The sequence below is a fragment of the Lysobacter oryzae DSM 21044 genome, assembly GCF_059568595.1.
The window spans coordinates 340,699-397,725 of record NZ_JCANTQ010000010.1; the positions used below are offsets into that span (position 1 = coordinate 340,699).

The 57,027-nt window shown below is 67.7% G+C and carries 51 protein-coding genes and 1 tRNA gene (1 of these 52 only partly in view); 19 read left to right on the top strand and 33 right to left on the bottom strand.

Annotated elements, in window-relative coordinates:
* Positions 1–948 carry the 3' portion of an electron transfer flavoprotein-ubiquinone oxidoreductase gene (locus BP05_RS07665; protein WP_496362089.1) on the top strand. It extends 711 nt beyond the left edge of the window, so 948 of the gene's 1,659 nt are visible here — the last part of the coding sequence; its start codon lies beyond the left edge, outside the window; it ends in the stop codon at positions 946–948.
* 13 nt (positions 949–961) lie between these two features.
* The gene (locus BP05_RS07670) at positions 962–3,007 is read left to right on the top strand and encodes a glycoside hydrolase family 99-like domain-containing protein (protein WP_496362091.1); all 2,046 of its coding nucleotides are present in this window, start codon (positions 962–964) and stop codon (positions 3,005–3,007) included.
* Positions 3,008–3,077: 70 nt separating this feature from the next.
* Here BP05_RS07670 and BP05_RS07675 read toward each other — a convergent pair whose 3' ends face one another.
* From BP05_RS07675 to BP05_RS07700, 6 genes are all read right to left on the bottom strand, one after another.
* Positions 3,078–5,489, bottom strand: coding sequence for a reprolysin-like metallopeptidase (locus BP05_RS07675; RefSeq protein WP_496362093.1), 2,412 nt, complete (start codon positions 5,487–5,489; stop codon positions 3,078–3,080).
* A 380-nt stretch (positions 5,490–5,869) separates the two neighbouring features.
* A complete protein-coding gene (locus BP05_RS07680; RefSeq protein ID WP_496362095.1) occupies positions 5,870–8,185 on the bottom strand; it encodes a reprolysin-like metallopeptidase in 2,316 nt (771 codons plus the stop codon).
* 81 nt (positions 8,186–8,266) lie between these two features.
* Entirely contained in the window at positions 8,267–8,902 is a 636-nt protein-coding gene (locus tag BP05_RS07685; protein WP_496362097.1) for a CoA transferase subunit B, read from the bottom strand.
* Between the two features lie 20 nt (positions 8,903–8,922).
* Entirely contained in the window at positions 8,923–9,642 is a 720-nt protein-coding gene (locus BP05_RS07690) for a CoA transferase subunit A (RefSeq protein ID WP_496362099.1), read from the bottom strand.
* A 91-nt stretch (positions 9,643–9,733) separates the two neighbouring features.
* Complete coding sequence (locus tag BP05_RS07695) at positions 9,734–11,146, bottom strand: mannose-1-phosphate guanylyltransferase/mannose-6-phosphate isomerase (protein ID WP_496362101.1); 1,413 nt, start codon at positions 11,144–11,146, stop codon at positions 9,734–9,736.
* A 143-nt stretch (positions 11,147–11,289) separates the two neighbouring features.
* Complete coding sequence (locus BP05_RS07700; RefSeq protein ID WP_496362103.1) at positions 11,290–12,366, bottom strand: hypothetical protein; 1,077 nt, start codon at positions 12,364–12,366, stop codon at positions 11,290–11,292.
* 376 nt (positions 12,367–12,742) lie between these two features.
* On the opposite strand from BP05_RS07700, the gene BP05_RS07705 reads away from it, so the two are divergent.
* Together BP05_RS07705 and BP05_RS07710 are read left to right on the top strand one after the other, a co-directional pair.
* On the top strand, positions 12,743–13,489 hold the full coding sequence (locus BP05_RS07705) for an electron transfer flavoprotein subunit beta/FixA family protein (RefSeq protein ID WP_496362105.1): 747 nt from the start codon (positions 12,743–12,745) through the stop codon (positions 13,487–13,489).
* Positions 13,489–14,427, top strand: coding sequence for an electron transfer flavoprotein subunit alpha/FixB family protein (locus BP05_RS07710; protein WP_496362107.1), 939 nt, complete (start codon positions 13,489–13,491; stop codon positions 14,425–14,427). Before BP05_RS07705 ends, BP05_RS07710 begins: the two co-directional genes overlap by 1 nt.
* A gap of 63 nt (positions 14,428–14,490) precedes the next feature.
* On the opposite strand, the gene BP05_RS07715 is transcribed toward BP05_RS07710, so the two are convergent.
* Positions 14,491–15,447, bottom strand: a complete 957-nt coding sequence (locus tag BP05_RS07715) for a hypothetical protein (protein ID WP_496362109.1) — start codon at positions 15,445–15,447, stop codon at positions 14,491–14,493.
* Positions 15,448–15,643: 196 nt separating this feature from the next.
* A complete protein-coding gene (locus BP05_RS07720) occupies positions 15,644–16,120 on the bottom strand; it encodes a hypothetical protein (RefSeq protein ID WP_496362111.1) in 477 nt (158 codons plus the stop codon).
* Positions 16,121–16,342: 222 nt separating this feature from the next.
* Here BP05_RS07720 and BP05_RS07725 point away from each other — a divergent pair, with 222 nt between their 5' ends.
* The 7 genes from BP05_RS07725 to BP05_RS07755 are packed head-to-tail and all read left to right on the top strand — an operon-like array spanning position 16,343 to position 23,177.
* Positions 16,343–17,782, top strand: coding sequence for a UbiA family prenyltransferase (locus BP05_RS07725; protein ID WP_496362113.1), 1,440 nt, complete (start codon positions 16,343–16,345; stop codon positions 17,780–17,782).
* Positions 17,783–17,795: 13 nt separating this feature from the next.
* Positions 17,796–19,118 carry an FAD-binding oxidoreductase gene (locus BP05_RS07730; protein WP_496362115.1) on the top strand — a complete coding sequence of 441 codons (1,323 nt, stop codon included), beginning with the start codon at positions 17,796–17,798 and terminating at the stop codon, positions 19,116–19,118.
* Positions 19,103–19,840 (top strand): SDR family oxidoreductase, encoded by a 738-nt coding sequence (locus tag BP05_RS07735; protein ID WP_496362117.1) that lies wholly within the window; start codon positions 19,103–19,105, stop codon positions 19,838–19,840. The genes BP05_RS07730 and BP05_RS07735 overlap by 16 nt, the downstream gene beginning before the upstream one ends.
* A gap of 2 nt (positions 19,841–19,842) precedes the next feature.
* Positions 19,843–20,787, top strand: coding sequence for an NAD-dependent epimerase/dehydratase family protein (locus BP05_RS07740; protein ID WP_496362119.1), 945 nt, complete (start codon positions 19,843–19,845; stop codon positions 20,785–20,787).
* Between the two features lie 31 nt (positions 20,788–20,818).
* Positions 20,819–21,490 carry a class I SAM-dependent methyltransferase gene (locus BP05_RS07745; protein WP_496362121.1) on the top strand — a complete coding sequence of 224 codons (672 nt, stop codon included), beginning with the start codon at positions 20,819–20,821 and terminating at the stop codon, positions 21,488–21,490.
* On the top strand, positions 21,487–22,779 hold the full coding sequence (locus BP05_RS07750; protein ID WP_496362123.1) for an NAD(P)/FAD-dependent oxidoreductase: 1,293 nt from the start codon (positions 21,487–21,489) through the stop codon (positions 22,777–22,779). The genes BP05_RS07745 and BP05_RS07750 overlap by 4 nt, the downstream gene beginning before the upstream one ends.
* Positions 22,776–23,177 carry a GtrA family protein gene (locus tag BP05_RS07755; RefSeq protein WP_496362125.1) on the top strand — a complete coding sequence of 134 codons (402 nt, stop codon included), beginning with the start codon at positions 22,776–22,778 and terminating at the stop codon, positions 23,175–23,177. Before BP05_RS07750 ends, BP05_RS07755 begins: the two co-directional genes overlap by 4 nt.
* Before the next feature lie 26 nt (positions 23,178–23,203).
* Here BP05_RS07755 and BP05_RS07760 read toward each other — a convergent pair whose 3' ends face one another.
* The 8 genes from BP05_RS07760 to BP05_RS07795 form a co-directional block, all read right to left on the bottom strand.
* The gene (locus BP05_RS07760; RefSeq protein ID WP_496362127.1) at positions 23,204–25,510 is read right to left on the bottom strand and encodes a hypothetical protein; all 2,307 of its coding nucleotides are present in this window, start codon (positions 25,508–25,510) and stop codon (positions 23,204–23,206) included.
* Positions 25,511–25,626: 116 nt separating this feature from the next.
* Positions 25,627–26,592, bottom strand: coding sequence for a CgeB family protein (locus BP05_RS07765; RefSeq protein WP_496362129.1), 966 nt, complete (start codon positions 26,590–26,592; stop codon positions 25,627–25,629).
* Positions 26,589–28,610 (bottom strand): glycosyltransferase family protein, encoded by a 2,022-nt coding sequence (locus BP05_RS07770; protein WP_496362330.1) that lies wholly within the window; start codon positions 28,608–28,610, stop codon positions 26,589–26,591. Before BP05_RS07770 ends, BP05_RS07765 begins: the two co-directional genes overlap by 4 nt.
* Positions 28,611–29,137: 527 nt before the next feature.
* Entirely contained in the window at positions 29,138–30,352 is a 1,215-nt protein-coding gene (locus BP05_RS07775) for a class I SAM-dependent methyltransferase (RefSeq protein WP_496362131.1), read from the bottom strand.
* Positions 30,349–30,939: a methyltransferase domain-containing protein gene (locus BP05_RS07780; RefSeq protein ID WP_496362133.1), complete on the bottom strand. Its 591-nt coding sequence runs from the start codon at positions 30,937–30,939 to the stop codon at positions 30,349–30,351. The genes BP05_RS07775 and BP05_RS07780 overlap by 4 nt, the downstream gene beginning before the upstream one ends.
* A 10-nt stretch (positions 30,940–30,949) precedes the next feature.
* Positions 30,950–32,344: an ABC transporter ATP-binding protein gene (locus BP05_RS07785; RefSeq protein ID WP_496362135.1), complete on the bottom strand. Its 1,395-nt coding sequence runs from the start codon at positions 32,342–32,344 to the stop codon at positions 30,950–30,952.
* 14 nt (positions 32,345–32,358) lie between these two features.
* Positions 32,359–33,147, bottom strand: coding sequence for an ABC transporter permease (locus tag BP05_RS07790; RefSeq protein WP_496362137.1), 789 nt, complete (start codon positions 33,145–33,147; stop codon positions 32,359–32,361).
* A gap of 44 nt (positions 33,148–33,191) precedes the next feature.
* The gene (locus BP05_RS07795) at positions 33,192–34,370 is read right to left on the bottom strand and encodes a cystathionine gamma-synthase (protein ID WP_496362139.1); all 1,179 of its coding nucleotides are present in this window, start codon (positions 34,368–34,370) and stop codon (positions 33,192–33,194) included.
* Positions 34,371–34,427: 57 nt separating this feature from the next.
* Here BP05_RS07795 and BP05_RS07800 point away from each other — a divergent pair, with 57 nt between their 5' ends.
* Positions 34,428–35,450: a sulfotransferase family protein gene (locus BP05_RS07800; protein ID WP_496362141.1), complete on the top strand. Its 1,023-nt coding sequence runs from the start codon at positions 34,428–34,430 to the stop codon at positions 35,448–35,450.
* A gap of 9 nt (positions 35,451–35,459) precedes the next feature.
* Here the strand turns inward: BP05_RS07800 and BP05_RS07805 are convergent, their stop codons facing one another.
* The 4 genes from BP05_RS07805 to BP05_RS07820 form a co-directional block, all read right to left on the bottom strand.
* Entirely contained in the window at positions 35,460–36,341 is an 882-nt protein-coding gene (locus BP05_RS07805) for a 2OG-Fe(II) oxygenase family protein (protein ID WP_496362143.1), read from the bottom strand.
* Between the two features lie 50 nt (positions 36,342–36,391).
* Positions 36,392–37,768 carry a pyridoxal-phosphate dependent enzyme gene (locus BP05_RS07810; RefSeq protein WP_496362145.1) on the bottom strand — a complete coding sequence of 459 codons (1,377 nt, stop codon included), beginning with the start codon at positions 37,766–37,768 and terminating at the stop codon, positions 36,392–36,394.
* A gap of 209 nt (positions 37,769–37,977) precedes the next feature.
* Positions 37,978–38,196, bottom strand: a complete 219-nt coding sequence (locus tag BP05_RS07815; protein WP_496362147.1) for an HP1242/YdcH family protein — start codon at positions 38,194–38,196, stop codon at positions 37,978–37,980.
* Between the two features lie 354 nt (positions 38,197–38,550).
* The gene (locus BP05_RS07820) at positions 38,551–39,768 is read right to left on the bottom strand and encodes a DUF4398 domain-containing protein (protein WP_496362149.1); all 1,218 of its coding nucleotides are present in this window, start codon (positions 39,766–39,768) and stop codon (positions 38,551–38,553) included.
* 111 nt (positions 39,769–39,879) lie between these two features.
* Here BP05_RS07820 and BP05_RS07825 point away from each other — a divergent pair, with 111 nt between their 5' ends.
* Positions 39,880–40,995 carry a PilT/PilU family type 4a pilus ATPase gene (locus tag BP05_RS07825; protein ID WP_496362151.1) on the top strand — a complete coding sequence of 372 codons (1,116 nt, stop codon included), beginning with the start codon at positions 39,880–39,882 and terminating at the stop codon, positions 40,993–40,995.
* A 43-nt stretch (positions 40,996–41,038) separates the two neighbouring features.
* Here the strand turns inward: BP05_RS07825 and maiA are convergent, their stop codons facing one another.
* From maiA to rplM, 5 genes are all read right to left on the bottom strand, one after another.
* On the bottom strand, positions 41,039–41,698 hold the full coding sequence (gene maiA / locus BP05_RS07830) for a maleylacetoacetate isomerase (protein WP_496362153.1): 660 nt from the start codon (positions 41,696–41,698) through the stop codon (positions 41,039–41,041).
* A 115-nt stretch (positions 41,699–41,813) separates the two neighbouring features.
* Positions 41,814–42,800: a fumarylacetoacetate hydrolase family protein gene (locus tag BP05_RS07835; protein WP_496362155.1), complete on the bottom strand. Its 987-nt coding sequence runs from the start codon at positions 42,798–42,800 to the stop codon at positions 41,814–41,816.
* A gap of 157 nt (positions 42,801–42,957) precedes the next feature.
* Positions 42,958–43,032: transfer RNA gene (locus BP05_RS07840), tRNA-Gln, on the bottom strand.
* Positions 43,033–43,062: 30 nt separating this feature from the next.
* Positions 43,063–43,455, bottom strand: a complete 393-nt coding sequence (gene rpsI, locus BP05_RS07845) for a 30S ribosomal protein S9 (RefSeq protein ID WP_496362157.1) — start codon at positions 43,453–43,455, stop codon at positions 43,063–43,065.
* A 12-nt stretch (positions 43,456–43,467) separates the two neighbouring features.
* On the bottom strand, positions 43,468–43,896 hold the full coding sequence (gene rplM / locus BP05_RS07850) for a 50S ribosomal protein L13 (RefSeq protein ID WP_187712882.1): 429 nt from the start codon (positions 43,894–43,896) through the stop codon (positions 43,468–43,470).
* Positions 43,897–44,152: 256 nt separating this feature from the next.
* On the opposite strand from rplM, the gene BP05_RS07855 reads away from it, so the two are divergent.
* The gene (locus tag BP05_RS07855) at positions 44,153–45,328 is read left to right on the top strand and encodes a (Fe-S)-binding protein (protein WP_496362160.1); all 1,176 of its coding nucleotides are present in this window, start codon (positions 44,153–44,155) and stop codon (positions 45,326–45,328) included.
* Positions 45,329–45,353: 25 nt separating this feature from the next.
* Positions 45,354–45,995 (top strand): 2-polyprenyl-3-methyl-6-methoxy-1,4-benzoquinone monooxygenase, encoded by a 642-nt coding sequence (coq7, locus tag BP05_RS07860; protein ID WP_496362161.1) that lies wholly within the window; start codon positions 45,354–45,356, stop codon positions 45,993–45,995.
* A 68-nt stretch (positions 45,996–46,063) separates the two neighbouring features.
* Here coq7 and speD read toward each other — a convergent pair whose 3' ends face one another.
* Positions 46,064–46,855, bottom strand: coding sequence for an adenosylmethionine decarboxylase (gene speD, locus BP05_RS07865; RefSeq protein ID WP_187712885.1), 792 nt, complete (start codon positions 46,853–46,855; stop codon positions 46,064–46,066).
* A 285-nt stretch (positions 46,856–47,140) separates the two neighbouring features.
* Here speD and crp point away from each other — a divergent pair, with 285 nt between their 5' ends.
* Positions 47,141–47,776, top strand: a complete 636-nt coding sequence (gene crp, locus BP05_RS07870; RefSeq protein WP_187713520.1) for a cAMP-activated global transcriptional regulator CRP — start codon at positions 47,141–47,143, stop codon at positions 47,774–47,776.
* Positions 47,777–48,238 carry a GNAT family N-acetyltransferase gene (locus BP05_RS07875; RefSeq protein ID WP_496362163.1) on the top strand — a complete coding sequence of 154 codons (462 nt, stop codon included), beginning with the start codon at positions 47,777–47,779 and terminating at the stop codon, positions 48,236–48,238.
* A gap of 148 nt (positions 48,239–48,386) precedes the next feature.
* Here BP05_RS07875 and BP05_RS07880 read toward each other — a convergent pair whose 3' ends face one another.
* The 7 genes from BP05_RS07880 to BP05_RS07910 form a co-directional block, all read right to left on the bottom strand.
* Positions 48,387–49,124, bottom strand: coding sequence for a haloacid dehalogenase-like hydrolase (locus BP05_RS07880; RefSeq protein WP_496362165.1), 738 nt, complete (start codon positions 49,122–49,124; stop codon positions 48,387–48,389).
* 24 nt (positions 49,125–49,148) lie between these two features.
* Positions 49,149–49,940, bottom strand: coding sequence for an indole-3-glycerol phosphate synthase TrpC (gene trpC, locus BP05_RS07885; protein ID WP_496362167.1), 792 nt, complete (start codon positions 49,938–49,940; stop codon positions 49,149–49,151).
* A gap of 42 nt (positions 49,941–49,982) precedes the next feature.
* Positions 49,983–50,318, bottom strand: coding sequence for an antibiotic biosynthesis monooxygenase family protein (locus BP05_RS07890; RefSeq protein ID WP_496362169.1), 336 nt, complete (start codon positions 50,316–50,318; stop codon positions 49,983–49,985).
* Entirely contained in the window at positions 50,315–51,355 is a 1,041-nt protein-coding gene (trpD, locus tag BP05_RS07895; protein ID WP_496362171.1) for an anthranilate phosphoribosyltransferase, read from the bottom strand. The genes BP05_RS07890 and trpD overlap by 4 nt, the downstream gene beginning before the upstream one ends.
* A gap of 27 nt (positions 51,356–51,382) precedes the next feature.
* On the bottom strand, positions 51,383–51,961 hold the full coding sequence (locus BP05_RS07900) for an anthranilate synthase component II (RefSeq protein WP_496362172.1): 579 nt from the start codon (positions 51,959–51,961) through the stop codon (positions 51,383–51,385).
* 242 nt (positions 51,962–52,203) lie between these two features.
* A complete protein-coding gene (locus BP05_RS07905) occupies positions 52,204–52,935 on the bottom strand; it encodes a response regulator transcription factor (protein ID WP_496362174.1) in 732 nt (243 codons plus the stop codon).
* Complete coding sequence (locus BP05_RS07910) at positions 52,932–53,717, bottom strand: sensor histidine kinase (RefSeq protein ID WP_496362176.1); 786 nt, start codon at positions 53,715–53,717, stop codon at positions 52,932–52,934. The genes BP05_RS07905 and BP05_RS07910 overlap by 4 nt, the downstream gene beginning before the upstream one ends.
* Before the next feature lie 213 nt (positions 53,718–53,930).
* Here BP05_RS07910 and BP05_RS07915 point away from each other — a divergent pair, with 213 nt between their 5' ends.
* A complete protein-coding gene (locus tag BP05_RS07915; RefSeq protein ID WP_496362178.1) occupies positions 53,931–55,406 on the top strand; it encodes an ATPase domain-containing protein in 1,476 nt (491 codons plus the stop codon).
* A 2-nt stretch (positions 55,407–55,408) separates the two neighbouring features.
* Positions 55,409–56,986 (top strand): hybrid sensor histidine kinase/response regulator, encoded by a 1,578-nt coding sequence (locus BP05_RS07920; protein ID WP_496362180.1) that lies wholly within the window; start codon positions 55,409–55,411, stop codon positions 56,984–56,986.
* Positions 56,987–57,027 lie beyond the last annotated feature (41 nt).

Consider the following 57,027-nt stretch of genomic DNA (forward strand, 5'->3'; position numbering starts at 1 on the left):
AAGATCGTGCACAGCTTCGGCTGGCCGGCCGACAGCAGGACCTACGCCGGCAGCTTCCTCTATCACCTCGACAAGGGCCGCATCGCCCTGGGCTACGTCAGCGGCCTCGACTACCACGACCCGGAATACAAGCCGTGGGAGGCCTTCCAGCAATGGAAGAACCATCCGATGGTGAAGCCGCTGCTCGAAGGCGGCAGCATCGTCTCCGCCGGCGCGCGCGCGATCGTCACCGGCGGCTGGCAGTCGCTGCCCAAGGTCGAGATGCCGGGCGCGCTGCTGATCGGCGATACCGCCGGCCTGCTCAACGTGCCCAAGATCAAGGGCACGCACCAGGCGATCCGCTCGGGCATGCTCGCCGCCGAACACCTGGTCGCAACGCAACTCGCACCGGAAGGCTTCGACGCGAAGCTGCGTGCGTCCGAAGCGATGGCGGAATTGAAGAAGGTCCGCAACATCAAGCCCGGCTTCAAGCGCGGGCTGTGGTTCGGCATGTTGAACGCCGCGTGGGAAACCCTCACCGGCGGCCGCTCGCCGTGGACGCTGAAGAACAAGCCCGACTGGTCCTCGCTCGAAAAGCTCGGCGCGCACGAGCAGCCGCGACGCGACTATGTGGACCGCACCCTCGCGCCGCGCGACCGCCTGGCCGGCGTGTACTTCGCCGCCACCGAGCACGACGAAGACCAGCCCGTGCACCTGCACGTCGCCGATACCAGCATCTGCGTCACCCGCTGCACCGAGGAATACGGCAACCCGTGCACGCGCTTCTGCCCCGCGGGCGTCTACGAAATCGTCGACGAAGCGCGCGCCGACGGCAGCGCGGGCAAGCGCCTGCAGATCAACGCCGCCAACTGCGTGCACTGCAAGACCTGCGACATCAAGGATCCCTACGAGATCATCACCTGGGTCACGCCGGAAGGCGGATCGGGGCCGAACTACCAGAACCTGTGACGCGGCTACCGCGATGAACTCCGCCGCACCTCCGCGACTGCGCAGCGCGCTCTTCCATGCGCTGCGCGCGCTGTTCCGGGTGCTGCCGATCGGCGATGCCCAGCGCGACCAGTGGCGGCAGCGGTTCCTCGACCGCTTTCCGCGCATCCGCCCGGCCCCGGCGCGCGGCCACGCGGTAGCGGGCAACGCGCGTCGCCCGCGCGTGCACGCCGGCGGACGCGCGGTCGGGTACGTCGACCATCGCATCCAGCCGCTGCCGCAGCCCCTGCCCGCGACGCTGGTCGCGTTCTACCTGCCGCAGTTCCACACCATTCCGGAAAACGACGCCTGGTGGGGCAAGGGCTTCACCGAGTGGCGCAACGTCGCGCGCGCGCTGCCGCAGTTCGAAGGCCACGCGCAGCCGCGCCTGCCCGGCGACCTGGGCTTCTACGACCTGCGCAATCCGCAGGTGATGCGCGACCAGGCGCAGCTTGCACGCGAATACGGCATCGGCGCGTTCTGCTTCTATTTCTACTGGTTCGGCGGCAAGACGCTGCTGGAGGCGCCGCTGCAGCAGTGGCTGGACGATCCCTCGATCGACCTGCCGTTCTGCCTGTGCTGGGCCAATGAAAACTGGTCGCGCCGCTGGGACGGCCGCGCGGACGACGTGCTGATCGCGCAGTCGCACAGCGCCGAGGACGACCTCGCTTTCATCGCGCACGTGGCGCGCTACCTGCGCGACCCACGCTACCTGCGGCACGATGGCAAGCCGCTGCTGCTGGTGTATCGCCCGGGGCTGTTGCCGGACGCCGCCGCCACCGCCGCACGCTGGCGCGCGTGGTGCCGCGACAACGGCATCGGCGAAATCCACATCGCCTGCGTGCAATCGTTCGACAGCATCGATCCGCGCCGGATCGGTTTCGACGCGGCGGTGGAATTCCCGCCCAACCTGGCGACACCGGCCTCGCTGTCCGCGCGCCAGCGCCTGCTCAATCCCGATTTCCAGGGCGACGTCGTCGACTGGCGCGAACTCGCGCGCGATTACGAAGCCCGGCCCTTGCCGGAATACCCGCTCTTTCCCGGCGTCAATTGCGGCTGGGACAACGAACCGCGGCGCGCGGGCCGGGGCCGCATCTACGCGCACGCCTCGCCCCATCGTTACGGCCAGTGGCTGCAGCGGACCATCGCCGGGCGCATGGGCCCCGTTGCGCCGGACCGGCGCCTGGTGTTCATCAACGCCTGGAACGAATGGGCCGAAGGCGCGGTGCTCGAACCCGACGCCCGCCTGGGCCATGCGTGGCTGCAAGCCACGCGCGATGCGCTCGCGCATGCGGCGCGCGCGAGCGCCACGCCGCCGCGGCGGCCGTGCGTGGTCGTGCACGCGTGGTACCCGGAGACCTTCGCCGAGATCCTCGACACCCTGTCGCACGCGCGCATCGAGCACCGCCTGATCGTCACCACCGTTCCGGAAAAGGCCGACGCGATCCGGATGATCCTCGCCAGCGCCGGCGTCACCGCGGAAATCGAGGTCGCCGAGAACCATGGCCGCGACGTGCTGCCGTTCCTGCGCGTCGCCAGCCGCTTGCGCGCGGAAGGCGAGGATCTCGTGCTCAAGCTGCACACCAAGCAATCACCGCACATCCGCGAAGGCGGGCGCTGGCGCCAGGAACTGGTGCAGGGCCTGCTGGCCGATGCGCCCTCGGTGCTGGCCGCATTCGCCTCGGACCCGCGGCTGGGCCTGGGCGTCGTGGAAGCGCACCATCCGCCGCTGGTCGAGGCCTTGGGCGCTAACGAAGAGACCCTGCGTGCCCTCGCCGTGCGCCTTGGCATCCGCGAGCCCGATGCGACGTGCGACCGCTTTCCGTCCGGCACGATGTTCTGGGCGCGGCTGGCGGCACTGTCGCCGCTACTCGACGCGCACCTGGCGGAGTCGGAATTCGAGGCCGAAGCCGGCCAGATCGACGGGACGCTGGCGCACGCCATCGAGCGCATGGTCGGCATCGCGGTGGATGCCGCCGGATTCCGCGTAACGACTTGCCCGGCCAGCGACGAAGCTGGCCGGGCGCTACGCGACTACTGAAAACCTTCCCGGCGCAGGTCCCCGGACCGCAACCTTGTGCTGGTCCGGGCCTGCCTGCGCCGGGCTCCCATCATTGCGGCCAGAGCTCGAACTTCCACGCCGTATCGGTTCCGGTGGCAGGCACGCCGGTCGCGATGTGCGCGCTGAACTGGCTGAAGTTGGAGCGGCCGTCGAGGATGTGCAACTCGGTCTTCCCGGACGCGCCGATGCGATAGATCGTGTAGAGGTCGGTGACGCCGTCGCGATCGTAGTCGGCGAGCTTGAAGTCCCATTCGTTGCCGGTACCGACCGGCGCGAGCGCCGTGCCGATCTGCAGCAACGGGGTCTGGAAACCACCCGCACCGTCGAGCACATGCACTTCCGTGTTCTGCAGTCCGGCGCGATTGATGCAGTACAGGTCGAGCACGCCGTCGCCATTGCGGTCGGCCAGTTCGAACTGCCAGGCATTGGTGGTTCCGGTCTGGCCCAGGCCAGTGGCGATATGCGCGAGATAAGTCTGGAAGTTGGTCGCACCATCGACCACATGGAGTTCGGTCTTGCCCGAAGCGCCGATGCGATAGAGCGTATAGAGATCGGCGACGCCGTCGCGGTTGTAGTCGCCGAGCCTGAAGACCCATTCCAGGCCGGTGCCGGTCGGCGGCAGGACCGTGGCGATCTGCAGCAATGCCGAGCGGTAGTTGTTGGCACCGTCGAGCACGTACAGCTCGGTGTGGCCCGAGGCGCCCATGCGGTAGATGCAGTACAGGTCCGGCACGCCGTCGCGGTTGAGGTCGTTCAGCGCGAACGCCCACAGGTTGCTGGTGCCAGCCTGGCCCAGGCTGGTGGGCGTGTGCAGCGAGAAGGTCTGGTAACCGGACTCGCCCGTCAGCACGTGCATGTCGGTGAAACCGCTCGCTCCCATGGTGTGGATGGAATACAGGCCGGCGAACGGCCTGGCGGCGGGCGGCACGACCGTGGCGCGGAACAGCGCCACCGCCGGGATCGTCTGCGCCATGCTGCGCGCGTTGTCCGCCGTGGCGGCGTCTCCGCACGGCTGGGTGCCGCAGGTGATGAGCGGGTTGGCGTAGACCCGGAAGCGGGTCTGGGTCGGCCGGCGATTGGACATGATCGTGGAGATGTCGGCCGCGGTACCGTCGGTGCTGTAGCCGAACGAATACGGATGACGCCCGAACTCCTCGGGATCGAGCAGGCTGCCGTTGCCGTCGGAGTCGTCGGTGCCGCTGGCCGTGACCACGTCATGCTGCTGGCCGAAGTTGTGGCCGATCTCGTGCGCCAGTTGCAGTTCGTGGCAGGTGTTGCCGTTGTCGGGGAACAGTTCGCCGCTGGAGTCGCTGATCACCGTCATGGCGTACGGCGCGCTGCTGGCGTCGAGCGTGTTCTGGCCGCCGCCCAGCATCCAGGCCGAACCGCAGCTGACCTGTTCCGGATCCTCGAACTTGCGCACGAGCACCAGTACGTCGGCGCCGAAGGTGTTGCGCGCCTGGGTCAGCGGTACCAGCCCGGCGGGCTGGGTGATCGGGGTGCAGTTGACGCGCCGGTCGCTCAGGTACTGGCTGCCGTTGGTCGCCGTCGTGCAATCCACGCCGGTCAGGTCGAACAAGGCCGTGCGGCTCGGGGTGGCGTCGGGGTAATCGACCTGAAGCGCATGCACCAGACGGATCTGGGCATTGATGCCGCTGGCCGTGAGCGCCTGGTTGGTGAGGTCGATCAGGAAGTTCAGGCGCGTGCGCGCCTGCGAGTCGCCACCCAGGCGGCTCGCGAACCCGGTGGTGAAGCCCATCGCGATGTCGACGACCGCCGGCGCGGCGGCGGCGGCGGTCACGGCCTGGGTGCCGGGCTCCTGCCCGACCAGGGCGTTGGCGGCCGGCATCGGTTCGGCCGCGCTCGCCTTTGCCTTCGCGATGGCCCCGGCGATCAGGAAGTCGTCGTCGTTCGCGGCGACCTTGCTGCCAGCGCTGCGGCTCGCGTCGGTTTCCACCAGCCAGGTCGACCCCGCCTCGGTGGTCACCTTGAGGTCGGAGTTGCCCTGGCGGATGGTGCCGAACACGGCCTTCTCACCGAAGGTCAGCACGCTCTCCGTGCCTGGCGCGCTGCCCTCCTCGCGCCCGATCCAGCTCCAGTTGCCGTCGGGATGCTCGACATGGCGCTCGTAGTTCAGGCGGAGCGTCTCGCCGTTGGGCGCCTGCACCGTCATGGCGCCGTCGGCGATCGCACGCAGCGCGTGCGCTTCGCTGATCTGCACCGGGTGCCAGGTGGACGCGCCGACGCGGACCACTTGCCGCGTGTCGTCGCCGACGACAAGTTCGCCGCGATCCGGATAGTCCGCGATGGCCGAAATGGCCGCGGGCGTGGCGACCGGGGTCGCGGTTGCTGCCTGGGTTGCGGGATGCGGTGCGACACGTTTACCCGCATCCGGACCGTTGATCGTGAAAAGCAGTCCCACAGCCAGGATCACTGCGAAGACGAACAGGAAAGCGCGCATGTACCTATACCCCTGTGATGGTCCTTGTTGGGCCGGTACTTGTAATACGCACTGCCACGGTCGAAAGCGGCCATTGTTTGCGCGCGCGGATGCAAAGCGATGCCGGTCTTTCACGCGTCGCATACAACGAGCGCAACCACGCCCGCGAAATTTCACTCCGAACTAATGTTCGGATGATGCGCAGGTGAAAGACATGTCTTCGTGATGTCGAGGCAGTTGCACCGGGACGACTGCCAGAGCCGCCCTGCGCATCGCGGTTGCGCGAACGCCGTTGGCCGCCACGTCCGTCCGGAGCGAGGCGGCCGGAGTGCCGCCGCAACCGTGCGCCGCGCGCGCCGGCGCGTCGCCCGCCCGCATCGGCTAACCGATGGGGGCGGCGCTCACCACAGTTCGAACTCCCACGAGTTCGCATTGCCCGTCGCGGGCAGGGCCGTGGCGATGTTGGCCGCGGAACTGTTGAAGGAAGACGCACCGTCGAGCACGTACAACTCGGTCCGCCCCGACGCGCCGGTCCGGTAGATCGCGTACAGGTCGGCGACCCCGTCGAGGTTGTAGTCGCCCAGCTTGAAATCCCATTCGTTGCCGGTGCCGGTGGGCGGCAGGATCGTGCCGATCTGCAGCAGCGGTACCTGGAAATTGCGCGCGCCATCCAGCACGTGGACTTCGGTCCGCTCCAGGCCGGCGCGATTGATGCAGTACAGGTCCAGCACGCCGTCGCCGTTGCGGTCGGCCAGTTCGAACTGCCACGCGTTGGTGGTGCCGGTCTGGCCCAGCGCGGTGGCGATGTGCGCGAGGTAGGTCTGGAAGTTGCTCGCGCCATCCAGCACGTGCACCTCGGTCTTGCCCGACAGGCCGATGCGGTAGATCAGGTACAGGTCCGGGGTGCCATCGCGGTTGTAGTCACCCACCAGGAAGTCCCACTCCAGGCCGTTGCCGGTAGCCTGCAATGCGGTGGCGACCTGCATCAGCGACGCGCGGTAGTTCTGCGCACCGTCGAGCACGTAGAGTTCGGTGCGGCCGGATGCCCCCTGCCGGTAGATGCTGTACAGATCCGGCATGCCATCGCGGTTGAGATCGCCGAGGCTGAACTGCCATACGTTGCTGGTACCGGTCTGCCCCAGGCTCGTCGGCGTCTGCAACGAGAAGGACGAGTAGTTGCTCAAGCCGTTGAGCACATGCATTTCGGTGAAGCCCGATCCGCCCAGCTTTGACACCGAATACAGGCTCGGTGCCTGCCGGGTCGGTGGCGGTGGGACGACGGTTGCGCGGAACTGCGCGATCAGCGGGATCGTCTGCGCCATGCTGCGCGCGTTGTCGGATGTGTTGGCGACGCCGGTCGGCCGCCCGCTGAGCGCTTCGGCCACGTTCGGGTTGGCGAAGTAACGGACGGATCGCTGGCTGCTGTTGTCCAGGCGATAGGCCATCACGGTGTAGAAGCCCGTCGTGGCCGCTTCGCGGTACCCGTAGGAATAGGCGTGCGCCCCGGGATCGCCGCCACTGTCCTCGACGTTGTGCTGCTGGCCCATGTTGTGACCGAGTTCGTGGGCGAGGCTTTCCTTGCGGCAGGCGTAGCTCTTGCGATCGACTTCGTCGAAGTCGCCGCCACCGTCCACGTGGTCACCGACGACGGAATATCCCCAAGGGGCGTCGCTGCCGTCGATCCGCTGCAGGTTGCCGCCGATCAGCCAGGCCACGCCGCAGCCCTTGTTCTCGGGCGAGCGGAAGCGACGCACTACCGACACCAGGTCGGCGCCGTACTGCTCGCGCGCGGCGCGCAGCGCACTGAAGGCCGGATCCACCGGCACCGTCGAGGAGCCGTTGCGGCCGGACAGCTTGTACAGCACGTCGTTGTTGTCGGTGTTGTCCGGATAGTTGACCAGCATCGCCCGCACCAGGCGGACCTGCGCGTTGATCTGGCTATTGGCGTAGGCCTGGTTGTTGATGTCGACCAGATGCTGGACGCGGGTGACCGCCTGCGAGTCGCCGCCGAATTCTGCGGCGAGACCGGGCGTGTAACCGATCGCGACGTCGACGGTCGGCACGGCCGTCGCGCTGGCGGCAGCCGCGATGGCCGGCTCGGACGCCGGTTGCGCCTCGGCGCTCATCGCCGAGGCGAGCTTGGGCGGAACGATGAAGTCTGGCTCGCTGGTGTCGGGATGCAGTTGCCGCGACGGATCCGTCTTCACTATCCAGGTTCGACCGCCGATGGTGGTGAGCGCAAGCTCCTGGCCGTCTTCGTCGGGCAACGCACCGAACACGGCCTTTTCGCCGAAGGTCAACACTGCATCCTGGCCATTGGCGTCGCGACCGATCCAGGTCCAGTTGCCGTTGGGGTGTTCGATATGGCGCTGGTAGCGCAAGCGAACCGGCTGCCCATCGGGCGTGGTCAGGTTCATCTCGCCGGTGATGATGGCGCGCATCGCGTGCGCCTCGCTCACGTCGGCGCGGTACCAGGTCGATGCGGACTCCCTGCGCACCTCGGGCTGCGACGGATAGGCAACCAGATTGCCGCGGTCGGCGAGCGCGGCGATTCCACTGTGACGCGCGGCAGCCGCCAGCGTGGGCGGAGTCGCGGTCTGCGCGCCCCCGGCCATGACGCTCGCACCGGAAGCCGCTTGCGTTACCGATTTGGAACAGCCGCCGGACAAGCCGGCGGCCAGCAGGATCGGGGCGCTGAGGAGCAGGAGACGACGCATGGCAAGCCACCTGTGGGGGTTGCCGGCATCGTGCGGGGTCCCGGCACCGCGATCAATGGCGCCGCTTCGGGCTTTAGGGGTTCAGTCAGGACCGTGAAGCGGGACCCCGGTTTTCGCCCGCAATTCGTCCAGGGTGACGCCCGGAGCCAGTTCACGAACCTGAAGACCGGCCGCATCGACATCCATCACGGCCAGGTCCGTGATGATGCGGTTCACCACGCCCACGCCGGTCAGCGGCAGCGTGCACTCGGGCAGGATCTTGTGCTCGCCGTTCTTGGCCGTGTGCTCCATCAGCACCACCACGCGCTTGACCCCGGCGACGAGATCCATCGCCCCGCCCATGCCCTTGACCATCTTGCCGGGCACCATCCAGTTGGCGAGGTCGCCCTGGTCGGTCACCTGCATCGCGCCGAGGATCGCCAGGTCGATGTGGCCGCCGCGGATCATCGCGAACGAGTCGTGGCTGCCGAAATAGCTTGCGCCAGGTCTCGCGGTCACGGTCTGCTTGCCGGCATTGATCAGGTCGGCATCGACTTCGTCCTCGCTCGGGAACGGGCCGATGCCGAGCAGGCCGTTCTCGCTCTGCAGCCACACGTCCATCCCCTCGGGAATGAAGTTGGCCACGAGCGTCGGCAAGCCGATGCCGAGGTTGACGTAGGCGCCGTCGGTGAGTTCCTGCGCGGCGCGCTGCGCCATCTGGTCGCGGGTCCAGGCCATTTGGGTTTCCTTGTCTCTCGTCAGGCGGCGCGCACGGTGCGCTGTTCGATGCGCTTTTCCGGCGTCGGGTTGTGGACGATGCGGTCCACGTAGATGCCAGGCAGGTGCACGTGGTCGGGATCGATGGCGCCGACCTCGACGATCTCCTCGACCTCGGCGATGCACACCTTGCCCGCCATCGCGCAGGCCGGGTTGAAGTTGCGCGCGGTCTTGCGGAACACGAGGTTGCCGGCCTTGTCGGCCTTCCACGCCTTCACCAGGGACACGTCGGCGCGTAGCGCGGTTTCCATCACGTACCAGTGGCCGTCGTCGAACTGGCGTGTTTCCTTGCCCTCCGCGACGATCGTGCCGTAGCCGGTGCGCGTGTAGAACGCGGGAATGCCCGCGCCGCCCGCGCGCAGGCGCTCGGCGAGCGTGCCCTGCGGGTTGAACTCGAGCTCGAGCTCGCCGGACAGGAACTGGCGCTCGAATTCCTTGTTCTCGCCGACGTACGACGAAATCATCTTCTTGATCTGCCGCGTGGCCAGCAGCTGGCCGAGGCCGAAGCCGTCGACGCCGGCGTTGTTGGAAATCGCGGTCAGGTCCTTGGCCCCGGTGTCGCGCAGCGCGGCGATCAGCGCCTCGGGAATGCCGCACAGGCCGAAACCGCCCACGGCGAGCGTCTGCCCGTCCGCGATCAATCCCTGCAACGCCGCGGCGGCATTCGGGTAAACCTTGCTCCTGGCGGTGGCCTCGGCCATCGTGCGACTCCAAGTGGGGAGGCGCGAAGTTTAGCGCGGGCGCCGGCCGCGCCATACCGTACTTTCGGGCATGGCCCGCGTCGCGGACCGATCAGGAGCGCCCGTAGACGTCCTCGAGCCGGACGATGTCGTCCTCGCCGAGATAGGTACCCGACTGCACCTCGATCAGCTCGACCGGTTCGCTGCCGCGGTTGCGCAGGCGGTGCACGCTGCCGAGCGGGATGTAGGTGCTCTGGTTCTCGTGCAGGTCGAATACCCGGTCGTCGCAGGTGACCTCGGCCACGCCCGAGACCACGATCCAGTGCTCGGCGCGCTGCGCGTGCTTCTGCAGGCTCAGCGCCGCGCCCGGCTTGACCACGATGCGCTTGACCTGGAACCGCTCGCCCACGCCGATCGAGTCGTAACTGCCCCACGGCCGGTACACCTTGCGATGGAACAGATGCTCGGTCCGTCCGGCCGCCTTGAGCGCATCGACGATCGTCTTGACGTCCTGCACGCGGTCCTTGCGCGCCACCAGCGTCGCGTCGGCCGTGTCGATGACGACGAGATCCTCGACGCCCAGCGTTGCGATCATGCGCCGTTCCGAGGCACGGACCAGGCTGCCCTTGGTGTCCACCGAAATCACGTCGCCTTCGTGGCGGTTACCGTCCGCGTCGCGCTCGGCCACCGACCACAGCGACGACCACGAACCGATGTCGCTCCAGCCGCAACTCACCGGCACCACCGCCGCGCGATCGGTCTTCTCCATCACCGCATAGTCGATCGAATCGCTGGGACTGGCGGCGAAAGCGTCGCCATCCACGCGCATGAAATCGAGGTCCGAGCGCGCGCGTGCGTACGCCGCCCGCGCCGCAGCGGCAATGCCGGGCGCATGCCGTTCCAGCTCCTCCAGGTAGCGGCTGGCGCGGAACAGGAACATGCCGGAGTTCCACGCGTAGGTGCCTTCGGCGACGTAACGCTCGGCGGTCGCCAGGTCCGGCTTCTCGACGAAGCGTTCGACCTGGAAGCCGCCATCGCCGAGCTTTTCGCCGCGCAGGATGTAGCCGTAGCCGGTTTCGGCGTAGTCCGGACGGATGCCGAAGGTGACGAGCCAGCCCGCATCGGCGAGCTCGCGTGCGGTCGCAACCGCGTCGCGGAACGCCGCCTCGTTCTCGATCAGGTGGTCGGCCGGCATCACCAGCATCAGCGCGTCCGGATCCGCCGCAGCGACGTGCTGCGCCGCCAGCGCGATCGCCGGCGCGGTGTTGCGCGCCATCGGTTCGAGCAGGATGCCGCCGCTGGAGACGCCGATTTCCTGCAGCTGCTCGCCGACCATGAAGCGGTGATCGTCGCTGCATACGGTCACCGGCGCCTGTACGCCGGGCAGCCGGCTGGCGCGCAGCACGGTCTCCTGGAACAGCGAGTGGTCGCCCACCAGCGCCAGGAACTGCTTGGGCTGGTTCTGTCGCGAAAGCGGCCACAACCGCGTTCCGCTTCCGCCACTGAGGATTACGGGGCGAAGCATGCTGACTCCACTGGTGGGGCGCGCCGAAGGGTACAGGAATTATTCCCCCTCGCCCGCCGCGCTGCGAAGCCAGTTTCATCGTCCCGAAAAGAGGATGGGCGCGAGATCCGCGCCCATCCTGCCCTGCGATGCAGCCTGCCGGATCAGCGCCCGGGCACGCGACAGCAGGTGGCGTAGGCCGTGCCCGTACGCGCAACGCCACCGCTGTTGGCGGTGCGGCAGAAATAGCCGTTGTTGTACGGGAAGGCGTTGATCATGCCGTCGGCCGCGGTGAACCCGGCGCTGTTGCAGCCGCCTCCGGTGACCGTGAAGCCGGTCGGGCACGTGGCCGTGGCCGACCCCGTGGACCCCGCCGCCATGGCGATGTCGACCGTCACCGTCTGGCATTCGACCGGCGTTGCGTGCGGCGCGTCGTAGAAGCCGACGATGTCGACGACGTAGTGCGCGGTGCGCTCGCTGAAGATGCGGAAGTCGAGCAGGCCGGACGCACCGAGCTTCACCGTGACGGCGTTGCTGAGGACGTCGCCGGCGCCGTACACGAGGCTGGCCGCGAGCGGCTGGCTGAGGGCGCTGGCCGGGTACATCGTGGCGTAGCCCTGTTGCGGCGGGGCGACGGCGGTGAGGTTGACCACGATCACTTCCGGACTCTGTCCATTCAGTCCGCAATCGGTGGCCGAGCCGCCCTGGGCGGTGAAGTTGGCGAAGCCCCAGGCGTAGAAACCGCGGTTGGTTCCGGCCGGGATTGCGCCGGCGCCGGTCGTGCGCGTGTCCACGATGCGGCATGGCTCGACGGCGGTGTAGACCAGGTCCTGCGTGGTCTCGCCCAGCGCCGCCGGGGTGACGGTGCCGGTGCTGGACTGCGCCAAGGCGGTGATCACCTTGTCGTCGCTCAGCTTGTGGCCGCCGCCATCGAGCGTGGCCAGCGCACCTTCATAGGTGGAGCGCTTCATCGCGTTCTGGAAATTCACCGCATCGGCGTGCACGAACGTCGACACCATCCGCTGCGACCAGGCACGCACATCGACGCCGTAAACCTGGCTCACATAGTTGCCCCACTTGCGCACGAACTGCCCGGCCAGCTGTCCGCGCTCGCTGGGCGCGAGCGTCATCTTCTGCGACTTGGCAGCACGTACGGTATCCGCTTCCTGCGCATTGCTGGCGCCCGCGCACAGCAGCATTGCAGCCGCGATGGCGCAGCTCAGTTTCAAATTGGCTTTCATCCTTTTCCCCAGAAACTTATGGATTGGACGTGCCTGAGCACGTAGGCGGAATCTCGTTCCGCCCAAGTCAGTAACGCCGTTCCAGTTCGAATGAGGACAGCGTGAAGATTGCCGCCCACGCGGCCCCAAGCGAGCCCGCCCGGTTCGCCCTCGCCGCGCGGCCGCCCGCGCCGTGCCGAGGGCCGGGGCGTCGCGCACTGCGCGTGCCATCGATGCGCTCTCCCGCGGCACGGGAGGCGATGCAGGGCGGCGAGTGCCATGAGTGGCCGCCTGCCGTCGGCGCGGCCCTCGCCCTGCACCGGACAGCCCGCTCCGCTAGAATTGCAGCCCCTCGGCCGCAGCGCGGCCCAGCAATCTTTCACAGGACCCCCATCCGATGAAGATCCTCGTCGGCTACAAGCGCGTGGTGGACTACAACGTCCGCATCCAGGTCAAGCCGGACGGTTCCGGCGTGGTCACCGACGGCGTCAAGCTGTCGGCCAATCCGTTCGACGAAATCGCGCTCGAGGAAGCGCTGCGCCTGCGCGACAAGGGCATCGCCACCGAAGTCGTGGTCGCCACGATCGCCCCGGCGGACGCCCAGGCGCACCTGCGCAACGGCCTGGCGATGGGCGCCAATCGCGCGATCCACGTGGTCAGCGACCAGCCGATCCAGCCGCTCACCGCGGCGCGCACCCTGCTCAAGCTGATTGAGAAGGAGCAGCCGGACCTGGTCATCCTCGGCAAGCAGGCCATCGATGACGACGCCAACCAGACCGGCCAGATGCTGGCCACGCTGTGGGGCCGCCCGCAGGCCACATTCGCTTCGAAGCTGGACGTTGCCGGCGGCAAGGCCACGGTGACGCGCGAAGTCGACGCCGGGCTCGAAACCCTGGAAGTGGACCTGCCGGCGGTCATCACCACCGACCTGCGCCTCAACGAGCCGCGCTTCATCAAGCTGCCGGACATCATGAAGGCCAAGAGCAAGCCGCTGGAATCGATCGCCTTCGCCGACCTCGGCGTCGACACCGGCGACACGCTCAAGACCACGCATTACGCCGCGCCGAGCAAGCGCAGCAAGGGCGTGATGGTGAAGGACGCGGCCGAACTGGTCGCCGCACTCAAGGCCAAGGGGTTGCTGTAATGAGCAAGGTACTCATCGTCGCCGAACACCTGGACGGCAAGCTCAACGCCGCAACGGCCAAGTGCGTGTCCGCCGCGCAGGCGCTCAAGCCCGAGACCATCGACATCCTCGTGCTCGCCGCCGACCCCGCCGACATTGCCGCGGAAGCCGCGCAGATCGCCGGCGTGTCGAAGGTGCTGACCATCGCCAACGCGGCGAACGCAAACGCCATCGCGCAGGTGCTCGCGCCGCAGGTCGCCAAGGCCGCCGCTGGCTACTCGCACGTGTTCGGCCCGTCGACCACGTTCGGCAAGGACCTGATGCCGTGCGTTGCCGCGTTGCTGGGCGTCGCCCAGGTCTCCGACGTGATGGCGGTGGAAGGCAGCCACACGTTCAAGCGCCCGATCTACGCCGGCAACGCGATCGTCACGGTCGAGGCGCCGAAGGACCACGCCGTGGTCGCCACCGTGCGCACGGCGTCGTGGCCGGAAGCGGCGCGCGGCGGCTCCGCGGCGGTCGAATCGATCAGCGTCGATGCGGCGCTGCCGACGCATACGCGCTACGTCGGGCTTGCCGCCGGCAAGTCGGACCGTCCGGACCTGCAGAGCGCGCGGCGAGTGGTTTCGGGCGGACGCGGCGTCGGCTCGGCGGAGAACTTCAGGATCATCTACGAACTCGCCGACAAGCTCGGCGCCGCCGTGGGCGCCTCGCGCGCCGCGGTCGACGCGGGCTACGTGCCGAACGAACTGCAGGTCGGCCAGACCGGCAAGATCATCGCGCCGGAGCTCTACGTTGCGGTGGGCATTTCCGGCGCGATCCAGCACCTGACCGGCATCAAGGATGCGGGCACCATCGTTGCGATCAACAAGGACGGCGACGCGCCGATCTTCGAGATCGCGGACATCGGCCTGGTCGGCGATCTGTTCACGCTGCTGCCGGAACTGCAGAAGGCGCTGTAACCCCCGCCTCGCGCCAAAGAAAAAGCCGGCTTGCGCCGGCTTTTCTTTTGCTTCGCGATCCGCTCAGCGACCCGGGATGCGGCAGCACTGCGCCGTACCCTTGACCGTGATCTGCGAGGCCGTCAGGTTCGTGCCAGCGCAGCCCGCTTCGACCTGGCCGCCCGCGTTGGTGAAAAGGCCGTTGACCGCCCAGGACGCGTCGTTGAAACCAGTGGTGCTGCAGCCCGCGCCGGTCAGGGTGAAGCCTGCTTCGCATGCCAGGGTGTTGTTGAACGTGGCCGAGCCGTTGACCACCCACGAGGCGGCCTGGTTCGAGCAGTCCAGCTCCATCGCGTAGGGGAAGTCGTAGTAGCCGACGATGTCGACGACGTACTGCGCGTTCTTCTCGCTGAAGATGCGGAAGTCGTCGTTGTCGATGGTGCCGAGCGTGACCGTGGCGCTGTTGCTGATGATCGCGCCCGCGCTGGGGTAGATCAGCGTGGCCGCAGTCGGCACCTGCGCGGCGTTGGCCGGATACAACGTCGCGTAGCCCAGCGCCGCCGGGGACACCACGGTGACGTTCACGACGATGGCCTGCGGAGCCTGCTGGGAGAGACCGCCGCAATCGGTGGCGGATCCGCCCTGGAAGCTGAAGTCCGGGAAACCCCATGCGTAGAAGCCGCGGCTGGTGCCGCCGGCGATGGCGCCCGCGCCGGTATTGCGGGTGTCGACGATGCGGCACGGATCGACTGGGGTGAAGACGAGGTCTTCGACGCCGTCCAGCGCCGAAGCCGGGGTGATCTGCGCGTTGGCCGGCTGTGCGGCCAGGGTGTTGATGACCTGGGTGTCGCTCAGGTTCCTGCCATGGCCATCCAGTTCCGCCATGGCGCCTTCCAGCGTCGAACGCTTCAGCGCGCGCTTGAAGTTGGTCGGGTCGGCATGGACGAAGGTCGTGACCATGCGCTTGGACCAGGAATTGACGTCGAGGCCGTACGCGCGCTGCACGTAGGTGCCCCAGCGCATGACGAACGCATGCGCCATTTCACCGCGCTGCTTCGGCGACAGGGTCCCCGCCTGCGCGGGTCGCGTCGTGCGGGCGCCCTCTGCACTGGCGGTCCCGGAGGAAATTGCAACAGCGGCAGCGAGGGCTGCCCACAACACGGCACGTTTCATCATTGTTCCCCTTGGCGGTTCGTTCTGATCAAAGACAGCAAAGTAGTCCCGTACGGCCAGGCCGTTACTGGGCGATTTCAAGCACCATGCGCGTGCGGCAGATCGTCTGCCACCGGCCATTCGATTGCGAAACCAGTACATCGTAGGACCCGGCCGCAGGCAGGTTGGCTTCCCCCTCGAAACCCACCAGTTCCCGGCGTTCGTCGCCGTTGGCCAGTTCAGGACGCGGCATCCGGCCCATCGGCAGATACACGTCGCTGGCGCTGGTGCCTGCGGCGGAGCGCGGCCTCAACACTACGTGCACCAGTCGTGGCGCGGGCTCGTCCTGGTTGGCGACGCTGGCCCAGCCCACGAACACGCCCGCCTGGCCAGCCTTCAGCACCGGCCGCGAGCGGATGGCCTTGTGGTTCACCTTTTCGACGAAGCACATGGACCCCAGCGGCGATTCCACCGTGCCCTTCAGCTCCGCCGGCCTGGCGTCCGCAGGGACCGATCCCTGCCGCGATTCCCCATTGCAGGCGGCCACCAGCAGGCTGGCCACCACACACGACATCCAACGATTCACGAGATCCCCTGGCTCCGTAATCCACCGTCCATCGCGTGCCTGTTGGGCCCGCGGTGTCGGGATGGCGATGTTAGCCTGCCCGGCAGCGGAATGGTGCTACAGGCCCGGCCAAACGCCGCGGCAGGCCATGGGGAAATGGGGTCGCTCGCTATAATCGCCGGCCGGTTCGCTGGAACCGGCGCCCATCAGTGAGGAAGCATGGAACAACCAGCGAACCCGTTGCCGGGCCGCGAGATGCCGCTCTGCGTCGACCTCGACGGGACCCTGCTCAAGAGCGACCTCCTGCTGGAGTCGGTGCTGGTCCTGCTTTCGCACAACCCGCTGTACGTTTTCGCCCTGCCCTGGTGGCTGCTGCGTGGCAAGGCCGCCCTGAAGCGCGAGATCTCGGCGCGGGTGGAACTCGATCCCCGTCACTTGCCCTACGACGAACGCGTGGTCGCGCAGTTGCGCGAGGCCAGCGACCGCGTGCGCGTGCTGTGCACCGCCAGCGACATGCGCCTGGCGCAGGCGGTGTCCGACCACCTCGGCGTCTTCGACATGGTCCTGGCCAGCGATGGGCAGACCAATCTGTCCGGATCGCGCAAGGCCGATGCATTGGCCGGCCGTTTCGGCGAGCGTGGTTTCGATTACGCGGGCAACGGCCGGGTCGATCTTGCGGTATGGCGCCGCGCGCGCCGCGCCTGGGTCGTCAACGCCCCCAACCGGCTGGCCACCCTTGCCGCCGCGGAATGCGAAGTGGCCGGGCATCTGCCGCCGCAAGCCGGTTCCGCCCGCCGCTGGATCAAGGCCGTGCGCATCCACCAGTGGCTGAAGAACCTGCTGGTGTTCCTGCCGCTGCTCGCGTCGCACCGCTTGCTGGACATCCCGGCCGCGACCCACTCCGCGCTGGCGTTCCTCGCGTTCGGGCTGTGCGCATCCGGCGTGTACCTGCTCAACGACCTGCTCGACCTCGCCGCCGACCGGCAGCATCCGCGCAAGCGCCTGCGCCCGTTCGCCTCGGGCGCGCTGCCCCTGCTGCACGGCATGATCGCCGCGCCCCTGCTCACGCTCGCGGGCCTGGCGGTCGCCTATGCCGTGAACCCGATGTTCATGGTGCTGCTGCTGGGCTACTACTGCATGACGCTGGCGTATTCGCTGCGCCTGAAGCGCGTCGTGATGGTCGACGTGGTCCTGCTGGCAGCGCTGTACACCGTGCGCATCATCGGTGGCGCGGTGGCCCTGGGTTCGGTGCTCTCGTTCTGGATCCTGGCGTTCTCGATGTTCCTGTTCCTGAGCCTGGCGCTGCTCAAGCGCTACGCGGAACTGAGCGTGATGCTTGCCGATGGCCGGACCGTCGCCAGCGGCCGCGGCTACAGCGTCGAGGACCTGCCGCTGCTGCAATCGCTCGGCGGCTCCGCCGGCTACCTCGCCGTGCTGGTGCTCGCGCTGTACATCAACAGCCCGGAGAGCCTCGCGCTCTATCGTCATCCGCAGATCCTGTGGCTGCTGTGCCCGATCCTGCTGTACTGGGTGAGCCGCGTGTGGGTGATCGCCCATCGCGGCGGCATGGACGACGACCCGGTCGTCTTCGCGGTAACCGATCGCGCCAGCCAGGCGTTGCTGCTGGTGTCGGGCGTGGTCGTGGCCAGCGCGATCTGATGGCATCGCACTGATGGCAGCGATCGGCCAGTCCTGGGGGCGCTATCCGCGCGCCGACCACGTCGTCCACGCGATGACGGACCGGCATGCGTCGCTGCCCGCCTTCGACGGCACCGCCTTGCCGCACGGCAACGGCCGCAGCTACGGCGACAGCTGCCTCAACCCGAACGGCGCGCTGCTGCGGACCCGCGGGATGGATCGCTTCATCGCCTTCGATGCCGCGACCGGCGTGCTGCGCTGCGAGGCCGGCGTGCTGCTGGGGGAGATCCTCGACCAGGTCGTGCCGCAGGGCTGGTTCCTGCCGGTGTCGCCCGGCACGCGCCACGTCACCGTCGGCGGTGCGATCGCGAACGACGTGCACGGCAAGAACCACCACTCCGCCGGCACGTTCGGCCACCACGTCGAGCAGTTCGAACTCCTGCGCAGCGACGGCGCCCGCGTCCTGTGCATGCCGGGCGACGCGCATGGCCTGTTCGCAGCCACCGTCGGCGGCCTCGGCCTGACCGGCGTGATCACCTGGGCACAGCTCCGGCTCAGGCGCATCCACGGGCCGTGGATGGAAACCGAAACGCTGCGCTTCGGCTCGCTCGACGAGTTCTTCGCGCTGTCGCGCGCGTCCGCGGCCGACCACGAGTACACGGTCGCGTGGATCGACTGCCTGGCGCGCGGCGCTTCGCTGGGGCGCGGTCTGTTCATGCGCGCCAACCACGCGCCGGCCCGCCCCGAACGCCGGCCCGAGGCGCCGCGCGAGCGCTGGGCCATGCCATTCACGCCGCCGTTCTCGCTGGTGAACCGGCTCACCCTGCGCCCGTTCAACGCGCTCTACTACCGGCGCCAGCGCGCGGCGGCGCGGCGAGACACCGTGCACTACGCACCTTATTTCTATCCGCTCGACGGCATCCGCAACTGGAACCGCATGTACGGCCCGCGCGGCTTCCTGCAGTACCAGTGCGTGCTGCCGCCGGCAGCGGCGCGCGACGGCATCGCGGCGCTCATGCGCGAGATCGCGGCCAGTGGCAGCGGCTCGTTCCTGGCGGTGCTGAAGGAATTCGGCACGCGCGAATCGCTCGGGATGCTGTCGTTCCCGCGCCCCGGCACCACGCTGGCGCTGGACTTTCCCAATGACGGCGCAGCCGTGTTCGCGCTGCTCGACCGGCTCGACCGGATCGTCGATGCCGCCGACGGCGCGGTCTATCCGGCCAAGGATGCGCGCCTTGGCGGCGCGAGTTTCCGCCGCGCATTCCCGAACTGGGAACGTTTCGCCGACTTCGTCGATCCCCGCTTTTCTTCCGGCTTCTGGCGCCGGGTGATGGAGAACCCATGCAACGAATCCTGATCGTCGGCGCGACCTCGGCAATTGCCGAAGCGACCGCGCGCCTGTACGCCGCGCGTGGCGCCGCCTTGTTCCTCGCCGCGCGCGACGCCGTGCGGCTGGAGTCCATCGCGGCCGACCTCGGCGTCCGCGGCGCGACGTCGACCGGCACGTTCGCGCTCGACGTCAACGACCTCGCCCGGCACGAAGCGCTGCTGGACGCCGCCGTGCACGCGATGGGCGGCGTCGATGTCGCCCTGCTCGCCCACGGCACCCTGCCCAACCAGGCCGAGTGCGAGGCCTCCGATGCGCTGGCGATGCGCGAGTTCGCCACCAATGGCACGGCCACCATCGCGCTGTGCGGGGCGATCGCGCGGCGCCTGCGCGCGCAGGGCGCCGGCACGCTGGCGGTGATTTCCTCGGTGGCGGGCGATCGCGGCCGCGCCAGCAACTACCTGTACGGCAGCGCCAAGGCCGCGGTGAGCGCGTATCTCAGCGGCCTGCGCCAGCGCCTCAACGCCAGCGGCGTGAACGTGCTGACGATCAAGCCGGGCTTCGTCGACACCCCGATGACGAAGGCATTCAAGAAGGGCGCGCTGTGGGCCACGCCGGCGCAGATCGCGCGCGGCATCGTGCGCGCGGTCGATCGCCGCCGCTCGGTCGCCTACCTGCCCTGGTTCTGGTCGCCGATCATGCTAGTCATCCGCTCGATTCCCGAATTCGTATTCCGCCGCATCTCGCTGTGACCATGCCCGACAAGAACCGCAAGATCGTCCTCACCGGCGCCGCCGGGCTGGTGGGCCAGAACCTGATCGTCGAGCTCAAGGCCCAGGGCTACACCCGTCTCGTCGCGATCGACAAGCACGCCCACAACCTGGCCATCCTCGGGCGCCTGCATCCCGACGTCGAGCGCATCGAAGCCGACCTCGCCGAACCCGGCGACTGGGAACAGGCCTTCGCCGGCGCGTCCTGCGTGGTGCAGCTGCACGCGCAGATCACCGGCAAGTACACCGAGCTGTTCACCCGCAACAACATCGACGCCTCGCGCCGGGTACTCGATGCCTGCCGCCGCCACGGCGTCCCCTACCTGGTGCACATCAGCTCGTCGGTGGTGAATTCGGTCGCCAGCGACGACTACACCAACACCAAGAAGGCGCAGGAGGCCCTGGTCGTGGAGAGCGGCCTGCGCCATTGCGTGCTGCGCCCGACGCTGATGTTCGGCTGGTTCGACCCCAAGCACCTGGGCTGGCTGTCGCGCTTCATGGCCCGCACGCCGGTGTTTCCCATTCCCGGCGACGGCCGGTTCATGCGCCAGCCGCTGTACGAGCGCGACTTCTGCCGCTGCATCGTGCGCTGCATCGAGCGCGAGCCCGACGGCGTGGTCTACGACGTGGTCGGCGACACGCGCATCGACTACGTCGACATCATCCGCACGATCAAGCGGGTCAAGGGACTGCGCACGTGGATCGTGCACATCCCGATCGGTTTCTTCGCGTTCCTGCTGCGGACCTACGCCTTGTTCAGCGCGAAGCCGCCGTTCACCGCCGACCAGCTCAAGGCGCTATCGGCGGGCGACGACTTCAAGGGCGTGGACACCTGGGAAGTCTTCGGCGTCCGCCAGACGCCGTTCGAGCAGGCCGTGCGGGAAAGCTACACTGACGCCAGATATTCCAACGTAGTGCTCAAGCGCTGAGGCGCCCGGACTTGTCCGGACAGGAACGAACATGCAGACCAATGAATCGACCCTTCTGAAGAATTTGTACGAATCGCGCTTCGATGCCAGCGCGCAGGCCGAAAAGGATCGGATCTGGCAGGTCCTGTGCCGCGATTTCTTCTCGCGCTACGTGAAGGCCACCGATACCGTGGTCGACATCGGCGCCGGCTACTGCGAATTCATCAACCACATCGACTGCGCCGAAAAGATCGCCGTCGACCTCAACCCGGATGTCGCCAAGCGCGCGGCGCCCGGCGTGCGGGTGATCAACGAATCGTGCACGCAGATCGCGTCGCTGCCGGACGCCAGCACCGACTGCGTGTTCATGAGCAATTTCCTCGAACACCTGCCGAGCAAGGACCTGGTCCTGAGCACGCTGCAGGAATGCCACCGCATCCTGCGCAGCGGCGGCCGGGTCATCGTGCTGCAGCCGAACATCCGCTTCCTCCCGGGCGAGTACTGGGACTTCTTCGACCACCACACGCCGCTCACCGACCGCAGCCTCGCCGAGGCCGTCAACCTGGCCGGCTTCGCGGTGACCACCTGCATTCCGCGCTTCCTTCCCTACACCACCAAGAGCCGCCTGCCGAAGTCGCCGGCGCTGGTGTCGCTGTACCTCAAGGTTCCGTTCGCGTGGAATTTCCTCGGCAAGCAGGCGCTGGTCGTGGGTACGAAGGCATGAAGTACGTCGTTCTCGGCGCCGGCCCGATGGGGCTGATGTCCGCGATGGAACTGCTGCGCAACGGACACAGCGTCGACATCTACGAACGCGACGACCGCATCGGCGGCATGTCGGCCAGCTTCGACTTCGACGGCCTGGCGATCGAGCGCTATTACCATTTCATCTGCAAGACCGACTACCCGCTGTTCGAACTGCTCGAACAGCTCGGCCTGACGGACAAGCTGAAGTGGACCGCCACCAAGATGGGCTACTACTACGACGGCCGGCTCTACAAGTGGGGCACGCCGCTGGCGCTGCTCAGCTTTCCCAAGCTCGGCATCGTCAGCAAGATCCGTTACGCCCTGCACGTGCTCGCGACCAAGCGCGTCAGCGACTGGAGCCGCCTCGACCGCGTCAATGCGACGGCCTGGCTGCGTCGCTGGCTGGGCGAACGCTGCTACGACGTGCTCTGGCGCCGCGCGTTCGCGCTCAAGTTCTTCGAATACACCGACAACCTGTCGGCGGCGTGGATCGGCACCCGGATCAAGCGCATCGCGCTGTCGCGCAAGAGCCTGATGGAAGAGGCGCTCGGCTACCTGCAGGGCGGCTCGGAAACCCTGCTGGCCGAAATGGAGAAGTTCATCCTGCAGCACGGCGGCCGCATCCACCTGCGCAAGGGCATCGACGAGGTGCTTTCCGAGAACGGCAAGGTCACCGGCGTGATCGCCGGCGGCGAACGGTTCGACGCCGACGCGGTGCTGTCTACGGCGCCGATCCAGTACGTGCCGCGGTTCGCGCCGCAGCTGCCTGCCGACTTCCGCGCCAGGATCGATGCGATCAAGAACATTCCGGTCGCCTGCGTGATCCTCAAGCTCGACCGGCAGCTCACGGAGAACTTCTGGCTCAACATCAGCGACGACGGCATCGCGATCCCGGGCCTCATCGAGTATTCCAACCTCAACCCGGAATCGCGCGAAACCATCGTGTATGCGCCGTTCTACATGCCCAAGACGCATCCGAAGTGGGCGCAGTCCAACGAGGAGCTGATCGCGGAAGTGATCGGCTACCTGCCGCGCATCAACCCGGCGTTCAAGCCGGAGTGGGTGCTGGCGCAGCATTGCCACCGCTACGATTTCGCCCAGACCATCTGCCCGCCCGGCTTCTACGACTTGCTGCCGCCCATGCGCACGCCGCTGCACGGGTTGTACATGGCCGACACGTCGTACTACTACCCCGAAGACCGGTCGATCTCCGAAAGCCTGGCCGTTGGCCGCACCCTCGCCAGGACGGCGATGCAGCCGGCCGCATGAGCAGGCGATTCCTGCTGTTCCTGCTGGTGAGCGGCTTCGCGGCCGCCGCCAACGTCGGCGCGCGCATCCTGTTCGGGCAGTGGATGCCCTATCTGCCATCGATCGTGCTGGCGTTCTTCGTCGGCCTGGGCACCGCGTTCACGCTCAACCGCCTGGTCGTCTTCCGCGACCGTCGCGGACAGGTGCATGCGCAGGCGGCGTGGTTCGTGCTGGTGAACCTGTTCGCGTTGCTGCAGACGGCGGCGATCAGCCTGGTGCTGGCGCGCTGGGTGCTGCCGCCGCTGGGCGTCCCTGCCGCCGAGACGTGGGCGCACGTGGTGGGCGTGGCCGCCCCGGCCCTGACCAGCTACATCGCGCACAACCGCCTCACCTTCCGCCGCAGCAGCGAATCGCGCTGATCCCGCGCGCCTGCGGGCCGGTGGCCTTATCCCTGCGGCTTGGGGGTGACGGCCGGGTCCCGCCACAGCGTCCAGACGCCCGGCTGCTGCGCGATCGGCTCCATCTGGATATCGACGGCACGTCCGGAGAATGGTGACAGCGGGACCTCGATCCGCTGCCACTCGCCTGCCTGTTCGCGAGCCCCGTCGACCTTCACTTCGGCGACGCGCTGCTCGCCGTTGGCCACGACCGACACGCGAAACACGATCGGCGGCAGCGGCGCCCCGGCGTTCCAGGCCGGGTGCACGCGCGCGAGCACGCTGAAGTTCGCGACATCGCTCGTCGGCACGTTGCGGAACGTCAGCCCCTGGCCGGAGTTGATCCAGGTCTCCGCATGTTCGACGCCATTTTCGTTGACGCGCATGTTGGTATGCAGCAGCGCCTGGCCATCGCGTCGCGCCTGCAGGTCTGGCCAGCGCGAGAGGTCGATGTTCCAGCCATGGCGTGCGAAGCCGCCATCGCCGATGGCGCTACGCACCAGCAACGGACTGCACAGCCCCCCCAGCACCACGACCGCGAGCGCTGCGCCGGCCACACGGGCCGGGGTCATGCGGACCCCGCGGATGCCGGCCGCGGCGAAGGGCCGCGCGGGGGCGGCCGGCGCGGCCTGAGGCTGTCGCGCCAGTAGCCGGACCACGACCACGAACGCGCACGCGAGCAGCGCCACGCACAGCCACAGGTAGTACTCGTAGAAGTCCGACTGGTAGCGCACTTCCGGATACCGCGACCAGTAGAGGAGCAGGTACTCGGCCATCATCAGCGTGGCCACGATCGTCAGCGTCCGCCTCGACAGTTCCGCCAATCCATTGAAGAAGGCAAGCAGCAGCGGGATGACTGCGAACAGCATGGTCGGGGTAATGAAGTGGTCGTCCCGCCGATACAGCCCCAAGCCCGGCAACAGCGGCAGCAGGAAGAACGCGGCGACGGCCAGGGCCAGCTTCCAGTCGCGCGTCAGCCCCCTGCGCAGGCCGAGCATCGCGACCACGCCTGCCGTCAGGCACAACGCGAACAGCGGCCGGTTGAACTGGGTGTAGAACAGCGCGCTCGCCAACCTGCGCAGGTCCGTGCCGGGTCCGGCCATGGAGAACGCCAGCAACCAGTTCAGCATCTCCGCGGGGACCAGCGCCTTCAACAGGTTCATGAAGGGCAGCAGCGCCAGGTTGCCGGGACTCGTCGACGCGTAGAACTGGCGCGCGATCTCGGCGGCGTCGTGCGTCAAGCCATAGTTGACCGGTACCGCGTAGAGGTAATAGGTGCGCAGCGGGGTCGCGCTGCCGTAATGGTGCTCGGCGAGGAACCACAGCGCGGGGAATGCGAACGCGATCGCCGCAAGCAATCCGCCCTCCAGCCAGCGCGCGCGCCGCTGCGTGAACAACGCGACGTAGATGACCAGCAGGCCCGCCAGCGACAGGTGCGACCACAGGAACGAACCGTGCGTCAGGAACGCCACGCCGCTGGCGACGACCGCCCAGCGCCAGCGCCCGCCGAGCGCGAGCAGGGCCGCTATCGAGGTGAAGTAGGCGGCCAGCAGCTTGGGCCACGCGCCGATTGCGTTGAACACCAGGAACGGCGCGCACAGCACCAGGAGCAGTGCCGGAAGACGCAGGTTGGGCGGAAGGACGCGGCGCGCGATCGCGGCGACCGCGAGCGCGAAGGTCGCGTTCAACCAGGTCCACAGTGCGATGTAGAGGTAGGCCTGGTGCGGCGGGAAGTCGTTGAAGGCCTTGCCCGGCAACTCCCCCACCGACCCCAGCGCCGCCAGCGAAACCAGTCCGCCGAGGAATGGGCGGTCGAACAGCGAGAAGTCGCGCAGCCCGGCCAGGGACTGGCCGTGCAGCAGGTATTGGGCCTGCAGCAAGCCCTGCGGCGAATCGCCCGGGGTGACGGCGGTCAGGTTGTAGATCGACCAGAACAGGTTGTCGCCGCGACCGGCACCGACGTGATAGCTGACCAGCACCGCATAGCAGATGGCGCCGTAACCGAGCGCCAGCCCAAGGGCCTTCCAGTTGTCGGCGAGATAGCGGCGCGTGCCGCGCAGGTCGATGCAGACGACGGCGAGCATCAGCCATAGCAGCCACGGCAGGGCCGCGGGGGCCAGTGCCAACGCAACCGCTGCCAGTAGCGCATGCGCCACGATGCCGAACATCGGCGCCGCCACGCCACGCAGCTCCCGGAGCTCTTCGTCCGGGTGACGCCAGGCGAGCCGGGCCAGCTTGTCGCCGAACGCCGCCGCGACTAGCAGGTAGCCACCGCCGAACAGGCTGGAAACCACCGTCATCGAGATCGCATTCATCTGCATGCCGTGCCTGGTAATGGGTTGGGTAATCAGGTTGACGGGCCGCAGCCCGTTGGACCCGGGCTTACCGTGCGGGCGCGCCTGTCCGCCGCGGCCCCGTCATCCGCGGACGGTCATGCGCGGAAACTGGCAACGGTTGCGAGGATGCTGGCGGCCCGATTGCGATAGGTATGGTCGCGCAGCGTGCGCTCCTGCGCCGCGGCGGCCACGCCAATGCATACATGCACGTCATCCATCAGCGCGCGCAGCTTCCGCTCGAACTCCGCCACCGAGTTGTACAGGACGATTTCCTTGTCCGGCACGTAGTAGTCCTCGATTTCCAGGCTTTCGACGAAGTACATCTGGGTCGTCCCCGCCATCGCCGCCTCGAACGTGCGCGGCCCTGGCGTGGAGGGATCGAGCTTGTAGCGGTCGTTGGCGTAGTGGTAGTCGCGCCCCATGTTGAGGGTGACCAGAGCACGCGAGTACTGCCGCGACAGGTCGTCGTTCGACAGGCGCCGGTTGCGGGCGAACGGCAGCTCGCCCTCTGGCCACTGGTCGCCGAGGATGCGGGTGTCGAACTTCTGCAGCACCGGCTTGAGGTCCTTGACCAGCCGGATCCGGTTGGCGAAGGCGACTCCGCAGAAGAAGACGCCGATGTCCTTGGACGGGTTGAGCGGACGCCAGTGCGCCTCGCGGCTGGCTGCCAGCGGCAGGTGGTAGGCGTGCGGATGGTTGTAGTGCTGCGCGGCCCAACGGTCGTTGCTGAAGACGAGGTCGGCGATCCCGCGGATGCGGTAGCTGAAGTCGAATTCGTACGGATCGTCGTGCAGCCAGAACGCGAGGACCGCGCCCGATTTGTCGCAGTACTGGCGCAATTCGAGGTAATCAGCGTCGTCCGGCATGCACGAGCCGAAGCACACGACCAGGTCGGGGCGCTGCCGTTGCACCGTCGCCAGCGCGACCTCGAGCGGAACGTGCGTGACAGCGGCGTCGCCGAGCTCCTGGCGGAATCCCTCGGCGACATAGCTGCGCAGGATGGTGTTGCGGTTCTCGTTGTCGGGCGAGGCGCCCGTGACCAGCACGCGCATCTGGCTCATGCCCTGCCCCCCGCGCGCCTGGCGCCGGGCAGTTCCTGGAGGATGCGCCGCGCCGTCGCCAGCACGCCATGCTGGCGCACGTAGGCCATGGTCTTGCCCAGCAGCGAGGTGCTCACCACGGTCAGCGCACCGGTGCCGCCAGTCGCCAGCATCGGTCCGCTGTTGCCGCGCGACCAGGTGCGGTGGTTCACGATCACGCCGAAATCCGCGAGCGACTCGCCCGGCACGGGCTGCGGTCGTACCGCGGCTCTCCGCGGCAGCGGCTTGGCCGCGAGCAACTCCTCGTAGACGCCGGACAACCACTGCATGTGCGCGCCCGCTTCGACGTACAGGTCGGGCGTGATCCGCGCCCGCGCTTCCTCGATCTGCGCACGGTCGTAGGCGAGCGTCCGCAGCAGCTCGACCAGCGCGCCGGCCTCGGCGTTAGGCACCTTGAAACCGTTAACTCCATGGCTGACGCGTTCGCCCAGTGCGCCGATGTCCGATACCACCGGAACCAGTCCTGCCTGCCAGGCTTCCGACAGCGTGATGCAGTAGGTTTCCGGCCACAGCGAGAAGTGCAGCGACAGCGAGAACCCGTCGAGCTTCTCGGCGAGCGTGCCGGCGGCGTAGGCGCCGTGGATCTTCACGTTGGGCAGCGCGAGCGCTTCGAGGATCGATCCGTACGGCGGCTCCAGGGCGCCGAAGATCGTGAACTCCACCGGCTCGTGGCGCATCTGGTTGAAGGCATGGATCAGCTCGTCCGCGCCCTTGTTGCGGGTGAAGTTGCCGAGGATCGCGACCTTCAGCTTGCCACCGGCGTCCACTTGCCGCGTAGGCAGCTCGCGCCTGGTCCCACCGGGCATCGGCACGCCGAACACGCGCATGCGCGCGCTGCCGGTCAGGTGCGGGTAGATCGCGCCGAACAGCGCAGCCACGCCCGCGGTGTTCGCGTGCAGCACGTCGATCTGCTCGAGCGCACGGCCGATGAACGCGCGGCGCCGCGCCTGGCTGCCCGCGGCGATGCCGTCGGCCGCGTTGAGGCAGATGTCGCACGTCGACTTGGGCAGCGCGGCGATATTGCAGTAGCGCCCCTTGTAGCCGATCAGGTTGAAGTGGGTGCAGATGCCGTAGTAGTCGTGGAGGCTCAGCACGCTGGGGATGCCCAGCGCGCGCGGCAGGTACGCCAGGGACGGCGTGTGCCCGATCAGATGCTGGAAGTGCACGGCATCGATCCCGTGCCGCTGCAGGATCGACGACAACGCCCGCTCGCGATCGGCGCACACCAGGTCGGCGTCGGTGACGTTGTTGCTGAACTCGTGGTCTTCCAGGTAGCGCAGGTTCTCGTCGTACAGCACGCAACGGCTGCCCAGGTGCGAGGTCGAGCGGTCCGGGACGTAAAACAGGAATTCGTAGCGATCCTTCAGCGACTGGCGGATCAGGTCCTGGTACACCTCGACGCCGCCATAGGGCTCGATGCCGGCGATGTTGTGGGTGACGAACAGCACCTTGGGGCGCCGGCGCGTGTCCGCGGCCTCGGCCCCACGTGCAGCGCGCGCGGGCAACGCCGCCGTTTCCGCCAGCAACGCCTCGATCCGGTGGATGTACAGGTGTTCGCTCTGCGCGCGCCGTTGCGCCGCCTGCGCCACCGCGATGCGCGCCGCTGGATTGGCCAGGAAGAAGCGCAGCTTCTCGATGCACTCCTGCGCCGAACGGAAGCCGATGAACTCCACGTCCTCGGTGAGGTAGCGCGTGACCTCGATCTCCGGAATCGACATGTCGATGAACTGCACGCCACCGGCAAGGGCAACTTCGAACAGGCGCGGACCCGGCGTGCGCGCAACCGGATCGTTGCCGGAGGACGAGAACGCGCGGTGCAGCGTCAGTACCGCGCGGCTGCGGTTGGCGAAGCGGGCGAATTCGGAATTCGGCGTGCGCCACTGGTACGCGCTGGGCGCGAGGTCCAGGTCCGGCTCGGGGATGTGCGGGTTATGCGGCAGCGCGAGCTTGAGGTTGATCCCGCTCAGGGCGCCCTGCAGTTCCTTGAGGAACGCGACGCGGTTCGGCCATGCGGTACCGGCGAAGAACAGGTCGTACAGGTAATGCGAATCGCCGCCCTCGGGCGAAGGCACCTCGCGATAGTGCAGTTGCGGGTCGGCGGCGAAGGGCAGGTGGCGGCCTTTGGCGCCGTACGCGGCGACGCTGCCGCTGTCATTGGTGAAGACCAGGTCGAACAGGTCGAGGTTGCCAACGTTGGTGCGCTGCTCGTAGGGATCCTCGGTCACCCACGCCACGCTTGTTCCGCACAACGCGGCGAGGCGCGCAACGATGTTCCGGTCCAGTTCCTCGCCGTCGAAGGCGAGCAGCAGGTTGCACTGGCCCTTGCGTGCCTCCTCGATCGCCGAGAGGTAGTCCGCCTTGACCACGTGGGCCACCTGCGGGTGCTGCCGCAGGGCGCGCTCGATCGCGAGGCAGATGTAGTGGTTCGGGTTGCTCCGCTTGGTGTCGAGGAGCAGGACGCGCCAGTGGCTCATCTAGAAGTCTTCCCGGGATTCATCCAGTCGGCCTAGCGCTTCGAAGCGAACAGCGACGCCAGCGCCCGCAGCGGCGCGGTGATGCGCCAGCTGGTGGACGCGAGGATTTCGGACAGGCGCGCCTCGCTGGTCGCGAGGTCGGCCTGGAGCCGCGCCACGTCGCCCTCCAGCCGGGTCGCGTCGGCCTGCTGGCGCATGAGGCTCGCACTCGAGTGGGCCAGCTGCTGGTCCATTTCCGCCAGGCGATCGCGGAACGCCGCTTCCAGCGCGGCGATGCGTTCGTCCCGCGCCTGCACCTCGTCCTGCAGCCGCGCCGCCTGCTGCTGATGGTGGCTGCCCGCCTCGGCTACCTGCGCCACGTGCGCACGCAGGTTCTCCAGGTCCGCCCGCGCGGCCGCGACGGCAGCATCGCGCGCTTGCAGCAGCGACTGCAGTTCGGCCATTTCGGCCTCCCGGGCCGCCAACGCCGCGTCGCGCTCGGCCACGATGCCGCGCAGGTGGCCGTTGTCGCCGTCGAGGTGGAACTGACGGCGCTCGAGCGCGGCGAGCTGGTCACGGGTCGCGATCAGCGCCCCCAGGCGTTCGAACAGGGTGTTGACCTCCGCCGCACCATCGCCTGCCGCCTGTTGCACGAAGGAAAGCAACGCCGGCGGCGGCTCGCTGCCGACCAGCAGCACGCCCAGGCCATGCGTGTGCGAGAACTCGAACGACGGGTACTTGCCACGCAGTTCGGCCCATAGCTTCCACACGCCGAAATCGCGCTCGCGCACGTTGCTGTCGTGGAACAGGACGACGCCCTGCGCCGACATCTTCGGCAGCCAGGTCTCGAAATCGTGGCGCACCGCTTCGTAGGTGTGCAGGCCGTCGATGTGCAGCAGGTCGATGGTGCCGTCGTCGAAGTAGCCCGCTGCTTCGTCGAACGTCATCCGCATCAGCTTGGAGAAACCTTCGTAGTGCTCGCGGTGGTGGCCCGCCACCGCGTTGAACACGTCCTCGCCGTAGCGTCCGGCGTGCTCGTCGCCCTGCCAGGTGTCCACGGCGTAGCAGCGCGTATCCAGGCCGTTCTCCTGGACCGCCTGGCAGAAGGCGAAGTACGAGGCGCCCAGATGGGTACCCAGCTCGACCAGCAGCCGGGGGCGCGCGACCTCCACCAGCCAGCCCGCCATCGGGATGTGTCCGGTCCACGCGCTGACGGGCAGCTCGCGCGGATCCAGGAACATGCTGCGATTGAGGTCGAAGGTCGTCACGCCGATCGCGCCTGGAATTCGAGGGCCCGCTTCATGATGCCTTGGGCGATGCGGTGGCCCAAGCCCAGCGACTGCTTGCGGAACACGCCGACGGTGTCGCCCCACTGGGCGCTGTCGGGATCGGGGTGCGGGCCCCAGTCGGTGCTGATTTCCACCAGCTCGCACCGCCCGAACCTGGCCAGGGCGCGATATCCGTCCGGGTAGAAGCGCCAGCAATCCTGCGGATAGCGGTGCTCCGGTCCACGCGAAGGCGCGATCAGGAACATCATGCCGCCCGGCTTGAGGACGCGCAGCATCTCCAGGAACGAGAGCCAGAAATATTCGACGTGCTCGAAGGCCTGGCCCGAGACGACCAGGTCGACCGAGCCGGAAGCGAGCGGGTAGCGATAGGGGCTGTCCAGGACGACGTCCACGCCCGGGCCGGCTTCGAGGTCGATCCCGGTATAGCGCCACTCGGGTGAGGTGAAGAGCGTGCGGTACGAACCGTTGACGTCGTAGGAGCCGATATCGACGACCGCGAGCGGCCGTGCCGGGTCCAGGTGCCTGCGCACCAGGTCGGCCATGTGTTCGTAGGAACTGGCGTGCACAGGGGTCCTTCTACTGTTGCTGCGTCGCCGGCGTCGTCGATGCGGGCTGCATCACGTCCAGCGTGATCGATTCAAAGGGAATGCCGACGAGTCCGTAGCGATGGCGCGTGGAGCGCACGGCGAGCACGACGGCGTCGTGGATCCAGTGGTGCTGCACGTGGTCGAGGAGATCGCCATCCGCGAGCGCGACGGTGATCGAATACTCGCCGTTGGGCAGCAGCGGCAGGCGGAAAGCGAACTGCGCGCGCATCGCCTCGCCGGCCTTTACCGGCCGGGGCGACTGGTGTTCCTGGTAGGTGTTGTGGCCGAACAGCGCCTGCCCGAGCCGGTCCTTGACCAGGAAGCCGATGATCGGGCGCGCGAGGTCGCCGCGCGCCACGGCGTCCACCACGAGCACGACCCGCTCACCGCCTTCGAAGCCCGCGCCGTTGCGGCCATCCGCACGCGCGAGCGATACGGAGGAAATTTCCGCCTGTCCGGTCGTCCATCCATCCGAGTGGATGATGTTGTCGAAGAAGTCGATCTCGGTCTCGCCTTCCTGCATGTAGGACGCGGCGGCGGAGTCGCCGCTGCCTTCCCGGATCGACAGGAGCTGCGCTTCGCCGGCCGCCTGCTGGGCGCAATACTGCGTGTAGGCCTCGGCGACTTCCTTCGCGGGGCCGCACATGCGCATCCTGCCCTGGTCCAGCCACACCGCCTGCGAGCAGAGCGCGGCGATCGACCCCACGTCGTGGCTGACGAACAGGATCGTCCCGGTTTCCTTGAAGCGGCGCAGGTAGCGCATGCACTTCTGCGTGAACACCGCATCGCCGACCGCCAGCGCTTCGTCGATGATCAGCACGTCGGCATCCACGTGGGCGATCACCGCAAAGGCCAGGCGCACCGCCATGCCGCTGGAATAGGTCTTGATCGGCTGCTCGATGAAGTCGCCGATGTCCGCGAAGGCCGCGATGCTGTCGAAACGCGCCTGGACCTGTTCGTGGGTCAGGCCCAGCACCATCGCGTTGAGGAAGATGTTCTCGCGACCGGTGAACTCGGGATTGAAACCCGACCCCAGCTCCAGCAGCGCGGCCACGCGCCCCTTGACGCGCGCCTCGCCCGTGGTCGGCGTGAGCGTGCCGCAGACGATCTGCAACAGCGTCGACTTGCCCGAGCCGTTGCGTCCGATGATGCCGACGGTCTCGCCCTTGGGCACGTCGAAGTCGATGCCCTGCAGCGCCCAGAACTCACGGAAGTAACGCCGCCCGGACAGCCCCGCCAGGCGCTGCAGGCGCGGCATCAGCGACTGCTTCAGCCGGTCCTGCGGCTTGTCGTAGATCTGGTAGCACTTGGCGACGCCGTCGACGCTGATCGCGATCTCGCGCGCGGCCTGTGCTTCGGCCGCGTCCTCCTGGGCATCGGACATGCTGGCCGCTCCGCTCACAGCACGTCCGCGAAACCGCGCCTCATCTTCTGGAACATCCAGAAACCGGCGGCCGCGACGACCACGGCAATGAGCGAATACTTCGCCACCCCGTGCCAATCGGGCGTGCCGCCGAGCAGCAGCACGTTGCGCGATTGCTCGATGATGAACGTGAGCGGATTCGAGTTGATCCAGGGGCGGTACTGCTCCGGCATCGAACTGATCGGGTAGAAGACCGGCGACAGGAACATCAGCACCGTGGTCAGCACCGCGGTGATCTGGCCGATATCGCGCACGAACACGCCGACGGCCGCAAGCATCCAGGCGATGCCCATGGTCATGACCACGAGCGGCAGCATGATGACCGGGAAGTACAGCGCGGACAGCGACAGGTGGTGGCTGAGCACTACTTGGGCCAGCAGCAGGACCACCAGGCTTACGGCGGCATGGAACAGCGCGGACCCCATCGCGACCCAGGGCAGGATCTCGAGCGGGAATACCACGCGCTTGACGTAGTTGACGTTGGAAAGGATCAGCGTGGGCGCGCGGTTGATGCATTCGGCGAACACGCTGTGCACGATGATCCCCGAGAAAAGGAACGCCGCGAACTCCGCCTTGCCCGCGCCCTCACCGCCCCAGCGCGCGCGGAACACCACCGAGAAGAAGAACGTGTAAACCGCCAGCATCAGCAGCGGGTTGAAGAACGACCACGCCAGTCCGATCAGCGACCCGCGGTAGCGGCTGATGACCTCACGGCGCGTGAGCTGCGCGATGAGATGCCGGTTCTGCCACAGGCTTCCGACCATTGCGGTAGGCGATGCTGAAGTGCCGATTGCAAGACTCACAATGCCTACCCTGCAAGCGCCCGGTCCAGGTCGGCGCGCAGGTCGGACACCTGCTCGACGCCCACGCTGAGGCGCACCAGGTTGTCGGTGACGCCCAGTTGCGCGCGACGTTCGGCGGGAATCGAGGCATGGGTCATGATCGCGGGATGGTTGACCAGGCTCTCCACGCCGCCGAGCGACTCGGCGATGGTGAAGTAGTGGCAGCGTTCCATCATGCGCCGGGCGCCTTCGAGGCCGCCCTTGACGAAGATGCTGATCATGCCGCCCGGGCCGTCCATCTGCCGCTTCGCCAACTCGCGCTGGGGATGCGACGCCAATCCGGGATAGATGACCTTCTCGATCGCCGGATGCGACTGCAACCACTCCGCCAGCGCTTGCGCGTTCTCGCAGTGCGCCTTCATGCGCAGGTGCAAGGTCTTCAGGCCGCGCAGCGCGAGGAAGCTGTCGAACGGGCCCTGCACCCCGCCGACGGCGTTCTGCAGGAACGTCATCTTCTCGGCGATCTCCGCGTCGTCGCCGACGACCACCATGCCACCGACCATGTCGGAGTGGCCGTTGAGGTACTTGGTGGCCGAGTGCATGACCAGGTGCGCGCCCAACTCGAGCGGGCGCTGCAGGATCGGCGAACTGAACGTGTTGTCGACCGCCACGATCAGGCCGCGCTTGCGGGCGATTGCCGCGATCTGCGCGATGTCCACCAGCTTGAGCAGCGGATTGGTCGGTGTTTCGATCCAGACCAGGCGGGTGTTCGGCCGGATGGCCGCTTCGAACGCGGCCGCGTCGCTGAGGTCGACCCAGCTGAAATCCAGGCCGGCGGAGCGGCGCCGAACCCGCTCGAACAGGCGGTAGGTGCCGCCGTACACATCGTCCATGGCGATGACGTGGCTGCCGCTGTCCAGCATCTCCAGCACCGTGGAGGTAGCGGCCAGACCCGACGCGAACGCATAGCCCTGCGTACCGCCCTCAAGCGTGGCGACGCAACGTTCGTAGGCGAAGCGGGTGGGGTTGTGGCTGCGTGAGTACTCGAAGCCCTGGTGCTCGCCGGGACTGCGCTGGGCGTACGTCGACGTCGCGTAGATCGGCGGCATCACTGCGCCGGTGCTTGGATCGGGCGACTGTCCGCCGTGGATCGCCAGGGTGCCTAGGCCGGGCTTCCGGCCTGCGTCCGATTGTGTGTCACTCATGAATCGCAGCCTTCCTGTTGCGGCTAGCATGAACGGTCATCGATTCTACCATTCACCATGAACGCATCCCGACGCCGCCTGCCGCTCGATTTCAGCCAAAGTGCAGCCTATCCGCTGTACGCGATCGATCCCTCGGCGGATCAGGCCTGGGTCCTCCACTTCGACCGCGACGACTATTTCCGGGCGAGTTTTCTGGACCAGCGGGCCCTGCAGCACCGCGAGGTTTCCGGCTGGAAGGTCAGCGGCGCCGAACTGGACGAAGCCGTTTCCGCGGCCCACCTGCCCGAGCCTGCTCGCCTGCAGTGGCTGTTCCATATCGGCCACTGCGGCTCGACCCTCGTCAGCCGGCTGCTCGACCTTGTCCCGGGCGCGCTGGGATTGCGCGAGCCCCTTCCCCTCCTCACCCTGGCGCACGAGCGCGACCCCTCCCGCATCCAGCGGTGGCTGCCCAGGGTCTGCCAGCTGCTCGCACGGGGTTTCGCCGATACCCGCGCAGTCGTGGTGAAGCCCACCAGCGTGGTGACCGCCCTGGCCGACCGCCTCCTGCCGGAGAGCGGGCACGCGTGCATGTTGTGGGTCGACCTGGAGACGTGGCTCGCCACCATGCTTCGCGCCGAAGGCCTGGTGGACGCAAGCCTGGCGACGGAGCAGGTTCGCGGCAGTGCCCGGCCTTCGCACGCGCCGGCCGAGACGGCGGCGGAACGCCTGGCCCGGCTCTGGCTGGGCGAGCAAATGCGGTGGCGGGAACTGGCCCTGGGTTTGGACAGCGGACCGCGCCTCATCGACCTGGACTTTGCCGACGTGCTGGCGGACCCCGCCGCGGCCACCGCGCGACTCGCCGGCCATTTCGGCCTGCCCGTACCCGCCGACCTGGAAGGCCGCATCGGCGAGTCGGGGGTGCTGCGACGCTATGCAAAGGGCATCGCGCAACCATTCGATGCCTCCACGCGCCAGGCCGAACTAAGGCAGGCCCTGGAACGCCACTCCAGTGCGATTGCCGCGGGACTTCGCTGGGCCCACGACGAAATGCGATTCCATGATCTCCCGACCCTGGAGTCCCGCCTGCGTCCTTTCCGATAGGCTCGAACGTCAGTACAGGAACGTGGTCATCGCGTAGCGCGTTCCCTGCTCGACCGGCAGCACTTCGTGCAGCAGCGAACAGGAGAACACCAGCGCGCATCCGGTTTCCGGCGCGTACACGTTCGACCCGAACTCGGGATAGCGGAAGGCTCCGCCGGTGTACTCGCCGCTGTTCAAGTTGATCGAAAGCGCGAAACGCCGGTGCGCCACATCGGGCGTGTCGTTATCGCGGTGCGCATTGAAGTAACCGCCCCCGGCGGAATACGCCAGCAGTTTCAACGCATCGCGGCGCGCAACCGCAAAGTTGAACGCGCGTGCGATCTCCGGCAGCGCCCGGCGCATGAGCCGCTCGTGCATGCGGGCCTCCAGCGCCGGATCGCGCGGGAGGCTCTCGCGTCGCTGCTTGATGGACGGATCCAGTTGCAGCGTCTGCGTGTCGTTCTCCCTGACCAGCACGCGCGACGGCTCGCCTCCCTGGCAGTCGACCTCCAGGTGCCTGACCACCTCAGCGCACAGGTCCGGCTCGAACACACGGGGGATCAGCAGCACCGGGGCAATGCCCTGCAATGTTGCGGCGGGCGGAGCTGGGACAGCGGCAGGCATCGGATCGCCGACGGGACGCGCGTCCTGGACGCGCAGGTTGGCGTCCGTCCGCCAGACCAGGTCGCTGCCAAGCAGTTCGAGCCAGCGAGGGTCGGCGCGGAACGCGCGCCAGCCATGCGGAACCGGGGCATGCACGCTCGCATCGACGCACAGCGCCATCACTCCATCGGGCACCGCCGGCAACCGCGCGGCCACCGCGGCATCGGACGGCTTCGCCAGCCACAGCGGCGCGCCGGCAAAGCGACCGTGCAACGTGTGGCTGTGGCCGGACCCGGCATGAAGCCTCACGTCCGGAAGCCGATCTCCCGGCAAGAGTCCTCCGGCCGGCGCAACAGGCGTCACTGCACGCGCCGGCGCAGGTAGTTGAGCAGGTCGATGCGGGTGATGAGGCCGACGAACTTGTCCCCGTCCACCACGATCGCCACGTGGCCGCGGTCGAAGACCGGCAGGAGCGCTTCGATCGGCGAACGCACGTCCAGCTTGTCCAGCTTGCTGACCATGGCCGTCGCCACCGGGTCGCGGAAGCGCGATTCGTCGCCGTAGACGTGCAGCAGCACGTCGCTCTCGTCGACGATGCCGACGATGTTGTCGCCATCCATCACCGGAAGCTGGCTGACGTCGTACAGCTTCATGCGCTGCCAAGCGGTGACCAGCAGGTCGGTGGGGGCGACCACGATGGTGTCGCGCTTGGAGAACGGCCGGGTGATCAGGTCGCGCAGGTCGCCGGTCGACTCGCGATCGAGGAAGCCGTTGTCCAGCATCCAGTAGTCGTTGTACATCTTGGAGATGTACTTGTTGCCGGTATCACACACGAACACCAGCACCCGCTTGGGGCTGGTCTGCTCGCGGCAATACTTCAGCGCGGCCGCGAGCAGCGTGCCGGTGGACGACCCGCCCAGGATGCCTTCCTTTTCCAGCAGCTCACGCGCGGTGAGGAAGCTCTCCTTGTCGCTGATCGCGTAGGCCTTCTTCACGCGGGTGAAATCGGAAATCGGCGGCAGGAAATCCTCGCCGATGCCCTCCACCATCCAGCTCGCGGACTTGTCGCTGAGGGTGCCGCGGTTGATGTATTCCTCGAGGATAGAACCCACCGGATCGGCGAGGATCAGCTCGGTGTGCGGCGACTGCTCCGCGAAACAGCGCGACAGTCCGGTCATCGTGCCGGAACTGCCGCAACCGAACACGACTGCGTCGACCCCGCCTACCTCGCCCATCTGCGCGAGGATCTCCGGGCCCGTACCGAACTCGTGCGCGGCCGGGTTGTCGGGATTGCCGAACTGGTTGATGAAGTACGCACCCGGCGTTTCGCGGGCGATGCGCTCGGCCATGTCCTGGTAGTAGTCGGGATGGCCCTTGGCCACGTCCGATCGCGTCAGCACGACCTGGGCGCCCATCGCCTTGAGGTTGAAGATCTTCTCGCGGCTCATCTTGTCCGGCACGACGAGGATCAGCTTGTAGCCCTTCTGCTGCGCGACCAGGGCCAGGCCGATGCCGGTGTTGCCGGCGGTGCCCTCGACCAGGGTATCGCCGGGCTTGATCCTTCCGGCCTTCTCCGCTCCCTCGATCATCGACATGCCGATGCGGTCCTTGATCGACCCCCCGGGATTCTGCGATTCGAGCTTGAAGTAGAGCTCGCACGGACCCGTGTCCAGGCGACGGGCCTTTACGACCGGGGTGCGGCCGATCAGTTCGAGAACGGAAGCATGGACGGGCATGGGAATCCTGCGACCGCGATCCGCGCGGCGTCGTCGGATTCTAGCGGGCGCCCATGGCCTGGCGCAGTCTTGACTTGGTCCGCGATGCGCGGTGCCCAGCGCGGGCGGCGGCGATCCCGACGAGGAAGGCGCCGCCGCCCGCGTGGAGTAGCCGGTGCGGGTAGTGACGGCCGGCGCGCCGGCATCAACATCTCAGTCCAGCAGTACCGTCAGTGGTGCCCTGCGTCGTAGATGCGAACCAGACGGTCCTTCGCAGCAAGCTTTTCGCGCTTCATCTGGTGAAGGGTCGTGTCGTCGATCGGCAGTACGCCAAGCTCGGCATCCATCACCTTCTTGTCCAGATCGCGATGACGCTGATACAGCTGCCGGAATTCCGGGTTGTTGCGCATCAGCGCGTCGATTTCCTGCTGCGGTTGTTCTTCGAACATGGGTGCCTCCTTCAACGATTGCCAGTTGCCAGCGGCTGGACGCCGAGGACCCCGAACGCAACAACGCCCCGGCCGTGAGGCCGAGGCGTTGCGTCGGGTGAGGGTGGGAGCCGGTCGGGACGATGCTTCAGCGGACCTGCTTCACACAGGCCCGCCGCGACTTCTTTTGTGGCGGCGGGGTCCTGCGAAAGGGGCGTCTGCGTCATGGGGCCAGGCTCTCGACCAAGCGGCGATGGGGCCGCTCGGATAATCGAAGCTACTCCTCCCCGGGAGCGGCAGCAAGCAGCCACGGACGAAAGGTGCGCAGAATGCGAACTTCGTCCGCTCCTCACGACAAAGAATTGATTTTTAACGTTATTTTGTCGAAACCACGATCTCGATGCGGGGCTTGGACTTGCCGCTCGCGCCGACTGCTGCGCGGACCTGCTGGCGCGAGGCGCCGGCCTTGACCAAGGCGTCGCGCACGGCCTCCGCGCGCTGCTGTGCCAGCGCCGCCTTGGTATCGACGCCCTCGATCCGGGCGGCACTGCCACTGGTGGCCTGGAGGTACGCCGCGAGGGTACGCACGTTGCTGGCCCCCTTCTCGCTGAGGGTGGCCTTGCCGGCGGCGAACGCATCGGCGCCGAGGGTGAAGACCTCGCCCCGCTCGTCCCAGCGCGAGGCCGGCAGCTTGCCGCCCGCCACCAGTTCGGCCTCTTCCCTGGCGAGCTTGGCTTCGCGTTCGCGCGCCGCCTTGAGCTTGGCCGCCTGCACATCGCTGACGCCGGCAATGGCGGCTTCGACGTCCTGCATGGCCGCATCGCTCTGTGCGGCCTGCTGGCGCAGGCGCTCGGCCTCCTCGGCCTGGATCTGCGCCTGGACGCGCAGGCGCTCGGCTTCGGCACGGGCCGCCTCGGCATCGCGGCGGCTCGCCTCGATCAGGAGTTCGGAGCGCTCGCGATCGAGTTGGTCGATATCGCGGCGCGCCGCTTCATTGCGTGCGGCCAGTTCCGCGATTTCCACCCGGCGCAGGGTGAGGTATTCGGCGGCCCCGCGCTTGCGACCGCGCGTCTTGGCCAGCGCGTCCACCGCCTGCTGTGCGCGCAGGCGCTCGAACGCGGCGTGCGGCGCCAGCTGCGGATCCGCCGCGAGGGCTTGTAGGCGCATCGCGTAGTCGCCCGCCGCGGGCGCGGAATCATCCAGCGCACTGCGGCGCGGAGCGCCTTCCTCGACCTGCATGCGCCGGCGCAGCTCGACGATCTCGCCGCGGCGCTGGGCCAGTTCATTGCGCGCCTGGGCGGCACGGCTGCGCTCGTAGGCCAAGTCGCCGTCGGCGGCGGCAGCCACGGCCAAGGCCAGTGCATCCTTGTGCTTGCGTGCTGCCAGCGCGGCTTGCGCCTGTGTGAGCTCGCTGCGGGCGGTGGCGAGTTCCTGGGGCGCGTACTGGTCGCCATCCGCGCTGTCCGCGCGGCTAACCGCCTGCTGTGCGGCGGCGACCTCGGCCGTGGGCGGCGCAGCAGCCAGCGCCGGCAAAGCCGAAGCGAGAACCAGTGCCAGCGACAGTTTCAGGATATGTGCGAAGCTTGGGCTCATTGGGGGATGCCGTGGCGACCGGGAATGGGTGTAACTTCGGCGCGGCCATTGTCGGAAGCTCGCGGTACGCTTGCAATGCGTGCCGCAACTGAGAACTGAGGGGACGGATACATGGACATCGGCTACTTCCTGAAGCTGATGACGGAGAAGAACGCGTCGGACATGTTCCTGACCACGGGCGCTCCGGTCTACATCAAGGTCGAGGGCAAGCTGCACCCCCTCGGCAATACCGGCCTGCCCGCCGGGATGGTGAAGAAGATTGCCTACTCGCTGATGGATGAGGGCCAAGTACCCATCTTCGAGCGTGACCTCGAGCTGAACATGGCCCTGGCCCTGGCCGAAGCGGGTCGTTTCCGCGTCAACGTGTTCAAGCAGCGTGGCGAGGTCGGCATGGTGATCCGCGCGATCCGCAGCGTGATCCCGTCGATCGAGGAACTGCAACTGCCGCAGGTGCTCAAGGACATCATCATGGCCCCGCGCGGCCTGGTGCTGATCGTCGGCTCCACAGGCTCGGGCAAGTCGACCACGCTGGCCGCGATGATCGACCACCGCAACACCAGTACTTCGGGGCACATCCTCACGATCGAGGACCCGATCGAGTACCTGCACCGGCACAAGAAGTCGATCGTCAACCAGCGCGAAGTCGGCCTGGACACCCACGCCTTCCATAACGCGCTGAAGAACGCGATGCGCGAGGCCCCGGACGTCATCCTGATCGGCGAAATCCTCGACGCCACCACCATGGAAGCGGCGATCGCCTTCGCCGAGACCGGCCACCTGTGCCTGGCGACCCTGCACTCCAACAACGCCGACCAGACCCTGGAGCGCATCCTCAACTTCTTCCACGAATCGGCACACAAGAACGTGCTGATGAACCTCGCCCTGAACCTGCGCGCGGTGATTTCGCAGCGACTGGTCATCGGCAAGGACGGACGCCGCCTGCCGGCGACGGAAGTGCTGATCAACACGCCGATGATCCGCGACCTGATGCGCCGCGGCCAAGTGCACGAGATCAAGGCCGCGATGGAAGGCTCGCTTCAGGAAGGCATGGAAAGCTTCGACCAGTGCCTGTTCCGCCTGTACAAGCAGGGCAAGATCGAGCGCGAGGAAGCACTCAAGGCCGCCGACTCGCGCGATGGCCTCGACCTCAAGTTCCGCCTCTCCGAGGGCGGCACGGGCGAGCACGATCCGTACGCGGACGTGTTCGCGTCCGATTCGGCCGGCTGAAGGTCCCGGCGGGGCCGCCGCGTGCGCGGCCCGCAAGCGCAGGTCAAGCCGGCTTGTCCGGCTGCATTTCCGGTCGCGCGAGGTCGAACGCGGGCAATCGCAGGCAGGCCTGTTCGATGCGCGCGATCGTCGGGAACGGCGCCATGTCGACACCGAAACGCCTGGCGTTATAGACCTGCGGGATAAGGCAGCAGTCGGCGATGGTCGGGGTCTCGCCTTCGCAATACTGCCCGGTGGACAGGTGCTCGTTGAGCATGGCTTCGATCGCGCCGAAGCCCTCGCTCACCCAATGGCGTACCCACACGTCGCGTTCGGGTTGGGGCACGTTCCACTCGTGCTCGAAGTACTGCAGCACGCGCAGGTTGTTGAGCGGGTGGATGTCGCACGCGATCGCCATGGCCAGCGCACGGGCGCGCTGTCGTCCCCGCGCGGTGGCGGGCAGCAGCGGCCGCGCGGGCCAGGTTTCGTCCAGGTATTCAAGGATGGCCAGCGACTGCATCAGCTGCCGGTTGCCATGCTGCAGGACCGGCACCAGCCCTTGCGGATTGATCCGGCGATATTCCGCGGTGCGCTGTTCGCCGCCCTCGCGCAGCAGGTGGATCGGCACGATCTCATAGGGAAGGCCCTTGAGATTCAGGCCGATCCGAACGCGGTAGGCCGCGCTGGAACGCCAATACGAATACAGCCGCAACAGATCGCTCATGCGCGCGTCTTCCACTTGCCGCCCCTCTCACCAGCGCAAAGCCAGCGCCCCGTCCGCAACATAACCGTGTCCACGGCCCGCAGTGATCCTTCCGCCGGCCGGCCGGCGCCGCCGGTCAGGCGGGCTGGCGCTCGATGCGCTGCTCGATCGCGCCGAAGATGTCGCTGCCGTCGCGCGCCTTCATCTCGATGCGCACGGTGTCGCCGAACTTCATGAACGGCGTGATCGGCTTGCCGGTCTCAAGCGTTTCGACCGTGCGGCGCTCGGCGAAGCAGGATGCACCGAGGCTGGTGTCTTCGTTGGCAACGGTTCCTGAGCCGACGATGGTGCCGGCCGACAGCGGCCGCGTCTTCGCCGCGTGCGCCACAAGTTGGGCGAAATTGAACTGCATGTCGACGCCGGCTTCCGGCGCACCGAACCAGGCACCATTGATGTGCGTGACCAGCGGCAGGTGCACCTTGCTGTCCTGCCAGGCATCGCCAAGTTCATCGGGCGTGACGAATACCGGCGACAGCGCCGAACGGGGCTTGGATTGCAGGAAGCCGAACCCCTTGCCGAGCTCCGCCGGAATCAGGTTGCGCAGGCTGACGTCGTTGACCAGGCCGACCAGCTGGATGTGCGCGGCGGCGGCGTCAGGCGTCACCGCCATGGGCACGTCGTCGGTGACGACCGCCACCTCGGCTTCCAGGTCGATGCCGTAGTCCTCGCTGACCACTCGCACCGCGTCGCGCGGACCGTAGAAGCCGGCGCTCACGGCCTGGTACATCAGCGGGTCGACGTAGAAGCTTTCCGGCACCTCGGCACCGCGCGCGCGGCGCACCCGCTCCACGTGCGGAAGGTAGGCGCTGCCATCGACGAACTCGTATGCGCGCGGCAACGGCGCGGCAAGTGCGGCCATGTCGAGATCGAAGGCCGCCTCCGTCTTGCCTTCGTTCAACGCATCGGACAGGGCGTTGAGTCGCGGCGCCGTGTTCGACCAGTCCTCGAGCGCGCGCTGCAGGGTATCGGCAATGCCGGTCGCCTTGACCGCGCGCTTCAGGTCGCGCGAGACGACGACGAGGGTGCCGTCGCGGCCGCCCTCCTTGAGGGAACCGAGCTTCATGTGGACTCCGGGAAATTCTGCGCTGCCGCGCGATAGTTGCAATTGTAACTTGACCCTCGCGAGCGTCGAGGGCCAGCTTATTCCATAGCACTTACCGGGGAAGCGGCTTGGACGCTGCCAACAAAAAACCCGCCTTTCGGCGGGTTCTTCGTAGATTTGGCAGCCCCGGATGGATTCGAACCACCGAATGCCTGAGTCAGAGTCAGGTGCCTTACCGCTTGGCGACGGGGCTGTAGAAGCTGTGAATCTGGTGCAGCGAATATTAGCGCTTCGAGAACTGCGTGGCACGACGTGCCTTGTGCAGACCGACCTTCTTACGCTCGACTTCGCGGGCGTCGCGGGTCATGAAGCCAGCCTTGCGCAGGTCGGACTTCAGCGAGTCATCGTACTCGACCAGCGCGCGGGCGATGCCCAGGCGGATGGCGCCGGCCTGGCCGGTGATGCCCCCGCCGGCGACGGTGACGACGACGTCGAACTTGTCGGTCGACTTGGTCAGCTCGAGCGGCTGGCGCACGATCATGCGCGCGGTTTCGCGGCCGAAGAACTCATCGATCGGACGCTGGTTGATGGTGATCTTGCCATCGCCCTTGCGCAGGAACACGCGGGCGGTGGAGGACTTGCGACGGCCGGTGCCGTAGTTCTGCTGGAGTGCCATGTGCTGGATGCCTTAGAAGTCGAGCGGCTGCGGCTGCTGCGCGGCGTGCGGATGTTCGGTGCCCTTGTAGACCTTGAGCTTGCGGTACATCGCGCGGCCCAGCGGGTTCTTGGGGAGCATGCCCTTCACGGCGATCTCGATCACGCGCTCCGGGTGGCGCTCGAGCGCCTGGCCGAGGGTCTCGGACTTCAGGTTGCCGATGTAGCCGGTGAAGCGGTGGTACATCTTGTCCTGCAGCTTGTTGCCGGTCACCGCGATCTTCTCGGCATTGATCACCACGAGGTAATCGCCGGTATCGACGTGCGGGGTGTAGACGGGCTTGTGCTTGCCGCGCAGGCGGCGGGCGAGCTCGGATGCGAGGCGACCGAGGGTCTTGCCTTCGGCATCGACGACGTACCAGTCGCGCTGGACGGTCTCGTTCTTGGCGGTGAAAGTCTTCATGACTGCTCTGCTTGGGGTTACCTGGTCGAGCTGATTGCGCACGGGGCAAACCTGTCAGGACAGGCTGCGATCGACCGGCGGAACTTCGCTTCGCGTTGTGGATGGAGCGAAAAGAGGCGGAATGATAGCGGCCGCGGCTCGGCTCCGCAACCCCGGCGAAACCCGCGCGCGACCAGCCTAAGCGGTACGCGCCATGGGCATTGTGGCGAACTGTAGGGGTATCCGGGGGCCAGCCTGGGAAATATCATCGCCCGCCATGCCTCCGGCCAACCGCCCTGCACCCGCCGACGCCACCCGGGACCGGTTGCTGGCGCTGGCCGATCGCTGCGTCCAGTGCGGCCTGTGCCTCCCGACGTGCCCGACCTACGGACTCGACCGGACCGAAGCCGAGTCGCCCCGCGGCCGGATCGCCCTGGTGCGCGCCTGGGAGCTCGGCACGATCGCCCCCACCGACACCGCGGACAACCATCTCGACCACTGCCTGGGCTGCCGCAGTTGCGAAGCGGTCTGTCCGGCCGGCGTCGACTACGGCCAGCTGCTGGCGGTCGCCCGCTCGCGCCAGCGGGACCGGCGTGGCAGCTCCCTGCGCCAGGCCGCCGTCGAGTGGCTGGCGGCGCGGCCGCGCGCACTGACGGCCGCATTGGGCCTGTATCGGCGGCTCTTCCCCGCCTTGCCTGCGGCGCTACGACTGCTGCCGCGCCCGCCTGCACGGGATGGGCAGCTTTCGCCGGCCGACCCAACGGTGCATACCGCCGCCCTGTTCATGGGCTGCGTTGCCCGCGCCTACGAGGGGGACCTGCGCGATGCCGTGTCCGCACTCTGCGCCGCTGTCGGCACCACCGTCCTGCCTGCGCAGGGCCAGACGTGTTGCGGTGCTTTGCACGCCCACGGCGGCGACTCCCGGACATCGCGACGACTCGCGCAGACCAATCGACAGGCATTTTCCGCGGGCGGGACGGTACTGACCATGGCCAGCGGCTGCCACGAAGCGCTCGGGCAGGCGCTGGCCGACATCGCAACGACCTCCGACGCGATCACCTTCCTGCACGAACGCGCCGAGCGCCTGCGCTTCCGGCCACACCGCGAGCGCGTGGCCCTGCACCTCCCGTGCACGCAGCGCAACGTGTTGAAATCGACCGCCGCGCTGCGCGGATTGCTGGCACGGGTGCCGGGGCTCGAGGTGGTCGAGCTGACCGCCGGCTACGGCTGCTGCGGCGCCGCCGGCACGCAGATGCTGCTCGATGCGTCGCGCGCGGCAAGCTACCGCCAGCCGCTGGTGGACGCGTTCGAACACAGCGGCGCGACCCGCCTGCTCAGCGCCAACATCGGTTGTCGCCTACATCTGGCCAATGCCACGGCCAAACCGGTGCAACACCCACTCGAACTGCTGGCCGCGTGCCTGGCAACGGACCCCGCGTCCAGCGGACCCTGACGCGCGCGGCGGTAGACTTCCCCACATGAACGCCCGCGCCCTCACGCCATTCGACCGCCTGCTCATCGACGCGCAGAACGCGCTGGATACCGTGTTCGGGGCGCCACCCGCGCAACGTCCCAACCCTGCCGCCCCGGAGGCCGACGTCGTGCTCGACGATGCCGAACGTCGCCACGCGGCCGGCCTGATGCGCATCAACCACGTCGGCGAGGTCTGCGCGCAGGCGCTGTACGTCGGCCAGGCCGCGGTGGCGCGCGACGAGACCACGCGCCACCACCTGCTCGAGGCAGCGCAGGAGGAAACGGACCACCTCGCATGGTGCGCGCAGCGCCTGCAGGAGCTCGACAGCCGTCCGAGCCTGCTCAATCCGCTGTGGTATGCGGGCAGCTACGCGATCGGCGCGCTGGCCGGGCTGCGCGGTGACGGCTGGAACCTGGGCTTCGTGGTGGAAACTGAACGCCAGGTCGAAGCGCACCTCGACGAGCACCTGCAGACGCTGCCTGTCGCCGACGCGCGCAGCCGCGCGATCCTGCGTGTGATGAAGGAAGACGAGGCCCGCCATGCGGACAACGCGCAGGCGCAGGGCGCGCGCGTGCTTCCGCCGCCGGTGCCGACGCTGATGGCAATGGCGTCGAACCTGATGAAGACGATCGCCTACCGGATCTAGCTACCGACTTCCGCACGAGCCAACGAAAAAGGCCGGCGATTGCCGGCCTTTGTTCTGGAACGCCGCGGTCAGTCGACCAGGTTGCGCCCGTGGTAGAGCTCTTCGATCTCCCGCTTCAATCGCGCCTCGATCTTCATGCGTTCCTTGAACGAGAGATTCTTGGCCTTTTCCTCGAAAAGATAGGTGTCGAGGTCGAACTCCTTCAGGTGCATCTTCGTGTGGAAGATGTTTTCCTGGTAGACGTTCACGTCGAGCATTTCGTAGCGCGACTTGATGTTCTTGGCCAGGTAGTCCTGGATCGAGTTGATCTTGTGGTCGATGAAGTGCTTCTTGCCCTTGATGTCGCGGGTGAAGCCACGGACGCGGTAGTCCATCACCACGATGTCCGACTCCAGGCTCTCGATGAGGTAGTTCAGGGCCTTCAGCGGCGAGATCACGCCACAGGTCGCCACGTCGATGTCAGCGCGGAAGGTCGCGATGCCGTTGTCCGGATGGGTCTCCGGATAGGTGTGCACCGTGATGTGCGACTTGTCCATGTGCGCGACCACGGCTTCCGAGATCACGCCCTTGGCGTCGGCCTTGTCGATCACCGGCTGCTCGGAGATCAGGATCGTCACCGAGGCGCCCTGCGGGTCGTAGTCCTGGCGCGCGATGTTCAGGATGTTGGCGCCGATGATGTCCGCCACATCGGTCAGGATCTGGGTCAGGCGGTCGGCGTTGTAGGCCTCGTCGATGTACTCGATGTAACGCTTGCGCTCGTCCTCGGAGGCGGCGAAGCAGACATCGTAGATATTGAACGAGAGCGCCTTGGTCAGGTTGTTGAAGCCTTGGAGCTTCAGGCGCGGCAGCGGCTTGACCAATGTAGTGTCCAGGTCGGGCGGCGGGGGGCCGCGCTTGCGAGGGCGCGATTATGCGGCAATCGGACACGGGGGCCAAACGGCCTGGACGGGTGGCGGCGCAGGGCCGCCGTCGCGCGCCCGCCGACCCATTTGCGATCGGCGTCATCATTTCAGTGACCTCCTGCGGCAATATCCGGCACTATTTGCCCATGCCGCGGGTTGGCCCTAAGCTCCGCCGGTTCCTATCAACTTCATCAATGACTGGTTGATCCCGTGATAGCCCTGCGAAAGACCAACAGCCCGCTGATGCCTGACAGCGCCACGATCGAGCGCTTTCTCGCACACTGCCACCGCCGCCGCTATCCCTCCCGTACCGACGTCTTCCGTCCGGGCGACCCGGCCAACACCATCTACTACCTGATCTCCGGCTCGGTGAGCATCATCACCGAGGAGGACGACGGCCGCGAGCTGGTGCTGGGCTACCTCGGCCCGGGCGAGTTCATCGGCGAACTCGGCCTGTTCGTGGAAAGCGACCGCCGCGAAGTCGTCCTGCGCACCCGCACCCCGTGCGAGCTCGCCGAGATCGGCCACGAGCGCTTCTACGACCTGCTGCTGACCCGCCTGGCCACCGACGCGCCCAAGCTGCTGTACCAGATCGGCGCCCAGATCTCGCGCCGCCTGCTGGACACCAGCCGCAAGGCGGGCCGCCTTGCCTTCCTCGACGTCACCGACCGAATCGTGCGCGCCCTGCACGACCTGGCCAAGGAACCCGAGGCGATGAGCCACCCGCAAGGCACGCAGATCCGCGTGTCCCGCCAGGAGCTCTCGCGCCTGGTCGGCTGCTCGCGCGAAATGGCCGGCCGGGTGCTGAAGAAGCTGCAGGCCGACAACAAGCTGCACGCCCGCGGCAAGACCGTGGTCCTGTACGGAACCCGCGACTGAATGGGCAGGCTGGCCGGCTCGTCGTCCACGACGGTACGCATCCGCCCAGCCCAGATCGGCGACGCCAACGACGTCGCCGTTCTGCTCGAAGAGCTTGGTTATCCATGCACGCGCGCGGACGCCGTCGAGCGCATCTCGCGGGTGCTGCACGACCCGCACCTGTTCCTGGTCGTCGCCGAGATCGACGGCGCGGTGTGCGGACTGATGTCGCTCGACATCCGCTACTCGTTCGCCCGTGGCACCGAACTGGCGCGCATCACCGCCCTGGTCGTCTCCAGCAACTGCAACCGCCAGGGCATCGGCCGGCAACTGTTACGCGAGGCGGAAGCCATCGCCCGCCGGGCCCAGGCACCGCGCATCGAGGTCACCAGCAATCCGCGGCGCGCGGTCGCGCATGCGTTCTACCTGGGCTGCGGCTACAAGGAAAGCTCGAAGCATTTCATCAAGCTGCTGGGCGACTGAGCGCGTTCGCAGCGCAGCGATTCCTGCAGTTTCGCAAGCGATCCCGCTGAAATACCCCGCGATCCATTAGGCGCGACCGCGACCGCTACGCGAGCCGCGATAACGGCAACGCTCCACCACCCACGGCGCCCGCGCGGGGCAACGCCGGCTACGCCGACTGCACCGCTGCACCGCCGCGCTTGCGGCAACCCCAGTTGAGGATCGGCGTCCCTGCCGGCAGCACGCGCCGGAACATCTCCACGCGCGAGGGCTTTGGGTTCACCACCACCGGCTTGCGCGCCGCGCGCAGCAGCGGCAGGTCGGCGCTGCTGTCGGAATAGGCGACCGCGACCTCGTCGCGGAAGCCGGCCTCGCGCAGCATCGTCATCTTCATCTCGTTGTGGCAGTGGCGCCGCGCGCCCAAGCCACCGAGGCGGGGCCCGATGTCCGTACCCACCACCGGCACGTCCTCGTGCGCGACGAAGGCGAGGATGGCGCGCGCCAGTTCTGGCGGGGCACCGGTTGCCACGACCACGCGATCGCCTGCCTGGCGATGGCGATGCAGCGCATCGATGCCGATCGGCAGCAGGCGTCGGCGGATTTCCTGCGCATGCGCGGCGACGTAGCGGTCGATCAGCTTGTCCAGCTCCTTCGACCGGTGGAAACCCACGGTACCGGCCCAGACGAAGGCACTGACCCCGAATCGCCGCGTCGGCAGGAACGCTACGAGCGGGAGGAACACCGGCAGCATCGGCAGCGCGAGCAGGCGTCGCCACCAGGTGCGGCGGATAAGCCATGCGAACAGGTGGCTGCCCGAGTCGCCGTCGTACAGGGTGTGGTCGAAGTCGAAGACGACCAGCGGTGCAGCGGACGAAGCCTTGGGGTATTGCTTGCCCTTCACGCTCATGGAGTCGCGCTCATGAAGTTGCGCTCATGCCGCGAACAGGCGCTGCAGGGCGGCGCCCGGATCCGGGGCGCGCATGAAGCTCTCGCCGATCAGGAACGTGTCGATGCCGTTGCCGCGCATCCTTTCCACGTCCCCGCGCGTGGCGATCCCGCTTTCGGTGACCAGGATGCGGTCGCGCGGGACGGCGTCCTTGAGCGCGAGCGTGGTGTCGAGCGACACCTCGAAGGTGCGCAGGTTGCGGTTGTTGACCCCGATCAGCTCGCAATCGGTCTGCAGCGCGCGCTCGAGCTCGTCGATGTCGTGCACTTCCACCAGCACGTCCATGCCCAGCTCGCCGGCGAGGTTCGCCAGCTCGATCATCTGCGCATCCTCGAGCGCGGCGACGATCAGCAGGACGCAGTCGGCACCGATCATGCGCGCTTCGTAGACCTGGTAGGGATCGACGATGAAATCCTTGCGGATCACCGGCAGGCGGCAGGCGCTGCGCGCCTCGCTCAGGTACAGGTTGCTGCCCTGGAAGAAATCGACGTCGGTCAGCACCGACAGGCATGCGGCGCCGCCGGCCTCGTAGCTGCGTGCGATTTCGGCCGGGCGGAAGTCGGCGCGGATCACGCCCCGGGAGGGGCTGGCCTTCTTCACCTCGGCGATGACCGCCGCCTCGCCCGCCGCCAGCTTGTGGCGGATCGCGCGGACGAAGCCGCGGGTGGGCGACTGGTTCATGGCGCGGGCGCGCAGTTCCGACAGCGGGCGAACGCGGCTGCGCTGTTCGATCTCCTCGGCCTTGCGGGCGAGGATGGTGTTGAGGATGTCGCTCATGCGGAAATTCTAGCGGCTCGGACCGGAACGAACGGGAATGCCTCAGATCCTGGGCTTGCCGTACGCCCGCGCCACCTTGGCCACGCGCAGCTCGAAATGTTCGTACCAGTGCTTGCGCCCATGGGCGCGCGTGGCGGCGTGCTCGGCGTGGTGTTTCCAGGCGCCGATCGCCGCTTCGCTCTCCCAGTAGGAGACGGTGATGCCGAAGCCGTCTGCGCCGCGGACCGACTCGGCGCCGAGGTAGCCGGGCTGCTGCGCCGCCAGCTCCAGCATGCGCTCGGCCGCCGCCGCATAAGCGGCCTCGTCGTCGCCGTTGCGCAGCGAGGAAAAGATCACGGCGAAATACGGCGGTTCGGGCAGCCTGGCGAAGCCGTTCATGCGGCGATTCCTGCGATGTCGCGCGTCGTGGCGACGAATTGTTCGAGCCTGGCTCGCGCCGCGCCGGAAGCGATGGCTTCGCGCGCGCGGGCGATGCCGTGCGCGATCGAATCGACGACCCCCGAGGCGTACAACGCCGCGCCGGCGTTGAGCGCGACGATCTCCAGCGGCAGGCCGGGCTGGTTGTCCAGCGCACCGAGCAGCATTGCCCTGGATTCGAGGGCATCGGCCACGCGCAGGTTGCGCGAGGCGGCCATGGCGATGCCGAAATCCTCCGGATGCACCTCGTATTCGCGGACCACGCCATCGCGCAGCTCGCCGACCAGCGTGGCCGCCCCCAGCGAGAGTTCGTCCATGCCGTCGCGCCCCCAGACCACGAGCGCGCGCTGCGCGCCCAGTTCCTGCAGCACCCGCACCTGGATGCCGACGAGATCGGGATGGAACACGCCCATGAGGATGTTGGGCGCATCCGCAGGATTGGTCAGCGGGCCGAGGATGTTGAAGATGGTGCGAACGCCCATCTCGCGGCGCACCGGGGCCACCGCCTTCATCGCCGGGTGGTGCACCGGCGCGAACATGAAGCCGATCCCGCAACGCTCGATGCACTCGCCGACCTGCTCCGGCTGCAGCTCGATATTGGCGCCCAGCGCCTCGAGCACGTCGGCGCTGCCCGACCTGGACGACACGCTGCGATTGCCGTGCTTGGCGACCTTCGCGCCGGCGGCGGCGACCACGAACATCGACGCGGTGGAGATGTTGAAGGTATGCGCGCCGTCGCCGCCGGTGCCGACGATGTCGACCAGGTTGCCGCGGTCGGCCACGTGCACCGGACGCGCGAATTCGCGCAGAACGGTCGCGGCGCCGGCGATCTCGCCAACGGTTTCCTTCTTTACCCGCAGGCCGGTGAGGATCGCCGCGGTCATTGTCGAGGAGACTTCGCCGCGCATGATCTGGCGCATGAGATCCACCATCTCGTCGTGGAAGATCTCGCGGTGCTCGATGGTGCGCTGGAGCGCTTCTTGGGGTGTGATGGGCATCGTCGAACCGGGTGCGGCGATCGCGTGTCAGCGCTCGAGGAAATTCTTGAGCAGGGCGTGCCCGTGCTCGGTCAGGATCGATTCGGGATGGAACTGCACGCCTTCGACCGGGTGCTCGCGGTGGCGCAGGCCCATGATTTCGTCGAAGGAGCCGTCGTCGTTGTCGGTCCAGGCCGTGACTTCCAGCGACTGCGGCAGCGTCTCGCGCGCCACGACCAGGGAGTGGTACCGCGTGGCCTCGTACGCATCGGGCAGGCCGGCGAACACGCCCTGCCCTTCGTGGCGGATGCGCGAGGTCTTGCCATGCATGATGGTCTTGGCGCGGACGACGTCGCCGCCGTAGGCCTGGCCGATGCTCTGGTGGCCCAGGCACACGCCCAGAATCGGCACGCGCGCGCCGAGCTCCCGGATCACGTCCACCGATACGCCCGCCTCGTTGGGCGTGCACGGCCCCGGGGAAATCACGATGCGTTCGCACGCCAGCGCCGCGATCTGCCCGACCGACAGTTCGTCGTTGCGCACCACCTTGACCTCGGCCCCGAGCGTCTGCAGGTACTGCACGAGGTTGAAGGTGAAACTGTCGTAGTTGTCGATCATCAACAGCATGCTTGACCTGGCCACTGATTTAACGGGCGTTGCCGCTGCGCGTGGGAAACGGCTGGAGTGCCGACGGAGCCGGCGACCGCCGAGCGCGGAAACAGACGGACATCTTACCGGTTGGGTAAGTCCGGGAGGCGCCGGTGGCTTATGCGATTTTGGCCATGCGGAGCCGCCCGCAAGGAAGACTGCCCCGCGCCACGTCGCGCGTCGACAGCCACCCGGCCTGATTCCCCGGGGCAGCGCGGAGGTCAGTCGACGGGCAACCGGGAACTGGCGGACGCGACCTCTTCCGCGTCGATGCGCAATCGCAGGCCCACGCCAGGTTCGGTCAGGATCCAGCGTGGCGCGGTCGCGTCGTCGCCCAGCTTCTGCCGCAGCCGGGCGACGAGGATGCGCAGGTAATGCGTGTCCTGCTCGAAGGTCGGTCCCCACAGTTCCCGCAGCAGCCGCGCCTGCGTCACCACCGTGCCCGCGTTGCGCGAGAGCACGGCGAGCAGCGCGAACTCCTTGGGCGTGAGCGTGACCGGCTCGTTGCCGAGACTGACGATGCGGTTCGCCAGGTCGATCCGCAGGTAGCCGTCGTCGAGGTAGGAGCGATCCGCAACGGACTGCCGCGGACGCAGGTTCGCGCGGATGCGCGCCAGCAGCTCCTGCACGCCGAACGGCTTGGTGACGTAATCGTCCGCGCCGCGATCGAGGGCCGCGACCTTTTCCGTCTCCTCCATGCGCACGCTCAGCACGATCACCGGGGTCTGGCTGCGGCGGCGGATCTGCGCCAGCGCGTCGAGGCCGTTGATGTCCGGCAGGCCGATGTCGAGCAGCACCAGCGAGGCGCCGCGCGCGTGCAACGACTCCAATCCCTGCTGCCCCGTCGCCACGGCATCCACCGAGTAGCCCTGCGAGCGCAGCACGCGGGCCAGGAAGCTTCGCAGCTCCGGCTCGTCATCGATGACGAGAATGTGCGGGGCACGCTCGCTCATCGCCCGCTCCTTTCCGCCGTCCTCCCTCCGGGCAGGCTCAGCCGCACGCGCGCACCGCTCGTGCCGTGATCCGGCTCCTCGGCCACCGCGTCGCCACCGTGCGCGCGCACGATGGTGCGGCTGATCGCCAGACCGAGCCCCGCGCCGGCGCGACCGCGCGATTGCGGGTCGTCGCTGACGAACATGGAAAACACCCGCTCCCGCTGGTCCGCGGCAATACCGGGGCCGGAATCCACCACCTCGATGCGCGCATTCGCGTCCCCGCATTGCTCGATGCGCATATGCACCGGCGCGCCGGCCGGGGAGAACTTTGCGGCGTTGTCCAGCACGTTCAACAGCGCCTGCTCGACCAGTGCGCCGTTGACATGCATGGGCTGCAAGGGCGAGCGGATGTCGATCGACACGCGCGTATCGGGCCGGTAGCGGCACAGGCGCTCCACGGCCGAACCGGCAAGCTCGTCGATCCCGACCCAGTCCCGCACCAGCCGCGCGGTTCCACCGACGAGCAGCCGCGTCGCGTGCAGTACGCCCTGCACGTACTCGTCCATCCGCAGGCATTCGCGGCGGATCGAGCGCAGATACGAATACCGGTCCTCGTCGGCAAGACGATCGAATCCGTCATGCAGGACTTCGGACGCGCCGAGGATGACCGACAGCGGATTTCGGAGGTCGTGCGAGACCGACGCGAGCAATGCCGATTGCAATGCAAGCGCGTCCATCGCGACGCCGCGCATCGCGGGCGCTTCATCAAACATGGAGTTGTGCATGGCGTCTTCGTGCATGGTCCTGGATCAGCCAACCTGGATTTTTGGGGCGCGGATTTTTTAGCCGCGGCGGGCTGAGCCGCAACCGAACACGATGAATTTTTACGGCATCTTTACGCCGTTTCACGCAACGTTGACTTCACGTTTCCAGCCAACTGGTGAAGACTGGGTGACCTCCATGCGGACGCGCGGGGAACGCGCCGCATACCGATCGCCGCAGAGGCCAAGCAGATGCTCTCCACACCACCCATCAGCACCGGCATTGCCGGCCTGGACACCGTGCTCGCCGGCGGCTACACGCCAAGGCGGCTCTATCTGGTCGAAGGCCTTCCGGGGTCGGGCAAGACCACCCTGGCGATGCAGTTCCTGATGGCCGGCCGCGACCGCGGCGAGCGCGTCCTCTATGTGTCGCTCTCGGAGACGGACGCCGAACTTCGCGAGATGGCCGCGTCGCATGGCTGGTCGCTGGACGGCATCGAGCTGTACGAGCCGCTCTCCGAGGCCGATCGCACGGCAACGGACGCGCAGTACACGATGTTCCATCCGTCGGAAGTCGAGCTCGCCGACACCACCCAGCGCATCGTGCGCCACATCAATGCGGCGCGGCCGGATCGCCTGGTGTTCGACTCGCTGGGCGAGCTTCGCCTGCTGTCCGGGTCGGCGCTGCGCTACCGCCGCCAGGTCCTGGCCCTGAAGCAGTACTTCTCCGAACTGGCCTGCACGACCCTGTTGCTCGACGACGTCGGCCCAGCGGACCAGGGCATGCAGGTGCACACGATCGTGCACGGCGTGGTGCGCATGGAATCGATGGACGCCGCGTTCGGCGGCGACCGGCGGCGGCTTCGCGTGTCGAAGTTCCGCGGGCGCCGGTTCATCGGCGGCTACCACGACTATCGGATCGAGACGGGCGGCCTGCAGGTGTTCCCGCGCCTGGTCGCGTCCGACTTCCGGCGCGAGGCACCGCAGGACCGGATCTCGACCGGCGTCGAACGCCTCGATGCGCTGCTGGGCGGCGGTCTTTCGCGCGGCACCAGCACCCTGCTGATCGGCGCGGCCGGCACCGGCAAGTCCTCGCTCGCGACGCTGGTGGCCTGCGCCGCGGCCGATCGCGGCGAGCGCACCGCCATCTTCGCCTTCGATGAAAGCGTGCGCGCCTTCGTTACCCGCTCGGAGGGATTGGGCTTCCCGGTCTCCAGGCACATCGACGACAAGCTGATCTCACTGCGCGCGGTCGACCCGGCCGAACTGTCGTCCGGCGAGTTCACCCAGGTGATCCGCGATGCGGTGGAGCGCGACGACGTGCGCGTGGTGGTGATCGACAGCCTCAACGGCTACCTCAACGCGATGCCCGGCGAACAGCACATGCTCCTGCAACTGCACGACCTGCTGGCTTACCTGGGGTCGCTCGGGGTGATCACCCTGCTGGTGAGCGCGCAACTCGGGCTGATCGGCACCATGAGCAACCGCGTGGACGTGAGCTACCTCGCCGACGGGGTGATCCTGTTGCGCTACTACGAGGCCGATGGCGAGGTGAAGCAGGCGATCTCGGTGCTCAAGCAGCGCACAGGCGAGCACGAACGCACGATTCGTCCGTTCACGATGTCCTCGGCCGGCTTCGCCATCGGCGACCCGTTGCGGGAACTGCGGGGCGTACTGACCGGCGTGCCGCAGGAGCGCACGTCGCCGCCGGATATCTTGCGGCGCTGATCGTGCGCGCCGGCGATACGAACATCCGGGAGGACGGCCGCGGCCTGCAGATCGTGCTGCTGCTGCCCACGCAGCGCGACACCCAACTGGCCGCGCAGGTGCTTCGCGACGATGGCATGGCCGCGATCGAATGCGTCGACGACGAGGCGCTGCGGGACGTCCTGCGCGACCCCGTGGGCGCGGTGTTCGTGGCCGAGGAATGGCTGGCGCACGGTGCGCACGAGGTGCTGAGGAAATGCCTGGCGCGGCAACCGTCCTGGTCGGACCTGCCGGTGCTGGTGGTCGCGCGCGCCAACAGCGACTCGGCCCAACTGGCGCGGCTGCTGGAGGACCTCGGGAATGCATCGCTGCTGGAACGTCCGGCGCGCGTGGCCGCGTTGACCAGCGCCGCGCGCACGGCCTTGCGCGCTCGGCAGCGGCAGTACCAGATCCGCGCCCAGCTCGACGACCTCGAGCAGGCGCGCGCAGAGCTGGGCGAAGCCGCCAAGCGCAAGGACGAGTTCCTCGCGATGCTTGGCCATGAGCTGCGCAATCCGCTCGCGCCGATCCGCAACGCGATCGAAGTGCTGCTGCATGACGCGGACCGGGAGGCCGATCGGGCGATGCTTGGCATGATGCGGCGCCAGGTCGAGCACATGGTGCGGCTGGTGGAGGACCTGGTGGACGTCGCGCGACTGACCCACGGCACGATCGAACTGCACCTCAAGGCGACATTGCTGGGCGACGTCCTCCAATCGGCGGTGGCATTGAGCGGACCGCTGATCGACGCCGGCGGCCATCGGCTCGAAGTCGAGCTGCCCCAGGAGACGCTGGCGGCGCTGGGCGACGCCACGCGGCTGGCGCAGGTGTTCAGCAACCTGCTCAACAACGCCGCCAAGTACTCGGAATCCAACGGGGTGATCCGGCTGTCGCTGCGACGCGAAGGCAACGACGCGGTGGTGCGCGTTACCGACCGCGGCATCGGCATCGAGCCGGCCATGCTGCCGCGCATCTTCGATCTGTTCACCCAGGGCCGCCACCTGCCGCAGCATGCCCGCGGCGGGCTGGGGATCGGGCTGTCGCTGGTGCGCAGCCTGGTGCGCATGCACCACGGTGAGATCGAAGCGCACAGCGACGGACGCGGACAGGGTTCGGAGTTCGTGGTGCGCCTGCCGCTGTTGCGCAGCGATGGCGTGCACCATGCGAGGGACGCCGAGGATCTCACCGTTCCGTCCGGGATGCGGGTGCTGGTCGTGGACGACAATGCCGACGCGGCGGAAACGATGGGGCTGCTGCTCGGCGCACTCGGCGTGCACCACGGCGTGGCGTTCGACGGGGCCGAGGCGTTGCGGCGGGTGGAGGAAGCCGCCCCGGATGCAGTGCTGCTCGACCTGGGCATGCCGGGCATGGATGGCTTCGAAGTCGCGCGGCGGATTCGCGCGCGCTATCCCGATGTGGCGCTGGTCGCATTGACCGGCTGGAGCCAGGCCGAGGACATCGCGCGCACCAGCGGAGCCGGATTTTCGGAACACCTGAGCAAGCCTGCCAGTCCCGCGGCGCTGACCGCGCTGCTGCGGCGCATTCATGCGAAGGCGGCGTGAAAGTCATGTCCGGCGATATGGCGGCGCGTCACGCTCTCGCG

Coding starts and splice junctions, on each gene's coding strand:
- BP05_RS07710 (WP_496362107.1), top strand. CDS start 13,489: ATGAGCAAGGTACTCATCGTCGCCGAACACCTGGACGGCAAGCTCAAC.
- BP05_RS07745 (WP_496362121.1), top strand. CDS start 20,819: ATGCAGACCAATGAATCGACCCTTCTGAAGAATTTGTACGAATCGCGC.
- trpC (WP_496362167.1), bottom strand. CDS start 49,940: ATGAGCGACATCCTCAACACCATCCTCGCCCGCAAGGCCGAGGAGATC.
- crp (WP_187713520.1), top strand. CDS start 47,141: ATGCCTGACAGCGCCACGATCGAGCGCTTTCTCGCACACTGCCACCGC.
- coq7 (WP_496362161.1), top strand. CDS start 45,354: ATGAACGCCCGCGCCCTCACGCCATTCGACCGCCTGCTCATCGACGCG.
- BP05_RS07755 (WP_496362125.1), top strand. CDS start 22,776: ATGAGCAGGCGATTCCTGCTGTTCCTGCTGGTGAGCGGCTTCGCGGCC.
- BP05_RS07675 (WP_496362093.1), bottom strand. CDS start 5,489: ATGCGCGCTTTCCTGTTCGTCTTCGCAGTGATCCTGGCTGTGGGACTG.
- BP05_RS07875 (WP_496362163.1), top strand. CDS start 47,777: ATGGGCAGGCTGGCCGGCTCGTCGTCCACGACGGTACGCATCCGCCCA.
- BP05_RS07905 (WP_496362174.1), bottom strand. CDS start 52,935: ATGAGCGAGCGTGCCCCGCACATTCTCGTCATCGATGACGAGCCGGAG.
- BP05_RS07740 (WP_496362119.1), top strand. CDS start 19,843: ATGCCCGACAAGAACCGCAAGATCGTCCTCACCGGCGCCGCCGGGCTG.
- BP05_RS07700 (WP_496362103.1), bottom strand. CDS start 12,366: ATGAAAGCCAATTTGAAACTGAGCTGCGCCATCGCGGCTGCAATGCTG.
- BP05_RS07825 (WP_496362151.1), top strand. CDS start 39,880: ATGGACATCGGCTACTTCCTGAAGCTGATGACGGAGAAGAACGCGTCG.
- BP05_RS07730 (WP_496362115.1), top strand. CDS start 17,796: ATGGCAGCGATCGGCCAGTCCTGGGGGCGCTATCCGCGCGCCGACCAC.
- BP05_RS07695 (WP_496362101.1), bottom strand. CDS start 11,146: ATGCTTCGCCCCGTAATCCTCAGTGGCGGAAGCGGAACGCGGTTGTGG.
- BP05_RS07910 (WP_496362176.1), bottom strand. CDS start 53,717: ATGCACGAAGACGCCATGCACAACTCCATGTTTGATGAAGCGCCCGCG.
- BP05_RS07690 (WP_496362099.1), bottom strand. CDS start 9,642: ATGGCCGAGGCCACCGCCAGGAGCAAGGTTTACCCGAATGCCGCCGCG.
- BP05_RS07670 (WP_496362091.1), top strand. CDS start 962: ATGAACTCCGCCGCACCTCCGCGACTGCGCAGCGCGCTCTTCCATGCG.
- BP05_RS07890 (WP_496362169.1), bottom strand. CDS start 50,318: ATGAACGGCTTCGCCAGGCTGCCCGAACCGCCGTATTTCGCCGTGATC.
- BP05_RS07880 (WP_496362165.1), bottom strand. CDS start 49,124: ATGAGCGTGAAGGGCAAGCAATACCCCAAGGCTTCGTCCGCTGCACCG.
- BP05_RS07790 (WP_496362137.1), bottom strand. CDS start 33,147: ATGGTCGGAAGCCTGTGGCAGAACCGGCATCTCATCGCGCAGCTCACG.
- rplM (WP_187712882.1), bottom strand. CDS start 43,896: ATGAAGACTTTCACCGCCAAGAACGAGACCGTCCAGCGCGACTGGTAC.
- BP05_RS07815 (WP_496362147.1), bottom strand. CDS start 38,196: ATGTTCGAAGAACAACCGCAGCAGGAAATCGACGCGCTGATGCGCAAC.
- BP05_RS07785 (WP_496362135.1), bottom strand. CDS start 32,344: ATGTCCGATGCCCAGGAGGACGCGGCCGAAGCACAGGCCGCGCGCGAG.
- BP05_RS07820 (WP_496362149.1), bottom strand. CDS start 39,768: ATGAGCCCAAGCTTCGCACATATCCTGAAACTGTCGCTGGCACTGGTT.
- BP05_RS07900 (WP_496362172.1), bottom strand. CDS start 51,961: ATGCTGTTGATGATCGACAACTACGACAGTTTCACCTTCAACCTCGTG.
- BP05_RS07915 (WP_496362178.1), top strand. CDS start 53,931: ATGCTCTCCACACCACCCATCAGCACCGGCATTGCCGGCCTGGACACC.
- BP05_RS07795 (WP_496362139.1), bottom strand. CDS start 34,370: ATGAGTGACACACAATCGGACGCAGGCCGGAAGCCCGGCCTAGGCACC.
- BP05_RS07835 (WP_496362155.1), bottom strand. CDS start 42,800: ATGAAGCTCGGTTCCCTCAAGGAGGGCGGCCGCGACGGCACCCTCGTC.
- BP05_RS07750 (WP_496362123.1), top strand. CDS start 21,487: ATGAAGTACGTCGTTCTCGGCGCCGGCCCGATGGGGCTGATGTCCGCG.
- BP05_RS07680 (WP_496362095.1), bottom strand. CDS start 8,185: ATGCGTCGTCTCCTGCTCCTCAGCGCCCCGATCCTGCTGGCCGCCGGC.
- BP05_RS07855 (WP_496362160.1), top strand. CDS start 44,153: ATGCCTCCGGCCAACCGCCCTGCACCCGCCGACGCCACCCGGGACCGG.
- BP05_RS07800 (WP_496362141.1), top strand. CDS start 34,428: ATGAACGCATCCCGACGCCGCCTGCCGCTCGATTTCAGCCAAAGTGCA.
- maiA (WP_496362153.1), bottom strand. CDS start 41,698: ATGAGCGATCTGTTGCGGCTGTATTCGTATTGGCGTTCCAGCGCGGCC.
- trpD (WP_496362171.1), bottom strand. CDS start 51,355: ATGCCCATCACACCCCAAGAAGCGCTCCAGCGCACCATCGAGCACCGC.
- BP05_RS07725 (WP_496362113.1), top strand. CDS start 16,343: ATGGAACAACCAGCGAACCCGTTGCCGGGCCGCGAGATGCCGCTCTGC.
- BP05_RS07735 (WP_496362117.1), top strand. CDS start 19,103: ATGCAACGAATCCTGATCGTCGGCGCGACCTCGGCAATTGCCGAAGCG.
- BP05_RS07715 (WP_496362109.1), bottom strand. CDS start 15,447: ATGGCGCATGCGTTCGTCATGCGCTGGGGCACCTACGTGCAGCGCGCG.
- BP05_RS07810 (WP_496362145.1), bottom strand. CDS start 37,768: ATGCCCGTCCATGCTTCCGTTCTCGAACTGATCGGCCGCACCCCGGTC.
- BP05_RS07685 (WP_496362097.1), bottom strand. CDS start 8,902: ATGGCCTGGACCCGCGACCAGATGGCGCAGCGCGCCGCGCAGGAACTC.
- BP05_RS07705 (WP_496362105.1), top strand. CDS start 12,743: ATGAAGATCCTCGTCGGCTACAAGCGCGTGGTGGACTACAACGTCCGC.
- BP05_RS07765 (WP_496362129.1), bottom strand. CDS start 26,592: ATGAGCCAGATGCGCGTGCTGGTCACGGGCGCCTCGCCCGACAACGAG.
- rpsI (WP_496362157.1), bottom strand. CDS start 43,455: ATGGCACTCCAGCAGAACTACGGCACCGGCCGTCGCAAGTCCTCCACC.
- BP05_RS07760 (WP_496362127.1), bottom strand. CDS start 25,510: ATGAATGCGATCTCGATGACGGTGGTTTCCAGCCTGTTCGGCGGTGGC.